General features: G+C 40.9%; 50 protein-coding genes, 1 tRNA gene and 1 pseudogene (2 of these 52 only partly in view). 23 read left to right on the top strand and 29 right to left on the bottom strand.

The genetic code is table 11. From position 1 onward, the window contains the following. A protein-coding gene (locus tag ACNKW3_RS04150; RefSeq protein WP_427398004.1) for a prepilin-type N-terminal cleavage/methylation domain-containing protein crosses the window boundary here: on the bottom strand, positions 1-134 show its beginning. It extends 400 nt beyond the left edge of the window; only the first 134 of its 534 coding nucleotides appear in the window; the start codon lies at positions 132-134; its stop codon lies off the left edge, out of view. A 140-nt stretch (positions 135-274) separates the two neighbouring features. On the opposite strand from ACNKW3_RS04150, the gene ACNKW3_RS04145 reads away from it, so the two are divergent. Next, the gene (locus tag ACNKW3_RS04145; protein WP_427398003.1) at positions 275-685 is read left to right on the top strand and encodes a GFA family protein; all 411 of its coding nucleotides are present in this window, start codon (positions 275-277) and stop codon (positions 683-685) included. Positions 686-747: 62 nt separating this feature from the next. Here ACNKW3_RS04145 and ACNKW3_RS04140 read toward each other — a convergent pair whose 3' ends face one another. After that, complete coding sequence (locus ACNKW3_RS04140) at positions 748-1,890, bottom strand: PQQ-dependent sugar dehydrogenase (RefSeq protein ID WP_427398002.1); 1,143 nt, start codon at positions 1,888-1,890, stop codon at positions 748-750. A gap of 192 nt (positions 1,891-2,082) precedes the next feature. On the opposite strand from ACNKW3_RS04140, the gene ACNKW3_RS04135 reads away from it, so the two are divergent. Beyond that, positions 2,083-2,757 carry a 2OG-Fe(II) oxygenase gene (locus ACNKW3_RS04135; protein ID WP_427398001.1) on the top strand — a complete coding sequence of 225 codons (675 nt, stop codon included), beginning with the start codon at positions 2,083-2,085 and terminating at the stop codon, positions 2,755-2,757. Between the two features lie 17 nt (positions 2,758-2,774). Here ACNKW3_RS04135 and ACNKW3_RS04130 read toward each other — a convergent pair. Beyond that, a tRNA-Arg gene (locus tag ACNKW3_RS04130) sits at positions 2,775-2,851 on the bottom strand. Between the two features lie 248 nt (positions 2,852-3,099). Here ACNKW3_RS04130 and ACNKW3_RS04125 point away from each other — a divergent pair. Further along, positions 3,100-3,525 (top strand): hypothetical protein, encoded by a 426-nt coding sequence (locus ACNKW3_RS04125; protein ID WP_427398000.1) that lies wholly within the window; start codon positions 3,100-3,102, stop codon positions 3,523-3,525. Between the two features lie 12 nt (positions 3,526-3,537). Here ACNKW3_RS04125 and ACNKW3_RS04120 read toward each other — a convergent pair whose 3' ends face one another. The 6 genes from ACNKW3_RS04120 to ACNKW3_RS04095 all read right to left on the bottom strand — a co-directional run bounded on the left by ACNKW3_RS04120 (position 3,538) and on the right by ACNKW3_RS04095 (position 9,512). Continuing rightward, positions 3,538-4,128: a hypothetical protein gene (locus ACNKW3_RS04120; RefSeq protein WP_427397999.1), complete on the bottom strand. Its 591-nt coding sequence runs from the start codon at positions 4,126-4,128 to the stop codon at positions 3,538-3,540. Positions 4,129-4,193: 65 nt separating this feature from the next. After that, positions 4,194-4,853, bottom strand: coding sequence for a hypothetical protein (locus ACNKW3_RS04115; RefSeq protein WP_427397998.1), 660 nt, complete (start codon positions 4,851-4,853; stop codon positions 4,194-4,196). Positions 4,854-4,874: 21 nt separating this feature from the next. After that, positions 4,875-5,390, bottom strand: a complete 516-nt coding sequence (locus tag ACNKW3_RS04110) for an RNA polymerase sigma factor (RefSeq protein WP_427397997.1) — start codon at positions 5,388-5,390, stop codon at positions 4,875-4,877. Between the two features lie 345 nt (positions 5,391-5,735). Beyond that, the gene (locus tag ACNKW3_RS04105) at positions 5,736-6,062 is read right to left on the bottom strand and encodes a hypothetical protein (RefSeq protein WP_427397996.1); all 327 of its coding nucleotides are present in this window, start codon (positions 6,060-6,062) and stop codon (positions 5,736-5,738) included. Between the two features lie 34 nt (positions 6,063-6,096). Next, positions 6,097-6,390: a hypothetical protein gene (locus tag ACNKW3_RS04100; RefSeq protein WP_427397995.1), complete on the bottom strand. Its 294-nt coding sequence runs from the start codon at positions 6,388-6,390 to the stop codon at positions 6,097-6,099. A 926-nt stretch (positions 6,391-7,316) separates the two neighbouring features. After that, complete coding sequence (locus ACNKW3_RS04095) at positions 7,317-9,512, bottom strand: M3 family metallopeptidase (protein ID WP_427397994.1); 2,196 nt, start codon at positions 9,510-9,512, stop codon at positions 7,317-7,319. A gap of 82 nt (positions 9,513-9,594) precedes the next feature. Here ACNKW3_RS04095 and ACNKW3_RS04090 point away from each other — a divergent pair, with 82 nt between their 5' ends. Continuing rightward, positions 9,595-10,347 (top strand): TSUP family transporter, encoded by a 753-nt coding sequence (locus tag ACNKW3_RS04090; RefSeq protein ID WP_427397993.1) that lies wholly within the window; start codon positions 9,595-9,597, stop codon positions 10,345-10,347. 18 nt (positions 10,348-10,365) lie between these two features. Here ACNKW3_RS04090 and ACNKW3_RS04085 read toward each other — a convergent pair whose 3' ends face one another. After that, entirely contained in the window at positions 10,366-11,298 is a 933-nt protein-coding gene (locus tag ACNKW3_RS04085; protein ID WP_427397992.1) for a phosphotransferase, read from the bottom strand. A gap of 287 nt (positions 11,299-11,585) precedes the next feature. On the opposite strand from ACNKW3_RS04085, the gene katG reads away from it, so the two are divergent. Next, positions 11,586-13,853, top strand: coding sequence for a catalase/peroxidase HPI (gene katG, locus ACNKW3_RS04080; protein WP_427397991.1), 2,268 nt, complete (start codon positions 11,586-11,588; stop codon positions 13,851-13,853). A gap of 190 nt (positions 13,854-14,043) precedes the next feature. Continuing rightward, a complete protein-coding gene (locus tag ACNKW3_RS04075; protein ID WP_427397990.1) occupies positions 14,044-14,223 on the top strand; it encodes a hypothetical protein in 180 nt (59 codons plus the stop codon). Positions 14,224-14,242: 19 nt separating this feature from the next. On the opposite strand, the gene ACNKW3_RS04070 is transcribed toward ACNKW3_RS04075, so the two are convergent. The 6 genes from ACNKW3_RS04070 to ACNKW3_RS04045 all read right to left on the bottom strand — a co-directional run bounded on the left by ACNKW3_RS04070 (position 14,243) and on the right by ACNKW3_RS04045 (position 20,697). Then, positions 14,243-14,917 carry a hypothetical protein gene (locus tag ACNKW3_RS04070; protein ID WP_427397989.1) on the bottom strand — a complete coding sequence of 225 codons (675 nt, stop codon included), beginning with the start codon at positions 14,915-14,917 and terminating at the stop codon, positions 14,243-14,245. Positions 14,918-15,094: 177 nt separating this feature from the next. Then, on the bottom strand, positions 15,095-15,673 hold the full coding sequence (locus tag ACNKW3_RS04065; protein ID WP_427397988.1) for a hypothetical protein: 579 nt from the start codon (positions 15,671-15,673) through the stop codon (positions 15,095-15,097). Positions 15,674-15,769: 96 nt separating this feature from the next. After that, on the bottom strand, positions 15,770-17,080 hold the full coding sequence (locus ACNKW3_RS04060; protein ID WP_427397987.1) for a mechanosensitive ion channel family protein: 1,311 nt from the start codon (positions 17,078-17,080) through the stop codon (positions 15,770-15,772). Positions 17,081-17,171: 91 nt separating this feature from the next. Next, complete coding sequence (locus ACNKW3_RS04055; RefSeq protein ID WP_427397986.1) at positions 17,172-17,984, bottom strand: LytR/AlgR family response regulator transcription factor; 813 nt, start codon at positions 17,982-17,984, stop codon at positions 17,172-17,174. Continuing rightward, a complete protein-coding gene (locus tag ACNKW3_RS04050; protein ID WP_427397985.1) occupies positions 17,981-19,150 on the bottom strand; it encodes a sensor histidine kinase in 1,170 nt (389 codons plus the stop codon). Before ACNKW3_RS04050 ends, ACNKW3_RS04055 begins: the two co-directional genes overlap by 4 nt. 140 nt (positions 19,151-19,290) lie before the next feature. Further along, the gene (locus tag ACNKW3_RS04045; protein ID WP_427397984.1) at positions 19,291-20,697 is read right to left on the bottom strand and encodes a malectin domain-containing carbohydrate-binding protein; all 1,407 of its coding nucleotides are present in this window, start codon (positions 20,695-20,697) and stop codon (positions 19,291-19,293) included. Between the two features lie 356 nt (positions 20,698-21,053). On the opposite strand from ACNKW3_RS04045, the pseudogene ACNKW3_RS04040 reads away from it, so the two are divergent. From ACNKW3_RS04040 to ACNKW3_RS04020, 5 genes and pseudogenes are all read left to right on the top strand, one after another. Beyond that, positions 21,054-23,720: pseudogene (locus ACNKW3_RS04040) on the top strand (family 16 glycosylhydrolase); the annotation flags it as partial. Positions 23,721-24,338: 618 nt separating this feature from the next. Next, positions 24,339-27,317 carry a TonB-dependent receptor gene (locus ACNKW3_RS04035; protein ID WP_427397983.1) on the top strand — a complete coding sequence of 993 codons (2,979 nt, stop codon included), beginning with the start codon at positions 24,339-24,341 and terminating at the stop codon, positions 27,315-27,317. Positions 27,318-27,447: 130 nt separating this feature from the next. Further along, positions 27,448-29,010, top strand: a complete 1,563-nt coding sequence (locus tag ACNKW3_RS04030; RefSeq protein ID WP_427397982.1) for a tryptophan halogenase family protein — start codon at positions 27,448-27,450, stop codon at positions 29,008-29,010. A 31-nt stretch (positions 29,011-29,041) separates the two neighbouring features. Further along, a complete protein-coding gene (locus tag ACNKW3_RS04025; RefSeq protein WP_427397981.1) occupies positions 29,042-29,776 on the top strand; it encodes a SapC family protein in 735 nt (244 codons plus the stop codon). Next, positions 29,776-30,786, top strand: a complete 1,011-nt coding sequence (locus ACNKW3_RS04020; RefSeq protein ID WP_427397980.1) for a cupin-like domain-containing protein — start codon at positions 29,776-29,778, stop codon at positions 30,784-30,786. The genes ACNKW3_RS04025 and ACNKW3_RS04020 overlap by 1 nt, the downstream gene beginning before the upstream one ends. Positions 30,787-30,789: 3 nt before the next feature. On the opposite strand, the gene ACNKW3_RS04015 is transcribed toward ACNKW3_RS04020, so the two are convergent. The 5 genes from ACNKW3_RS04015 to ACNKW3_RS03995 form a co-directional block, all read right to left on the bottom strand. Then, the gene (locus ACNKW3_RS04015; RefSeq protein WP_427397979.1) at positions 30,790-32,004 is read right to left on the bottom strand and encodes an alpha/beta hydrolase family protein; all 1,215 of its coding nucleotides are present in this window, start codon (positions 32,002-32,004) and stop codon (positions 30,790-30,792) included. Between the two features lie 209 nt (positions 32,005-32,213). After that, positions 32,214-33,980: a flotillin family protein gene (locus tag ACNKW3_RS04010; protein ID WP_427398181.1), complete on the bottom strand. Its 1,767-nt coding sequence runs from the start codon at positions 33,978-33,980 to the stop codon at positions 32,214-32,216. A gap of 90 nt (positions 33,981-34,070) precedes the next feature. Continuing rightward, a complete protein-coding gene (locus tag ACNKW3_RS04005) occupies positions 34,071-34,724 on the bottom strand; it encodes a YqiJ family protein (protein ID WP_427397978.1) in 654 nt (217 codons plus the stop codon). Between the two features lie 50 nt (positions 34,725-34,774). Beyond that, complete coding sequence (locus ACNKW3_RS04000) at positions 34,775-35,464, bottom strand: PspA/IM30 family protein (protein WP_427397977.1); 690 nt, start codon at positions 35,462-35,464, stop codon at positions 34,775-34,777. Next, a complete protein-coding gene (locus ACNKW3_RS03995) occupies positions 35,461-35,913 on the bottom strand; it encodes a DUF2170 family protein (RefSeq protein WP_427397976.1) in 453 nt (150 codons plus the stop codon). Before ACNKW3_RS03995 ends, ACNKW3_RS04000 begins: the two co-directional genes overlap by 4 nt. 145 nt (positions 35,914-36,058) lie before the next feature. On the opposite strand from ACNKW3_RS03995, the gene ACNKW3_RS03990 reads away from it, so the two are divergent. From ACNKW3_RS03990 to ACNKW3_RS03965, 6 genes are all read left to right on the top strand, one after another. Beyond that, positions 36,059-36,382, top strand: a complete 324-nt coding sequence (locus ACNKW3_RS03990) for a DUF6471 domain-containing protein (RefSeq protein ID WP_427397975.1) — start codon at positions 36,059-36,061, stop codon at positions 36,380-36,382. A 10-nt stretch (positions 36,383-36,392) separates the two neighbouring features. Then, complete coding sequence (locus tag ACNKW3_RS03985) at positions 36,393-37,016, top strand: flavin reductase family protein (protein WP_427397974.1); 624 nt, start codon at positions 36,393-36,395, stop codon at positions 37,014-37,016. A 133-nt stretch (positions 37,017-37,149) separates the two neighbouring features. Next, on the top strand, positions 37,150-38,127 hold the full coding sequence (locus ACNKW3_RS03980; RefSeq protein WP_427397973.1) for a DUF1852 domain-containing protein: 978 nt from the start codon (positions 37,150-37,152) through the stop codon (positions 38,125-38,127). A 27-nt stretch (positions 38,128-38,154) separates the two neighbouring features. Then, positions 38,155-39,186, top strand: coding sequence for a methionine synthase (locus tag ACNKW3_RS03975; protein WP_427397972.1), 1,032 nt, complete (start codon positions 38,155-38,157; stop codon positions 39,184-39,186). Positions 39,187-39,290: 104 nt separating this feature from the next. Then, positions 39,291-40,175: a LysR family transcriptional regulator gene (locus ACNKW3_RS03970; RefSeq protein WP_427397971.1), complete on the top strand. Its 885-nt coding sequence runs from the start codon at positions 39,291-39,293 to the stop codon at positions 40,173-40,175. A 73-nt stretch (positions 40,176-40,248) separates the two neighbouring features. Next, complete coding sequence (locus ACNKW3_RS03965; protein ID WP_427397970.1) at positions 40,249-41,739, top strand: carboxylesterase/lipase family protein; 1,491 nt, start codon at positions 40,249-40,251, stop codon at positions 41,737-41,739. 84 nt (positions 41,740-41,823) lie between these two features. Here ACNKW3_RS03965 and ACNKW3_RS03960 read toward each other — a convergent pair whose 3' ends face one another. Next, entirely contained in the window at positions 41,824-42,519 is a 696-nt protein-coding gene (locus tag ACNKW3_RS03960; RefSeq protein ID WP_427397969.1) for a hypothetical protein, read from the bottom strand. Positions 42,520-42,834: 315 nt separating this feature from the next. Between ACNKW3_RS03960 and ACNKW3_RS03955 the strand changes: the two genes are divergently transcribed. Next, a complete protein-coding gene (locus ACNKW3_RS03955) occupies positions 42,835-43,422 on the top strand; it encodes an ACP phosphodiesterase (protein WP_427397968.1) in 588 nt (195 codons plus the stop codon). A 2-nt stretch (positions 43,423-43,424) separates the two neighbouring features. Here ACNKW3_RS03955 and prpF read toward each other — a convergent pair whose 3' ends face one another. The 5 genes from prpF to ACNKW3_RS03930 are packed head-to-tail and all read right to left on the bottom strand — an operon-like array spanning position 43,425 to position 49,928. Further along, positions 43,425-44,594, bottom strand: a complete 1,170-nt coding sequence (gene prpF / locus ACNKW3_RS03950) for a 2-methylaconitate cis-trans isomerase PrpF (protein ID WP_427397967.1) — start codon at positions 44,592-44,594, stop codon at positions 43,425-43,427. A gap of 10 nt (positions 44,595-44,604) precedes the next feature. Beyond that, a complete protein-coding gene (gene acnD, locus ACNKW3_RS03945) occupies positions 44,605-47,205 on the bottom strand; it encodes a Fe/S-dependent 2-methylisocitrate dehydratase AcnD (protein ID WP_427397966.1) in 2,601 nt (866 codons plus the stop codon). 16 nt (positions 47,206-47,221) lie between these two features. Further along, positions 47,222-48,343 carry a bifunctional 2-methylcitrate synthase/citrate synthase gene (gene prpC / locus ACNKW3_RS03940; protein WP_427397965.1) on the bottom strand — a complete coding sequence of 374 codons (1,122 nt, stop codon included), beginning with the start codon at positions 48,341-48,343 and terminating at the stop codon, positions 47,222-47,224. A gap of 47 nt (positions 48,344-48,390) precedes the next feature. Further along, complete coding sequence (prpB, locus tag ACNKW3_RS03935) at positions 48,391-49,269, bottom strand: methylisocitrate lyase (protein ID WP_427397964.1); 879 nt, start codon at positions 49,267-49,269, stop codon at positions 48,391-48,393. Beyond that, positions 49,266-49,928, bottom strand: coding sequence for a GntR family transcriptional regulator (locus ACNKW3_RS03930; protein WP_427397963.1), 663 nt, complete (start codon positions 49,926-49,928; stop codon positions 49,266-49,268). Before ACNKW3_RS03930 ends, prpB begins: the two co-directional genes overlap by 4 nt. Before the next feature lie 391 nt (positions 49,929-50,319). Here ACNKW3_RS03930 and ACNKW3_RS03925 point away from each other — a divergent pair, with 391 nt between their 5' ends. The 4 genes from ACNKW3_RS03925 to ACNKW3_RS03910 all read left to right on the top strand — a co-directional run bounded on the left by ACNKW3_RS03925 (position 50,320) and on the right by ACNKW3_RS03910 (position 54,433). Continuing rightward, positions 50,320-50,997, top strand: a complete 678-nt coding sequence (locus ACNKW3_RS03925; RefSeq protein ID WP_427397962.1) for a hypothetical protein — start codon at positions 50,320-50,322, stop codon at positions 50,995-50,997. Between the two features lie 156 nt (positions 50,998-51,153). Next, positions 51,154-52,236: a glycoside hydrolase family 88/105 protein gene (locus tag ACNKW3_RS03920; RefSeq protein ID WP_427397961.1), complete on the top strand. Its 1,083-nt coding sequence runs from the start codon at positions 51,154-51,156 to the stop codon at positions 52,234-52,236. 100 nt (positions 52,237-52,336) lie between these two features. Then, complete coding sequence (locus ACNKW3_RS03915) at positions 52,337-53,002, top strand: SDR family oxidoreductase (protein ID WP_427397960.1); 666 nt, start codon at positions 52,337-52,339, stop codon at positions 53,000-53,002. Between the two features lie 57 nt (positions 53,003-53,059). After that, positions 53,060-54,433, top strand: coding sequence for an MFS transporter (locus ACNKW3_RS03910; RefSeq protein WP_427398180.1), 1,374 nt, complete (start codon positions 53,060-53,062; stop codon positions 54,431-54,433). 15 nt (positions 54,434-54,448) lie between these two features. Here ACNKW3_RS03910 and dgt read toward each other — a convergent pair whose 3' ends face one another. Then, the gene (gene dgt / locus ACNKW3_RS03905) at positions 54,449-55,864 is read right to left on the bottom strand and encodes a dGTPase (RefSeq protein ID WP_427397959.1); all 1,416 of its coding nucleotides are present in this window, start codon (positions 55,862-55,864) and stop codon (positions 54,449-54,451) included. A gap of 74 nt (positions 55,865-55,938) precedes the next feature. Then, on the bottom strand, positions 55,939-56,760 hold the full coding sequence (locus ACNKW3_RS03900) for a pirin family protein (protein ID WP_427397958.1): 822 nt from the start codon (positions 56,758-56,760) through the stop codon (positions 55,939-55,941). A 100-nt stretch (positions 56,761-56,860) separates the two neighbouring features. On the opposite strand from ACNKW3_RS03900, the gene ACNKW3_RS03895 reads away from it, so the two are divergent. Continuing rightward, a protein-coding gene (locus ACNKW3_RS03895; RefSeq protein WP_427397957.1) for a LysR family transcriptional regulator crosses the window boundary here: on the top strand, positions 56,861-57,671 show its 5' portion. 68 nt of this gene lie beyond the right edge of the window; the window shows 811 of its 879 coding nt (coding positions 1-811); its start codon is at positions 56,861-56,863; its stop codon lies off the right edge, out of view.

Here is a 57,671-nt window from a genome sequence, read left to right as displayed (position 1 = left end):
GCCGCTTCAGCTCGCGTTGCAGCTTCATGCGCATCATCTGAAATATCGATAAAACGCGGGGCGGCGGTCACCGCTAATATGCCTAAAATGACAATCACTATGATTAATTCAATTAATGTAAAACCTTTTTGCACAACTACTCCAAATGCTTTTTGTGGGTATAACGATTTATCGACTTTTTCTATAATTACTTGAGAAATTTTTTACTCAATATTACTGTCTATTTAACAAGGCGTTTTAGCATTTTTATTAGAATAATTAGAAGGGTATTTTTATGTCAAAAACCGTATCTGGGAGCTGTTTGTGTGGTCAAGTAAAATGCAGCGTTGAGGGGCCTTTTCAGCGTTTTTTTCAATGCCATTGTAATCGTTGCCAAAAGAAGGCGGGTACTGCCTTTGCCGCTTTGCTATTTACCACACCTGACAAATTGACTTGGGTGTCAGGCAAAGAGTTAGTAAAACAATATGATTTACCTGAAGCCGAAAGGTTTAGAAATGCCTTTTGCTCAAGTTGTGGCTCTCAAGTACCTTATCCAAGCCGAGATAATTCATATTTAGTTGTGCCAGCAGGATTTTTGGATGATGATCCAGAAATTAGACCCATGGCGAATATATTCTGGCAAGAAAGACCAGCTTGGTTTGATGAAGGTAAACAAGCCACTTGTTTTGATGCTTATCCAAGTTAAGTTTAATGCAAATGAAAATGGGGCGAAAATATCGCCCCATTTATTACAAAGTAACTTACAATCTACTCAGGTAGAATTTTTAGTAATTTACCTTCAGGCCCATCTTCTAGTACAAAAATGTTGCCTTGTGCATCTTGATCAATCTCGCGCACTCGCGCACCCCACTCATAACGCTCGGCTTCTTCTGCGTTCCAATCACCATTTTGCTTCTGCTCAAACGCGACTCTGACCAAGGCTCTTGACGATAAGCCACCAATAAAGCCATTGCCAGACCAGTCTTTATGAACATTTCCTTTGTAGATAATAAATCCGGCCGGGCTAATCGCTGGAACCCAAGCCACTTTAGGTGAATAAAACACTGGGTAGTCTTCGTGGTTAGGAATCTTCACGCCAGAATAATGATCTCCTTGAGACACCATTGGATAACCATAGTTACGGGCGCGTTCTATCAGATTTAATTCGTCACCATGACGAGGTCCCATCTCGTGGGCCCACAAATTCCCTTGGGCATCAAAGTCGATGCCTAGAGGGTTACGATGGCCAAGGGTCCAGATTTGATTTGCTACCTCGCCGTTACCATAAAAAGGATTGTCTTCTGGTGCGGAACCATCATCATTTAAACGCAGAATTTTGCCCAAATTCATTGCCATATTTTGTGACGGCGTGAATTTTTGTCTCTCACCTGAAGTGATAAATAAATACCCATCTGGGGAAAACACCATTCGATGCGAGTAGTGACCGTTGCCGGTCATTTTAGGCGATTGACGCCATATAATTTCGCGGTCTGATAAACTTGCTTTACCACTGGCTGTATTCAAAGTAGCACGCTCAATGACAGCGCCACTGTATGCGTCGTCTTCTGGATCTCTTTCAACATAGGACACATAAATTTGATTATTCTCAGAGAAGTTTGGATGCAAGATAATGTCCCCTAATCCTTCTTGACCCCGGGCCTGCGTTTTAGGCACATTTTCGAGTGTGAACAGCTTTTTCTGATTTTTATCCAGCATCCAAATTGCACCGGTTTTTTCCGTTACCAAGCTTTGACCATCGGGTAAAAAGGTCATTGCCCAAGGTTGATCGAACGATGCTAACACAGTGGCATTTAAAGATGCTCCTTGACTGCCTTTCATCTCAATTTCTTCGGCCGTTGCAAAGCTTGAAGCCAAAAGCATTGTTATTAGAAACGCTATTTTCTGTCGCATAATATTGTCTAATCCTGTTGAATACCTAGATTGAGTTAGTGGCTACGTATGAAATGCCGAACTGGCTCATTTGGCTTTATTTAACTTGTTGACTAGCAAATTATTTTTGTCTGTGAAGATAAAAATAATTTGTTTGATAAGGGGTTCAAAAGCGCGTAAAAAGCGTCAACAATAAATATTCCAAGAGCGCTCATGGAGCAGATACTAGCAGAACAAAGCCTTCAGTCTTGCACTGACAATACGCGTTCACTTCTCAATCAAATAACCCAAGACATACTTCAAAAAGGTTATAGCATCCAAACAAATGCATTACCCAATGAGCTTGCTGATATGCTGCACTTTCATATCACTCAAATGCCGAATGAAAAATTTAACGAGGCAGGCATCGGACGTGAGCTTAATCAACAAGTAAACGAAAAAGTACGAAATGATGAAATTGCTTGGATTAATGGTGAAAGCCCTGCAGGCGCTAGTTGGTTAAACTGGACTACAGACATTCAGACTTTCTTAAATCGTCGTTTGTTTTTAGGTTTGTTCTCGTTTGAAAGCCATTTCGCAGTATATGAAAAGGGGCATTTTTATAAGCGCCACTTAGATGCTTTTAAAGGCGATACCAACCGCGTGTTATCCTTAGTGACCTACTTGAATAAAGATTGGCAACCCGGTGATGGCGGCGAATTGGTGATTTATCGCGATGAAAATGACACTCAAGGCATAAAAGTAGAACCTAAATTCGGCACAGTAGTCATTTTTCTAAGTGAAGAGTTTGAGCATGAAGTTCTGCCAGCCAACACACAGCGCTTGTCAATTGCGGGTTGGTTTAGAGTCAACAACAGTATTGCGAACAATATAGATCCGCCAAGATAGGCATGAAAAAAAGGGAGTGGCGCGGCGTGAGAGATTCGAACTCCCGACCAATTGGTTCGAAGCCAACTACTCTATCCAGCTGAGCTAACGCCGCATTTGAAGGTTTACAATAGTCATCGCTAAATGACTGACGCGGAGTTTACCACTAGGCAAGATGCCTGTTAATAGCAATGACGTAAAAAATTCATTTTTTTGTCAAAATCAACAAACTAAGTTTACTTCTTGAGCGCACAACCTAGATTTTCATCCGAAAACACCATTTTGACCGAGAAGTATCCTTGTTCTCCCGATAGGGTTATACTGGTTTGCACGAAGAATATAAGGCAGGGAAGTTAGTATATCTTGACCGACAGTATAATAAATTGGGTGAGTTTTACCGTTCAAGTCATTGGTTTAATGTTAGTGACGGTTGAACTTTATTTACCCGTCTTATCAGAACGCCTCAAAGTCTTTTTCGAAAATGTTCAGTTCCGGTTTGTAGGACGCCCTGCCACTAGGAAAGATTGGAATCTTGTGGCAATAGTTGCTTATATTGCTATATGGGTGATATCTGTGGCTATAATCTCAATCTTAGAACCTAGGATGAGCATAGTTGCAAACTTAGCCTTTACTGTATTTACCGTGTTTATAGGTGTTGTGATATTTATAAGCAAGGTATTTGTCAGACTCGGCATTGTTCTCGGTCGAGGAAACGCGATCGGGGGAGTTGGGCTGGTTTTAGCGTTAATTGGATTTACGATCGAGTTATCAAAGATGATAATTACCTAGCGTTTAAAAACGCTAGGGTTTGCTGTACTCTACCAACTCCTCTACATAGTGGAAGTCATCTTGTGTTTGGGTGAGTTTGATGAAGTTTTTCACTTCTGGAGAATACACATATACTTCTTCAGAATCTGCAATGTACCCCCTTGAATTACTCACTGTTCCTTTGTAAGCAATAGTGAAAGCCATAAACTTTCCCGCTCCAACTGTTTCTTCTTTATACGACAAGACCTCGACGTTTTGCACCGTTTTACCTGTGGTACCGTCTTCGCTTTCCCAATGACTTTCGTATACCCACTTTTTTCCCACTTCTAACGGCCACTTAAATCTAGGCGTGTCGCTTGTTATTGGTTTCACTATGTTAGATACAGGAATTAAGCCGTGCTGCGTTTTTATGCTTAATACGCCGTTATCTTCAACCACTTCCCTGGCATCTCGTCCTTCAGAGCGCACTTCACCTTGTGTTGTGACGCCTTTAAATTCCCAAATCCATTTTTCACCAACCCGGTAATCACTTAGCTTGGGTTGCTCTATTGACGGCTGGTCGGTATTAGCGCTATTTGCGCTTAGTGTAAATAGTGCCAACACGGCGACAATTAAATATTTCATATAACACTCCTTTTGTTAAAGTTTGTCTGTATTAAAAACTGACAGCTAAGCAAGTCCTATCGATTTTATCTCTTGGCTCTGTCTATATTTTCCATTTCATCCAATAAATGCGTCAGCTTCTCGCCCGATACTTCTCTATATAGCCAGTCTATAATCTTGTTACCTCGATTTTCTGGCGTTAACTTTGTTATTAAGACGACAACAAGTACAACAAACACTAATGAAATCACAGCAAACGCAATTTTTGTCTCAGCTGACATCAATGAGTAAAGATCAAGTTCATAAATAATGTCATAACCTAAAAATACATAAGCCATATAGAAGGGTGCCGAGAGCATTATTAGTTTAAAAATTTGCATATTGTGAGACCTAACCACAATAAGGTCAGTTAAGGTTTGTTTTATGGGTTTCGCAAAGTCTATTTTATTTAACAGTGTTATTTGACCGATATTGCCGGCTAGACCAACAATGGCAAAAACATTTAGTACAACTGCAGACACCACAGGTGCAGATAGGCTCCAAGAGGAAACAATATATTTAGACAATGCTACACAGATGATAAAAAACAAAGCTCCTTCCAGCGTTCTGGACACAACTAGATTGTGCAACTTGCTTTTTTGTTCTTCTTTCTGTTTCTCATTGAGTAGCCTTTTATTGAGGCTTATACACTCTTCTAACTTTAGGCTGTGGTCTTGCCATAATGATTGCATTTGCTCTAAATTCATATTCAATTCCACCTTGAAGTTTTACCCAGCACTGTGCTGAAATTTTTGTTTAATTCGACTAATTTTGGTTGAGACATTTGAAATCGAAATGCTTAAATTGGCAGCAATTTCCGACTGATTTTCCCCTTCCAAATACATCAACAATACAGCCTTATCTATATCGTTAAGCTGATTTATAAAGGTATAGAGTTGGATTATGCTCTGTTCGTTTTCTGCTTCTTCATTCATGTCATAACTGAGTAGTTTGTCTTCTATCTCATAGTGTTTAAACGCACCTGACTTGTCCTTTCGGTGAAATGAAATGGCGACATTTAAGGCCACTCGATACATCCAGGTTGTAATTTTAAAATCGTCATTGTAGGTATCTAAAGAACGCCAAATTTGGGCCAGAATTTCTTGTGTTAGGTCTTCTCGGTCAAACTCATTTTTGCAGTATGAACGAGTGACTTTAAAAAGGATCCCTTTGTGTTTTTCAACGAGTTCCAAAAACAACTCTCGCTTACTAACCTTGACCTCACTTTTATTTAAAAATGGCATCTATAAGAAACCCTGTTTACATAAATTAATGAATAAAAGAGGGACTGGGTTTGCTTGTGATCTATTGGAAACTAACGTCTTCACCATTACACTAAACCCCTAGTTACGATCTTCATAATCTTGCTATCAAACCTTATTTAACTAATTATTCGCAGCGAAAAAGAAAATCTCACAAATTTTTTTAAATTAATTTTCAAGTTACCATTAATAGTAACTTAAGTGGCTCAATGAAGAATTGTCGTCGCGATGAAAATCGAGATAACTTGCTTAACTACCGTGACATTGTATTCGCGGCATGTCACAGTGTTTCATACCAACGAACGAGTTAATCCGCTAGTTATGCCGCTACCAACCAATATAATCGAAGTTAAACTTATTTACGTGAGGTAAGAGTATAATCATGCCTTGGATAAAGGTTGTTACAACAATTGCAAAAGGAAAAAGAAATAAAGGAGATACCTTTTTATTGTTTACTACAAAATCATATATCCAAGCACCAATGCCCAGAGGTATGATAAAAATCAATCCTGCATAAATAAGTCTGTTGTATCCCTCTAATTTTGGAGAATCAGACCGCATTAGGTTAACAGTGCATACAATTCTGTAGATGTAGAGCATGATTGCAGCTAAAGAACCAATAATTGTGATAAGTCTAAGAGATTCGAGATCCATTCTTATATTTTTCCTTTTTATCTGTACAAATTTGTCAGGGCTTTGCATCATACTCTGACCAACGCCACTCGTTAGTAACAGTTAAATTGTATTTTCTAGCCAACTTCTCAATATCTTTGACCGAACCTTCAACGCTACCCTCCGCCCAGTTATCCCATTCGAAAGTAAGACGGCGGCCATTTTTCTTTAATTTTACTTTGCCGTAGTCTATCCAAGCATCAAATCCGTTGTAAATATACGTTTTTCTCCATCCCGAAGTAACAAGTGATACGATAATGTAATTAAACTTATCCGTTGGAATATCCTTAATGGTTGCGTACCCAAGCATTTTGAACTTTAGCTTCGAATATCCTCTAAGAATTTTCGCGAACTGATTCATTGCGACCTTAATGCTTTTTAGCCATTAATGAAGTGAATCCGGTTTGCCTCACATCCGAATATGAACAAGTGTTATATGACGTCACTCTATGCATAGAATTTCCCCGTTAGCAATGTGAACATCAGTCACCAAAAGACGAAAGTTTAAGCCAATTTTCACATGTTGCTTATGGATGGTCATCCTTGTCATTACCCGAGTCTGTAGAAAAAATAAAATGCCAAATAAAATTAGCGATCTACTTTGATTACTTTAAAGCTCAATAGTGAGTCCTTTCTGATTTTCCAGATCATCGATTATTGTTTTGTAATCATCCAATGATTTCAAATTCAATCCTCTGAAAGTTATAACGATCTTATTATCTACGCGTCTAGTTATGCATAAATCGATAGTTGCTAGATATGCATGTTTAGATTAATTTCATGCCAAATTAGAGGAAATGTCAATGGAAGCTCGTTGACTGTTGTTTTCAATGTAGAAACATCGGTTTGTACCAAGAAGATTCCGTTTTGCAACGGAATGACGAGTCATTGTTGAAACATCGGTTTTTTCCAAGGAATTCCGTTTTGCAACGGAATGACGATTCGTTGTTTAAACTTCAGTTTGTTCCAAGGAGATTCCGCTTTGTAACGGAATGACGAGTCATTGTTGAAACATCGGTTTTTTCCAAGGAATTCGGTTTTTCAACGGAATGACGATTCGTTGTTTAAACTTCAGTTTGTTCCAAGGAGATTCCGTTCTTCAACGGAATGACGAGTCTTTGTTGAAACATCGGTTTGTTCCATGGAGATTCCGTTCTTGAACGGAATGACAGTTGTTTTGTGGTTACTTCTTCAGTAAAAAAAGACCCTGATTTTCATCAGGGTCATTGGTGAAACTTAATCTTCAGATTTATCGTCTTGGTTTACAGGGAAACCACGGTCGCGCATTAAGGCTTCCACCTTGGCATCTCGTCCTCTGAATTTACGATAAGCCTCGGCTGGGTCCATGGCATTTCTGACTGAAAACAAATAATCCACTAATTTTTCACTGGTTGCTTTATCGTAAAAACCGCCGGGAGCTTCGGCAAAGGCTTCAGCTGCATCAGATGTTAAAACTTCGGCCCACATGTAACCATAGTAAGCCGCCGCATAGCCTTCTCCAGAGAACACATGACCAAACTGAGTAGATCTATGACGCATTACAATTTCTTCTGGCATACCCAGTTTTGCTAACTCCTCAGCTTCGAATGTATCTGGTTCGATAGTGGCAGGGTCTGTTGTGTGATACAACAAGTCCATGATAGCAGACGCCATGTATTCAGTGGTTTTAAATCCTTCGTTAAAAGTAGATGCATTTTTAATCTTGGTAACCAAACTTTCTGGAATAGGTTCGCCAGTTTTATAGTGCACCAAATAGTTATTAATCACCGGATCCGTAATTAACCATCTTTCCAATAACTGTGATTGAAATTCCGTGTAATCTCTCACCCCAGAATGAGAACTCGGATATTTTACTTTTGCAGATAAAAAGTGAAGCGCATGGCCAAACTCATGGAAGTAAGTTTCTGCATCATCCCAAGAAATTAACGTAGGTTCTCCAGGTACGCCTTTTACGAAATTAGAGTTGTTTGACGACAGTACATTGGTTTCACCTTGGTAAGTGGTGTACGAGCGATAATAAGTCGCCCAAGCCCCTGAACGTTTACCTTTGCGTGAAAAGGGATCTAAGTACCATAATCCCACTAAATCCCCGCTGGTTTTATCCGTGACTTCCCAAACCTTCACGTCTTCATGGAACACTGGCACTTTGCCTTCGGGCACTGGTGTGAAGTTAAAATTAAATAACTCACCCGCCACATAAAACATGGCTTCTCTTAACTTATCAAGCTGCAAATATTGCTTCACTTCGTTTGAATCTAAGTCATATTTGGCTTGTCTTACTTTTTCAGCATAATAACGATAATCCCAAGGTGCGATGGTAATGTCTGCGCCTTCTTTATCTGCGATTGCTTGCATATCGGCCACTTCTTCCTCAACACGCGCAATTGCAGCTGGCCATACTTTTTCCATCAAATTCATGGCATTTTCGGGTGTTTTTGCCATGCGATCTTGTAAGCGCCATTGCGCATAGTTTTCAAACCCTAACATTTGCACACGTTCATGGCGTAGCTTCAGTATTTGTTTAATAATTTCATTGTTATCAAATTCATCACCATTATCGCCACGGTTATAATAGGTTTTCCAGACCTGCTCTCTTAAGGCTCTTTCGGTAGAATAGGTTAAGAAAGGATCCATAGACGAACGGGTGTTAGTAATTGCATACTTACCTTCTTGTCCTCTACTAGAAGCAGCGGCAGCTGATGCTTGAATGAACGAATCAGGTAGACCACCAAGCTGTTCTTCGGTCAAATAAAGCACGTAGTTTTCTTCATCAGCAAGCACATTAGACTGAAACTGAGTATGCAATTGGGCTAGTTCTTGATTGATTTCTGCAAAGCGTTTTTTACTTTCTTCGTCGAGTTCAGCACCACTGCCCACAAACCGGTTATAAGTAGCAGTGACAATTCGCTGCTCTTCTTCAGTAAGGGTGTCGAATTCCTCGCCTTCATAAACCGCTTTAATGCGCGCAAATAGTTTTGCGTTTTGAGTAATTTTAGAACCAAAAGCACTAAGCTCTGGTGCCATTTCTTTTTGGATTTCCCTAAATTCAGGCGATGATAAATTAGATGCCCATATACCGTAATAGGTATACACCCGGTCTAGCTCTTCACCTGCTTTTTCCATTTCTACAAAGGTATTTTCAAAGGTCGCTGGTGCTGGATTATCTGCAATTGCTTGATAGTCTGCCAAAGATAATTCCATGCCTTTTTCAAGTGCAGGCTTTAAATAAGTCAAATCCATTTTGTCAAAGGCAGGCACACCTTCATAAGGTCCCGCGAATGGCGCTAAAAGTGGATTTTCAAACGCTTGTTCTGCACTCGTTTGAGCACTAGATTCAGTTGTTGTAGTAGAGCTGCTGGTATCGGGTTGACTACAACCAGCTAAACCAAGAATAACGGCCATTGAAATGGCGCTAACTATAGGATATTTCATGATGCTTTCCTGTCGTTTATTTATTATTATGTTTTTTTCTATATTACGAAATTTATGCTCACAAGCATAGTACCGCGCATCAATGATTGAGTTTTTTGTTCCGGAAGCTATAAGCCCTCAAACCACCCTTGTTTTGATCTTAGCATCCTGTATTACATCATTTGTCACTGCCTCACTTGGCATTGGTGGTGGGCTTTTATTGATCATTTTAATGGCGAATGTGCTACCAATTGGTGCCTTGATACCGGTACATGGATTGGTACAGTTTGGTTCTAATGCGAACCGAATGATGCTTACTCATAGACACCTAGACAAAGGCATTTTTGCATACTTCGTCTTTGGCGCCATTCTAGCTGCAGTAATTTCCATATTTGTTATCGTGCAACTGCCCGCGAATGTAATTCAAATTAGTATCGCAGTGTTTGTGCTATTGCTTACTTGGGGAGTAAAACCCAAAAAAAGAGAACTGCCCAATAGCTTACAAATCCTCACTGGTTTTATTACTACTTTTTTATCCATGTTCCTCGGTGCCACCGGCCCTTTGGTTGCTTCTGTATTACATGCTCAACGCACAGATAAACACGCTATAGTCGCGACTTTCGCTGCCTGCATGTCGATGCAACACGGGCTGAAAATTTTTACTTTCGGTTTTATTGGTTTCATTTTCACTGATTGGTTAGGTTTAATCGCCTTGATGATTATCAGCGGCTTCATTGGCACTTGGATTGGGTTAAAAGCACTCAACAAAATCCCAGCAGAAAAATTCGCAATCATTTTCAAAATACTGATCACCTTACTCGCCATCAGGCTACTCATCTCCCCTTTCTTAGGATAATGGAGTCGGGGTTCATTATTATCTTAAGGCTTGAAAAGTCAATTTCGCGGAATAAGAACTCAGCTTCTTATGCCCTGGCGACCAACCTTGCAGAAAGCGCTCGAAGTCAGCCCATGCATAGCAATAAAGTGCTTGGCATTCCTCTAGTATTGCCTGTATTTCTGATGGCGAAAATCTTGGTGACAACGCCTCGGATAATTTTTCCAAATAATATTCATAGAGTTCATCTGCATAATCATCAAGGTGATCAGCGAAAAAACAACTCCCAATAAAATAGGCTACATCTTTTACTGGTGTGCCCTTGCCAACATACTGAAAATCCACGGCGGCGATTTTATCTTCATTGTTATGAAAGCAAAAGTTTGCCAGCTTAGCGTCGCCATGAACAAGGGTTTGAAACCTTGCAGAATTTAACATCTGGTCGATATCTTTGGCCTTATCTTTAAGCTCTCCAATAGGCATTGCTTGCCATTCATCGGGCCGAGTTTTTAAGTGCCAATAAGTGCCAATTGGCCAAAGTTGAGGGGCATCCATCAGCATGAATGTTGCGTGAAAGTTGGCCAACCAAGTTAAGCCTTGTTTAGCCTTTTGCAAATTGCCATCAGCATGTCGCTTGGTAAATCCTAATGCATCTAAATCCTGCATTATCAAGAATAAGCGTTCTTGAGACTGCTGACTATGAATATAAGCAGGCACCTTACATAAGCTATTTGTTAAATGAGCAAACTCTCGATAAAAACAGATTTCATTCGCATAAGAAGATAATTTACGTTGATGAGAGATATCCGTATTCCAGCCCCGAGGATGCTTTTCACTTTGAGTTAAGTTGATCTCTTTTACAATGATGGTTTGCTCATTTAATTCCGACTGATATCGAGCAATTTCTCCATAGCCGCTCCACAAACTTTGAATGCTTTGAATTTTTTGCCACTGGTCAAAATTAAATGACATATTAATGCTTACCTGAAGGAGAGTTACCTAATCTAACAACCCTAAAACATCTAATGATATGCTGCAATAACACTTTTCTTAACTCCATAACCCATTATTTTCTATCAGTATTTTATTGAATCGATTTTCCCTATTACAACTATCGCTTTAATCCATTACACCAAAATTTTTTCCACTGCTATATTTTGTAATGAAGATGTTAATTTCAATAACAATCATCAAGGTGGGCGCCGAGGGAAGAAAGCACACACAAAATTGAACACCTTGATCATACAGAGGACACAACAATGACAATACGTACAAAACTTCTGCCATCAGTGATCGCTTGCACTTTGGCACTGAGCACAAACATTACGTTCGCAAATGCTAATCAAGAAATGACTAAACCCGCTGGCGCTATGGGCACTGGTCATAGCAAAACATTTGCGCCAAAATCGAATAATTTTTGGTGGCCCGATCAACTGGATTTGTCCCCGCTGAGAGACCATGACAGTAGATCCAACCCTCTGGGTGAAAATTTTAATTATGCAAAAGCTTTTTCTACACTAGATTTAGCCGCGGTTAAAAAAGATATAGATACTTTACTCACTACATCGCAAGATTGGTGGCCGGCTGACTTTGGTAACTATGGGCCATTCTTCATTCGTATGTCATGGCATTCCGCTGGTACTTATCGCACCCTTGACGGAAGAGGCGGTGGCGCTGGTGGCCAAATGCGTTTTGACCCTTTAAATAGCTGGCCTGACAACGGAAATCTCGATAAAGCTCGCAGACTATTATGGCCCATAAAGCAAAAATATGGTGAAGCTTTATCTTGGGGCGATCTTATGATTCTTACTGGAAATGTTGCTTTAGAAAACATGGGATTCGAAACCTTTGGATTCGCAGGTGGGCGAGCGGATGATTGGGAGCCCGATTTAGTTTACTGGGGACCTGAAGTTAAAATGCTTGCCAGTGACCGGGAAGAACGAGACGGCAAGCTGCAACGTCCATTAGGTGCTACTCACATGGGACTAATCTACGTAAATCCTGAGGGGCCAAAAGGTAAACCAGACCCTGTGGGTTCAGCGCGTAATATAAGAGTGGCTTTTGGCCGCATGGCAATGAACGATGAGGAAACCGTTGCACTTATTGCAGGCGGTCATACCTTTGGTAAAATGCATGGCGCTCACAAGCCAGCAGATTGTATGGAAGCCGAACCTGGAGCGGCGGGTATTGAACAGCAAGGTTTAGGTTGGAAAAACAATTGCGGTAAAGGTCACTCTGAAGACACCATTACCAGTGGTTTAGAAGGCGCATGGACACAGGCACCTACCCAATGGACTACATTGTATTTGTCGAATCTATTGAATTTAGAATGGCAACAAACGCGTAGCCCAGCAGGTGCAATTCAATGGATTCCCACTGATGAATCCATGCACAAATCAGTGCCTGATGCTCATGTAGAGGGTAAGTTTAATTCTCCCGTCATGACAACAGCAGACTTGGCGCTTAAATTTGATCCTGAATATAAGAAAATTGCCGAACGCTTTTTAGCAAACCCAGAGGAATATCGACTGGCGTTTGCCAAAGCATGGTACAAGCTTACGCACAGAGATATGGGACCTGCTAGTGTTTTACTAGGGGATGAAAAGCCGTCTGAAACTCTCATTTGGCAAGATCCTATACCTGAAGTTAAACATGATTTACCAAGCAGTCGTGATATTCGGAAATTGAAGTCGAAGATATTAGATGCAGGTCTTTCCAATCAAGCATTAATTCGCACTGCTTGGGCATCAGCTTCTACCTTTAGAGCCAGCGACAATCGAGGTGGAGCGAATGGTGCCCGAATTGCACTGGCGCCACAAAAAGACTGGCAGGTAAATAATCCTGATGAAGTAGCCCAGGTGTTAGAGGCACTTCGAGAAATTAAGCAAGACTTTGATTCGCGTAAGAAAAAAGTATCTCTGGCTGATTTAATTGTACTCGGAGGCGCAGCGGCAATTGAAAATGCCGCCAAAGAAGCGGGTGTTAAAGTAGAAGTGCCCTTTACTCCCGGTCGAGGTGATGCAGTGCAAGAGCAAACAGATGTTGCGTCCTTTGATCTGTTAAAACCAAGTGCTGATGCCTTTAGAAATTATTACGATGCACAAGCGAGTTATCGATCACCAACGGAAATGTTAGTAGATAAGGCTGATCAACTTGATTTAACCGTACCTGAAATGACTGTTTTACTTGGTGGATTACGTTCACTAGATGTCAATTGGGATGGCAGTAAGCATGGCGTATTTACTGATAACCCAGGAACCTTGAATAATGATTTCTTTGTTAACTTGTTAGATATGTCTACAGTTTGGAAGAAACATCAAGGCGGCAATATTTATCATGGTTATGATAGAAAATCCGGCGACTTAAAATTCTCAGCAACACCTGTGGATTTAATTTTCGGCTCAAATTCTGAATTGAGAGCTGTGGCAGAAGTATATGCCTACGACAATGCTCAACAAAGATTTGCCGAAGATTTCGTAGCAGCTTGGAGCAAGGTTATGCAACTAGATCGTTTTGATCTTAATTAACGTTAACCTTATACAAAGATCAGGATTGAGCATTTTTTACACATGCTCAATCCTGCTAAATTCAAAACACAAAAATATGTACGAATAGGCAAATGATTCAGTTGATAAGGCAAATCTTTTGGCCAAAAACAGGCGATAATGCAAATATCAACCAAACCCTTTACAAGTTTTAAGTAAAAAGGAGATTTATTTGAAACGGAAACTCTGTTTATTTTTTGTCAGCCTACTTGGGTTAACCTTGAGTATAGTGGTCACGGGCGGAGCTGCTTTGCATCTTGCGAACTATGGTGCACAGCCATATGATGTAAGCCAACCAAAGCAGAAAACTACTGAAGCTAAAGCAGACATTGAATTAAGGCCGTCTCCCTAGATATTGCCATATAGGATATCTATGCTCCTATTATATCGCCATTATCTCTAGTTTCACGAAAACCTTTAAATAACAACAGACATACCCACAAAAACCAAAGGGTTTGTAACAATCCAAATATAGCACCCACTTCTGTCAACGAAGGAATTAAGGTAGCTAAGCCGAATATGCTAGTGATTACACCAAAGATAATCAGTGAACGATTAAACCGATTTCCTTGGTGAAGACAAGCGTTAACAAGTAACACCCAAATTGCTGCAACCCATTCAACGCCCTCACCGAGACCCATTTGAATTTTATAAATATCTTGCCAAAGGTCTGTTGAATTCAATGTAAAAGCGTCAGTACTCGACGAGATAAACTGAATGGAAACGATAGCAATTAATCCGCTGACTACAATGTAACTTGCCCAAAGGTAGCTGACGATGGTAGTAACTTGTTCTAGTGCAGAATGTTCTCTTTTCTCTTTAACCAATATGCTTTTTGTTAAGATGAGTACACTGATGGCAAATACAATGTAAACCAAGAAATACCAAACTTGCATTAACAAAGCATGCTCTTTGATGATATCGAGTCTTTGATCTGCACCCTGATTGAAATCAGGCACTAGGATTAATATCAGCGACAATCCAATAATGAAGCTTGCAGCACACACAATGGCTGCCAATGCGCCGTATTTCTGTGATTTATTCATGCTGTCCTTTGCTCTTTATAGACGATCAACGCAACACCAATGAGTGCATTATGATAACAAAAAGCAAAGTATACAGTCGTAATTTAGTGAAAGTGAAATTTCTGTGTAAAGAAATGTTACTGACCCATAACTAGATGTTTATGGTCAGTAACAGCAAATACAACGCTAGATGGCAAATTAGAATTGATATTTGACGAAAACAGCAAAGACTTCTGAATCTGAAAATTTGGTGTATTGAGAACCTACAGCAAGATTGTCCCAATTATATTGACCGCCTAGTTTGTAAGCCTTCTGATCAGAACCCTCGTCCCATAATTGCCATTCCAAACCGGCATAGACTTCAATGTTTGCTGAATAATGATGGCGCAAGTTAACCTGTGGTGTGTAATAGTTAGTCCCATCTTTAAATTCCTGCTCACTATCGTCGAACAAGATATCAATTTCGCCATAGCCGATTTGATAATCAATACTGGTAACGTCTGAAATACGCTGAATATAGCCAAAGTTGATTTCGCATCGCTCAATATCTAAAGCAAATTCGCTTATGTTATCCTCTGTGTCGAAATAATTAGCTTGAACAAAAAAATTGCGACCTAGTTCCATGCTGCCTTTTATTTCAAAACCTTTAAGTTTAAATGGTTTAAGGTCTTCAAATTCTGTTTGCACATAGGATACTTGAACAAAATCATAAGAAGGTGCAGCCAGAACACTGCCGGAAGCAGCTAGTAAAGCGGCTGCAGAGATTAGTTTATACATGTTTACCTCATAGTTGAATAATGAACACCAAGAAGATACTTGGTGTTCAGTCAACTAAAGGTGAAATTCCCTGACTATTAAAAGCTTATGTGAAATTTATTCTGGTGTTTTACCAGTATCCAAAATTTTAACTTCACGTTGAGGAAATGGAATTTCAATATTATGTTCACGTAAGGTTTCAAATACTATCAATAGTAAATCGCCGCCTACGCGATTCTTGCCGTCGTCAATACCTTCCATCCAAAACTCAACAAACATGTTAACGCCAGAATCCCCGAAGCTGTCTATTTCACAGTCTGGTCTAAGTTCAAAAGGAATATCTTCGCCACTAATAACCTGAGGATGCTGGGCTACCGCTTCTTTAACAATTTCACACATGGCTCTGATATCGGTTTTATAGGCCACGGAAAAATCAATTCGATATCGCTGCTTAGAATCTTTATGAGTCCAGTTAACCAATAACGAATTAATAAACTTCTCGTTGGGTACTAGGATATCTTTACCGTCGTAGGTTTCTAGTACCGCATAGCGCATTTTAAATTCGCGAACAAAACCCTTGGTACCATCATCCAATTCAACATAGTCTCCTACAGTAAGGGATCTGTCGAGCAGAATGATTATGCCCGATATAAAGTTAGATGCGATAGACTGTAAACCTAATCCAAGCCCAACACCTACTGCACCACCAAAGACTGCCAAGGCAGTTAGGTTTATGCCCATGATATTGAGTAGAAGCAAGAAAATGACACAGAACAGGGCAACCTCAAATAACTTGGCAAAAACCTCTTTGGTACTGATATCTAGAGTCTTATGATTACGAATAATATTTTGACCAATCGAATTGGATGCTCGTCCCATCCAAAATAGCAAGGCGCCAAAAACTACAACCCTGACTAAGCCATAAAGTGAAACTTCGATATTGCCAATATTTAATGAAACGCTTGAAAGTGCCTGAGTAAAGAATGGCAACACACCAATAAGATGCAGAAAAACGATAGGTAATACTATAAATCGCAGAAACAGCGTTAAGTTGTCGCTTTTCACAAACTCTTCAATAGCGGAATTGAGAAAAATCATCACCGCAATGACCAAGGCAATATTCAACAACCATGCATCAAACTGGAACTGAGCACCTAATACAGTAGAAACCTTTAGTAAGACAATGGCTACTATAGGAAAGAAAAATTTACCTAATTTATACGCCAACATCTGAATCGAGTGACTTGATTCACTTGGCTTATTACGGGTTACAGGCATGGCATTACGAAAGATTCTGGCCAAGAAAAAGGCAACAATATAAACTGAAATTACACTCACGGCCTGAAGGTGTACTGAAGGATCCGTTATGTGCGCTAACGCCGTATCCCAATACCCTTGTAATGTTGTTTTTATGGAATCAATGGTCATGTGTGTGGCCAAATGTTATTGGAAGGAAATATTTAAGCAGTATAAATCATTTAAAGGAAAAACCGAATGTCTGCGTTTACTCTAAAGGAATTTATACGCCCGCCTGTAAAAACTGTTTAATTGCGTCCCTATAATTACGAGATACCTTGAGTTTTTGATCTTGCTGCAAAACTAAAAAAAACTCTCCTTTTGTGTGAGGAAGTACTTTTTCGACATAATTTAAATTGACTATGGTTGAGCGATGAACACGTTTAAATTTTTCTGTGTCTAACTGGCTCAATAGCTCTTTTAAGGTGCTTCTTTTGATGTAGGTTTCACCCTTGGCATGTACGCAAACATAATCGCCTGCAGCATCCATCCAGGCAATATCATCCTGTTCTAAAAGGACAATTTCGTCACGTTCTTTGATTAGAATTTTTTTCTGTTCTGCGTCCTCATCACTCCATAATGTGGAAGCTTCTTTATCTTCACGACCGTTGTATTTTCGTATTTCGCCAATTGCGCCAATGATGCCAGATTTATTAGATATTGCTGGTTGCATAGCTAATCTTTCTTTCACTCGTATTACCGCGCGATCAATACGCTCCTGATCAATTGGCTTTAAAATATAGTCGACAGCGTGCAAATCAAAGGCATCTATCGCGTACTGCTCAAAGGCGGTGGTAAACACTATTAGTGGTAATGCATCATCTTGCAGTCGTTTCACTACACCTAAGCCATCAAGACCAGGCATTTGAATATCTAAAAACATCACGTCGGGGGCGTGGGTAAGTGCAGCTTCAACGGCCTCTCGACCATTTTTACATTGGGCGATAATCTCCACTTGATGGGTTTTGGATAATTTGGATCGCAATACGCCTAATGCAAGTGGCTCGTCATCCACAATAATCGCCCTAAGCATCATTGCTCGCCTCTTTCTTCTGGTTCTAGGTGTCGAGCTATTTGTGTGTCTTCGGTTTCAAAAGGTAGTTGAATTAGAGTTTTTAAGCCACCTAATTGGGATTGTGTCACGGTAATTTTGTATTCACCAGCATACAGAATATCCAAACGTTGATTAGTATTTTCAAGCCCTACCCCTTTGTTTAGGCTAGCAGCGGCTTTTTCATTTTCTGTATGCTCATTCGAACCTGTGTCTTCAACCATCAATTCGAGTAGATCTCGATTTTTTTTCGCTGAAATTTTGATTGTGCCGCCAGACTCGGATTTGGCAATTGCATGCTTCATACAGTTTTCAATCAGAGGCTGAAGAATAAGACTAGGCACAAACGCCTGCTCGCATTCGGTTTCAACATCAAATACAACTTGAAGTCTGTCTTCGAAACGGGTTTTCTCAATTTTGAGGTACAACCACAAAATGTCGACTTCTTGTTGTAATGGAATTTTACCATCAGGAATATTATCTAATGAATAGCGTAAAAACTGACTCAAGTTGACTGTCATCATCTGAGCTTTTTCGTTTTCCTCTACTTCAATCAAGGCGTTTATGGCATTCAGGGTGTTACATAAAAAGTGCGGATTTAATTGATAGCGCAACATTTGAAGTTGAGCGTCACGCGCGGTGGCTTGGGCTTGTACTCTTTTGTATCTAGCTTCTCTAGCCGCTGCTTCTGCGTTAAGCATGTCTTTCTTTTTTTCTTGTAATAAGCGGTAGTATTGAACCCCGTAAAACACGGCAGTCCAGCTCACGAAAATGAAAATACTACTAAAATACCATCCACCAAACTCGTTCCATATATGAGATTCTCCAGTGATTAATTGGAAAACCCACATACGCGCAAAGGTCCAAGCGAGTGAAACAATTGCCACCAAGATAACGTTAATGACAGATTTAAACCAAAGGTTGGTTTGCCAAAAATAAACAAGGAGATATTGCAGGATATGAGAAAATATCAGCCCTAACACCGATTGAATGATGGTAGGAATAACATATATAACACTGGCTTGGCTGTACCAAAGTGTTAAGGTGAAAAAAGTGACAATTCCCAAGAATCCCCAAAATGCGACCTGCCAATACCGCATCGACCCAAAATCGGTAAAGAACTCTTGATTATCCTTTAAATTTTTCAGCATCAACTCTAATTCTTGGTGAAGCACTAAATACCCTCACAGGTTATAGATTTGTTTACGTTATGTAAACAAATGCTAAAGTTAAAAAGGTGTGTATTCAGTGCCTGATGCATAAATTACTTACTCAACAATCAAACATAACATCAATTATCGTCGGCAAGTTGATAAATACGCACATAATCCACTTCCATTCGCACTGGAAAAATACTGTCATCAGTGGGACCACCAGCGCCGCCCCAGCCGCCGCCAATAGCTAAGTTAAGGATGATGTGATAGGGATGATCAAAAGGCCAGGCTTCCCAGCCTTCACCTTCGTTGTGATAATAAAAATATGGAATATCGTCATAGCTGATAAAGATGTATTCAGGTGTCCATTCTAGTGAATAAAGTCTGAAGTTTTCACTGACTGCTTCGGCTTCAATACTGCCTTTTCGCTGTTCGAAATTAACCCAATAATAGGACTTAGTATGAACAGTGCCATGCACTCGATTCATGTCGTAGCCAACGTGCTCTAGAATATCAATTTCACCTGAATTTGGCCATGCATCACATTTTGCATCGCCTTGCCTTTCACCACCGGGGCTACAAGTTGTGGCATATTTAAAGAAATCGGTTGGCATCATCCAAGCCGCCGGCCAAGTGCCCTGTCCCGCTGGCACTTTGATTCGCATTTCGACCTTGCCATATAAAAAGTCCGCTTTACCTTTTGTCAGCAAACGCGCTGATGTGTACTGAGCGTTGCCGTATTCCTCTTTGTGAGCTTCGATTATCAAATTGCCGTTTTCAACGCGTGCATTCTTTAATCTGTCGGTATAGGCCTGGTCTTCGTCGTTTACTTGCCCTGCAGGCCATATGTTATAAGACCATTTGCTAGGATCTGGTTTTCCATCTTGATTAAATTCATCTTGAAATATGAGCGACCAGTTTCGGGTATCTTGCACTGACTTTCTGACAATAACGCCATTTAATACCGGCTCACCAACTTTGGCCTGCAATTTTATGTTCAATTTCCCGTCTTCAGATTGAATATTTGACACGCTGCGGGTTAGGGCTGATAAGGGCTTTACATCTCTGGCAGGTAAAATATCTAAATCAGGAATCACGACTTGGTCATTAACGAGAACATCAAACACTCTTTGACCAATTTGGGCTGACTCGTTAGGTTCTGCAAAAAGAAAGGTTAACGCAAAAGTACCGTCCTCAACCGGCAACGAAAATTCCAATTCGCCCTGACGATAAGACTGAAATAAGGTGGGATTTTGAGTACCTTTTATCGCTTCATTTAAAGTGCGAGTTTCACCTGAAATAATCTTATCTGCCGAATAAACAATACCGCTTAGATCATGGTATTCATTGCCTCCAACATTAATAGCATGTACCACGCCCATAGCAAAAGGTGAAACGGATTGTTGCCTGTCTGAATTTTCATCTTGCGTTTGAGTGACTTGTGTAGATTTTGATTGAACATCTCCCTGCACACATCCAACAAGCATTGTACTCATAGCAAACACTAAGCTAGACAATCCAAGCTTATTAGTGATTTTTATCATTCTGTTGTCCTTTACACTTTTAAGGCTTAGCAACATAAATCAATGGATGATTTACACAACTTAAACAAGATAAAAGGGACTAGATTTGCGACAAATTGCTACTTTTAGTAAATAAATTGTTGCCTGTTTAATAAACACAAATCCGTTTCATCTCAGCAAAAATCCCACTTAGCGCATTTACCACTCTCAGCTATTAACAATTATATTACATTTGAATAGGCTACAGGCTGAAGAAAAGGTCATTTGATTTGGTGACTTCAGCGCGTATTGCTTAAAAGACCAGGATTTAACCTGATACTGGTAACAAAATGACAAAAACGAACGTGCTTTGAGAGAAACCACACTGGAGAACAACAATGGTAAAAAAACACGTAAATACATTATCGAGACATGCCTTGATACCTGTATTTGCTCTCTCACTAATAGCTTGTGGTGGCAGCGAAACCACTACGAATACAGAAATTGTTGAGATTGACACATCTCAACCTATCTCCGATTGGCAACTTGTATGGGCAGACGAGTTTGATGGCGCTTCCTTGGACACCAGCAGCTGGAACTATGAGATTAATTGTGCCGGCGGTGGAAACAATGAGCAGCAATGTTACACCGACAGTCCGGAAAATTTATTTTTAGCAGACGGTGTACTTAATATTGTAGCTTTACCAGCAGAAGCCGGGGCTGAAAAAGCTTATACTTCAGCGCGGATAAATACTCGAGGTAAAATGGATTTTACCTATGGTCGTGTTGAAATGCGCGCTAAGTTACCCCGTGGACAAGGTTCGTGGCCAGCATTTTGGATGCTACCTTCTGACTATGAATACGGCGAATGGCCAAAGTCTGGTGAAGTAGACATCATGGAGGCGGTAAATCTTGGTGCTATGGATCAAAATGGCAATCCAGAAAGACATATTCATGGCACCTTGCATTATGGTAATGCTTGGCCTAATAACGATTCATCAGGTAAAGAATATCTCCCACCTGATGGTTTAAACCCCGCAGATGATTTTAATACCTATGCCATTGAATGGCAGGAAGGCGAATTTCGCTGGTATATGAATGGTTATTTGTATGCTACTCAACGTCAGTCTCAAGTTCGTTACAACAGCACTGGCGAAGCCATTGGCTTACGTCACAAAGGCTGGTATACCCCTCAGTTTAATCCAGTTACTGGTGAGCCTGAAGTCACTTACGGTCCAGAGCCATTTGATCAACCTTTCCATCTGTTGCTCAATCTGGCCGTAGGTGGCGATTGGCCAGAAAATGTCAATGAAGGCGGTATAGATGCTACCGCTTTTGAAAATGGTCAAACGTACCAAATTGATTACGTACGTGTGTATGAGTGTTCTGTCGATCCAGCTACAGGCAAAGGCTGTGAAACTATACGTCCAGGATATGATGACGAAGAGGACGCCTTAGTTGAAGGTAAAGCACCTTCTCCTACACCACCGGCACCTCCTACAGCTACCCCTATCACAATTTTCGCTGACGGCGAAAATCCTGATTGGCCACTTTGGGATTGCTGTGGCGGCACGACTCCGCAGGTAGTAATGGATGATGATGCTACTTATGGTTCAGTGGCTGAATTTGAAATTCTAGATAATGCAGGTACTGTACTAGGCTTCAACAGCCGCATTGGTGAAAGCGAAGAATCCTACAATGCTGGTGCTATGATTGGCATTGGTAGCTTGAAATTCGACATGAAAGTGGTATCTCCGACTGGTGGTGCAACTACTTGGCTGTTGAAAGTTGAAGCGGATGGCAATACTTCGTCGGCTCAGTTAGCCCTAAACGAGAGTGTCGAGGGTTTAGACCCCGTGGTTGGAGAATGGCAATCTTACACCTTCCCTATTCAGCAACTTAGCGACCTTGGATTAGATGTTGGCAGCATAGATGTCATCATGATTTTCCCTGAATGGGGTACAGGTGGCGGTGCAAAATATCGTGTTGACAATGTGCGCATAGAGCAAGATGGTGCAGTCGCTTCCCCGCAATTAAATCTTTTTGAAGACGATTTAGCAGAAGGCTGGGTTGTATGGGATTGTTGTGGCGGCACAATGCCAACCATTGAAGAAGACGAAGCGCCTTATGGTAACACCGTAGAATTCCGTATTAATGACAACAATGGGACTGTGCTTGGGATTACTTCTCGTTCAGTAGATGGTGGCGCAGGTGAAGCTTTCGATGCTTCTGCTATTTTGGTTAACGGTGTAGTCCAGTTTGACATGAAATTAGTCAACGCAACTACAGCTGACACCACATGGTTATTGAAAGTTGAATCGGATAGCGCAACCACTGCGGTGGAAGTTGCACTCTCAACTTCTCAAGAAGATGTTGCACCTGTTGAAGGCGAATGGCAAACCTATACCTTTGCCCTTTCCGATTTAGCTGATGCTGGCTTAGATGTCAGTATGATTGATGTTTTAATGATATTCCCAACTTGGCAAACAGGTGCCGGCGCTGTGTATCGTGTGGATAACTTTAAAATCTACGATCCGACAGCTTCAGGCGCACCTTCAGGCCCTGTGTTACAAGGTTTTGTTGACGGAGTAAATCCTGATTGGCCGCTTTGGGATTGTTGTGGTGGCACAACACCAACGGTTGAAATGGATGATGCTGAGCATGGTGCTACAGCGGAATTCAGAATCAATGATAATAACGGCACAGTATTAGGTTTCAACAGCCGTAACGGTGAATCTGAATTACCTTTTGACGCATCTTCGATCCTGACCACAGGTGTAATCACCTTTGAGATGAAAGTGGATTCCATGCCAGCTGGTGACCCCGTTTGGTTAATGAAGCTAGAGTCAGACAACACTACCACCGAAGTTCAGGTTGAACTTACAAGTTCCCAAGAAGGCGCTGCACCGGTGGAAGGTCAATGGCAAACATACACCTTCGATTTGTTATCACTCTCTGATCAAGGTTTAGACGTAAGTGCTATCGACGTTATCATGATCTTCCCAGCATGGGGAACAGGTGCGGGTGCTGTTTATCGCGTTGATAATCTGTTTATTGGTAACCCATCGGACATAACCGGCATCACCAGCGGTGGAAATACCGGTATAGCTAACGCGTATTTCACTGTATTTGCTGATCAAGTAAACGAGCAATGGCCTTTATGGGATTGCTGCGGCGGAACCACGCCAACGGTTGAAATGGATGATGCCCAGCATGGCGCAACCGCGGAATTCCGCATCAATGCTAACACTGGCACCGTCATGGGTTTTTACAGCCGCGATGATGGCGTACCTTTTGATGCCAGCAGTATTCTAGCTGCTGGGCAATTCCAGTTTGAAATGAAGCTAATTTCAGAAGCTGAAGGTGATGTCTGGTTAATGAAAATGGAAGCTGATGGCAATACTTCGGCTGTTGAGTTGGATTTAACAGATAGCCTTGAAGGGCTAGCGCCTGTGGTTGGCCAATGGCAAACCTACACCTTTGATTTAACCCAATTGCAAGATGGTGGCATAGATGTCAGCGCTATTGACGTCATTATGGTATTTCCTGCGTGGGGAACAGGCAACGGTGCGGTTTACCGCTTAGATAACGTGGTGTTCTTACAATAAATCGAACAAAAACACAGATTTTCCCGACCTCTTTCAAACTATGAAATGAGGTCGGCTTAGAAGAATAGGATAACTATGAAACACATTAAATTTTCTAAAAATAGGTTATCAGCCACCATTTCTGTGATTCTGGGAGCAACCATGTTAGCCCCTGTTCATGCACAGGAAGAAGCGGATGAAGCCAATTTAAACACACCAACAGAAGTGATCGAAGTTACGGGGATAAGAGGAAGTTTAGCCAGAGCTCAAGACATTAAAATGTCAGCTTCCGGTATCGTAGACGCTATTTCTGCAGAAGAAATGGGTAAATTCCCAGATACCAACCTCGCTGAGTCTTTACAAAGAATTACCGGTGTTACTATCAGCAGAAGCAACAATGAAGGTAGCCAGATTACGGTCAGGGGTTTTGGTCCATCTTTTAACTTATTATTGTTAAATGGCCGTCAAATGCCTGGAACAGGGAATACGCGTTCATTCAACCTAGAAAACTTATCTTCTGAGGGTGTAAGTCAGTTAGAAGTATTTAAATCTACTCGCATTGACTTGCCCACAGGTGGTTTAGGCGCGACAGTTGATATTTCAACTGCTAAACCTCTAGATAAACCAGGTTTAAGATATTCACTTTCTGGTAAGGGTATCTACGATGAATCTAATGAACTAGGAGAAGATGTAACACCAGAACTAGCGGCTCTTTACAGTCAGACCTTTGCGGATGATCGTATTGGTGTTTCTTTATCTGCCTCGTATCAAGAACGTTCGTTCCGCCAAGAAAACGCCATCATTCCTGGCTGGTTAGCGAATACCGCAGCCATGGGCTCTGCAACTAATGTAGTTGACCCTCGAGCAGATGCCATCGATGATGACGCTGATACAGCAGGTGGCTCAGTGCTTGACGGAAAAGTCGGTAACACCTTCTTTCCACGTCAAATTTCCTATGACGTTAATGATATTCAAAGAGAAAGAACCAATGCTCATTTAACCCTGCAATATGCGCCCACAGATGATATGACATTTACCGCAGACTATATGTATGCAGAAGCGCAAACGGCACGTGAGGGCTTTGGTTTTGGTGTCTGGTTTAACTTTGGTGGTAACGTTTCATCATATGAATTAGACGAAAATGGCACAGCAGTTAAATTCACAGAAATTCAAAATGACTTTGCACATTCTCGTTCAGCCGAAACTACTCTAGTGGAACAAGACTCTATTGGCTTTAATTGGGAATGGTATCCAACTGACAACTTTAGAGTTGAATTAGATTACCATGATTCACAAGTAGACACGGACAATGGACTAGATGATGGTACCAATGCAAGTAGCTTGTTGATAATTGCGCCAAACAATATTGTGACTAAAACCTATGACTTCACTTCCGGACAAATTCCAAATTTCTCCATGACTTGGCCAAATGGTGCGACCGAAGCTCAACCAGGTGACATAGACCCATTGTTTGCTCAGTTTAGCCGTAATATTGGTACATCGACAGTTGAACAATTGCAGTTCCACTCTGAATGGATAAATCCCAACGATAGCTTCCTGACCAATGTGAAGTTTGGTATGGCGAGGACAGAACAGGAATTTTTTGGTCGTACAGGGTTCAGTGGTAACCAAGGTCCTAATGGGTACAACGGTAATCAGGCAATTTTCCCAGATAGCATGTTCACTCGCGTGGACACAGGGGACTTGTTGGATGAATTTGTCGGTGGCGGTGCTGGCTTAACAACAAATTACTACTATGACTACAATTTGGGCGAAGCTTTATCGCGTTTAATTGCCTTCTTCCCGAGCTTTACAACTGACCCGTTCAACGAATCTGGACAAGTCGGTGAAAGCTCTGTTTTGGAAGAGACTAATTCAGCCTATTTAGCTAGCACCATGTTCTTCGAACTGCGTGATATTCCAATAGATGTGAATCTAGGACTAAGATACGAAGAAACCACCACTTCCAGTGAGAATTTACAACGCGCCGAAGATTTTGTGGTTTGGACAAATCCAACTGAATGGCAATTACGCTATGTAGCAGATGAAGATAGCTTTGTATCAGGAGAAGGTGAATACGATGTACTGTTACCAGCCCTTGATATAAAAGCTGAAATATACGAGAACATGTTTGTAAGAGCATCAATCGGTAAAACCATAACTCGCTCTTCCCTTGGCTCTTTAGGCGCTGGGCGCAGTTTATCGCCTAACCCTAAACCAGATAGTCGAACAGGTAGCGCTGGAAACCCAATGTTACAACCATTTGAATCGACGAATTTCGATTTAACTTGGGAATGGTACTACGATGACGCTAGTTATGTAGCACTGGGATACTATCGCAAAGACGTTAAAAACTTTATCAACAACCAGCTTAATATAGTGACGTTTGATGGTCTAAGAGATCCTTTGATTGGTCCTAGAGCAAATGCTGCCAGAGCAGCGTTAGAAGCTGATGGCATTGCGCCAACAGTTTCGGCCATTTGGGAACGTATTATTGCTGATGGTGGCGGTTCGGACGATGATTGTTGTCAGGTACAAATCGTACGTCAAAATGAAAATGACCCCCTAATGGAATGGCAAGTTACTCAACCTACTAATAATCCTGAAACTCAGACTGTGGATGGGATTGAATTTGCGGTTTCTCACATGATTTCCGATACCGGATTAGGTGTGTCGTTTAACACCACTATTGTGAATAGTGATTCTGCCTTTGATCCTAGCAGTCTTGCGGTGCAAGCACCATTGACAGGTGTGAGTGACTCCGCAAACTTCCAACTCTTCTATGAAGATGACAATTGGTCAGTAAAAGTCACTCACGCTTGGCGTGATAGCTATCTATTGGGCATCGGACAAGCCCAGGGTTCAGCAGATGCACCACCTCAATTTGTGGCTGAAACCAATATCACTGATTTTAGTGTGAACTATAGTGTTGATGAAAACTTAACCTTGTTTTTAGAAGGGTACAACATCACCAACGAAGTGGAAGAAGGCTACGGTCGCTACCGTAACCAATTCCTATTCGGCCGTCAATATGGCGCAAGATACACCTTAGGAGCGCGCTACACATTTGATTAAGTAAGGGGAAGAAGAACAGGAAGCTGTCGAAAGATGGCTTCTTGTTTTTTATTTTGGACCAGACTTGGTATTGTCCTACAATATTAAAGACGCTTTTTCCGAGTTTGTAACACAAAGAGACAAAATTTTGATGGACAAGCCTATTCGCAATATCGTCATAGTGGGCGGCGGCACAGCCGGTTGGTTGACCTGCGCTGTATTAGCGGCGGAACATTGTGCCCATAGCGACAAAGGAATTAAGGTCAGCCTAATTGAATCCCCAGACGTGAAGACTATCGGCGTTGGAGAGGGTACCTGGCCGACCATGCGCAGTACCTTACGTAAAACCGGGATCAGTGAAACAGACTTTTTTAAATATTGTGACGCTTCGTTTAAACAAGGGGCTAAATTTGCCAAATGGGTCACAGGCGCAGATGACGATGCCTATTATCATCCACTGGTGTTGCCGCAAGGCTTTAATGAAATTAATCTAGCGCCATTTTGGCAACCTCATGCTGATAAAGTATCTTTTGCAGACGCGGTTTGCTTTCAAAGCCAGTTATGTGAAAACGGTCTTGCGCCTAAGCAAATTACCACCCCTGAATACGCCCACGTAGCCAATTACGCCTATCATCTGGATGCAGGAAAATTTGCCCAATTTTTACAACAACATTGCACCGAAAAATTAGGCGTAAGGCATATTCTAGATCATGTCACCGCAGTAAATTCAGCAGAAAATGGTGACATTGCCTCGCTTTCGACCAAACAGTCGGGCGAGATAGAGGGTGATTTGTTTATCGACTGCACTGGGTTTAAATCTTTATTGCTGGGCGAACACTATGGCATCGGTTTCAAATCATGCAAAGATATCTTGTTTAACGATACCGCACTGGCGACCCATGTACCCTACGAAAGCGAACAAAGTCCTATCCTATCTCATACCTTAAGTACCGCGCAAAGCGCTGGATGGATATGGGATATTGGACTACCTAGCCGCCGAGGTGTGGGCCATGTTTATTCCAGTGCTCATACGACACAAAATGCCGCAGAAGTAGAGCTCAGAAACTACATTTCCAATTTGATCGGAGAGCAAAAAGCAGCTCAATTGAATGTTAGGAAAATTGAGATTAATCCTGGGCATCGTGAAAAGTTTTGGCATAAAAACTGTGTCGCCGTGGGTTTATCCGCTGGCTTTTTAGAACCCTTAGAGGCTTCCGCTTTGGTCCTAGTTGAGTTATCTGCCGCTATGATTAGTGAGCAATTACCAGCTACAAGAGGCATAATGGACATAGTCTCAAAACGATTTAACGATAAGTTCAGTTATCGTTGGGACCGTATTATTGACTTCTTAAAACTGCATTATGTGTTAACCAAGCGCACAGATACCGAGTATTGGATTGACAACTGCCGCCCTGAGACTATTCCAAAAGATTTGCAAACATTATTGGAATTATGGCGCTACCAGCCGCCATGGCATCAAGATTTTACCCATGTAGATGAAATTTTTCCCACTGCAAGTTACCAGTACGTGTTATATGGCATGGGCTTTTCTTCCATACCACCACCGACTCAAAGAAAGTCGTTAAATCATGCTTTGGCGCAACAGCATTTGAAGAAAAACCATCAAATGACACAAAAATTGGTGCGTGGTTTGCCCACCAATCGAGATCTTATTGAAAGTATTAGGCAACAGGGACTGCAACCTGCACCCTAAATGAAAATGAAAACCAGAAGAAGCTAGTCCTATGTCAAAGTTAGATAACAATATCAGTACACAACATGAAATGCTCGACAATATCACCCATAAAGATATTAAGATCATTACTGATCTGCATCCAGACTATGGCGAGTTGCAAAGCTACACAACTCTGATTCCAAGTGAATTAGAGGCCGCGCAAACTGAATTTCCAATTTTTTTGCGCAAAAACTCACACTCCAAAAAGTTTGAACTTATCGCTCTGTTCGGAATGGCGGAAAGTGAAAATCTGTTTCTAACTAAGGATGGCTGGCAAGCACACTATGTGCCTTTAAGCATTAAACGTAAGCCTTTTTTAATTGGCTTTCAAAATCAACAGGGTCAACAAACACCTGTTGTTTTCATTGATATGCAAAGTCCACGCATCAGCCAGACTGAAGGTGAAAGTGTATTTATGCCTCATGGTGGACAAAGTGGTTATCTACAAGAAGTCAGTAGCATTTTATTGGCATTACACGAGGGGCATCAGCAAACCGATATCTTTATTGAAGCCCTAGAACAATTGGCATTGATTGAACCTGTTAACCTGAGTATTAGTTTACATAATGGACAGAAAATTAGTCTTGGCGAGCTTTATACAATTAACCAAGACGTATTAGCAGCGCTAAACGCAGAACAGATTGGACAATTACACTCACAAGGTATGCTAAAAGACATTTATATGATCATCGCTTCCTTAGGTAATTTAACGCGTTTGATCGAACGAAAAAATAGTACCTTATAATGGATATTTTTTCGTCTTTACCCCAAATTGAAAGTATTGAATACAATGCTAATGAGGGATATCCAAAACAGCTAGTGGACGCCGCACAGCCGGTCGTACTAAAGGGTTTTATTCGTGATTGGCCATTGGTAAAAGTTGCACAAGAGTCTACAGATGCGTTAAAAGCATATTTGTTAGCAGCTTATAACGATAATCCCGTTCATTTGATGCAAGCGCCCGCAGAGTGTAAAGGTAGATTGTTTTACAACCAAGACTTATCAGGGTTTAATTTTACCCGTAGCCATCAAAATCTCAGGGATGTTTTTTCAGCCATCAAACAATCCCAGACCGAATCAAACCCTCCAACCCGTTATGTTGGTTCTACCATGGTTGATAGTATTTTTCCGAGTCTTAGAAAAAGTAATGATATAGGCTTTTTACCCAACGCCTTGGCCAGCATTTGGATGGGCAATCAAAGCCGAATAGCCGCTCACCATGATGCTCCAGATAACTTTGCATGCAATGTCGCAGGCCAACGCAGATTTACCTTGTTCCCACCCGAGCAAATAGAGAATTTGTACATTGGCCCAATTGATTTTACTCCAGCCGGGCAAGCAGCCAGCTTAGTAGATTTCCATGCCCCAGACTTCGACAAATATCCAAAATTTAAACAAGCGCTCGTAAGCGCTCAGTGCGCGGTGCTTTCACCGGGTGACGCTATCTATATTCCGGCAACTTGGTGGCATCATGTAGAGGCGTTGAGCGACTTCAATATTCTGGTTAATTACTGGTGGCGCCAAGTTGACGATCACGTAGGCGTACCTAATGATGCCCTTATCCATGCGATGCTGGCAATTAAAAGTCTTCCTCAAGCACAAAGAGAAGCTTGGAAAGCTTTTTTTGAGCATTATGTATTTTCCCCAGCCCCTAACAAGCACATACCAGAAGACAAGCTGGGTATGCTGGATGAAGTATCGCCTTTATTAGCGAGAAAAATGCGAGCTTTGCTGATAAATAAAATTAATCGATAATTATCAGTGGTTTAGTTTTGGCACATTCCATGGTTGCCAGTCGGACACTGTGAATTTATAGTTGCCATCAGTAAAATTGATTTCATCTTCGAGCTCACCTTCACCGAGTAAAAAATGTTCGATATATTTCTTAACCAAAGGCTTTTGAGCTTCGGGTAACTGACAGTGTTGATACCCTCCTACTTGATGGATAGCGATATTTTCAGGTACTCCATGGGCTTGCCAGATAGTTTTCGCTAGGTTCGCAGTGTAAAAAGAACTTAGATTACCCAGCCATTCCATGGAAGTATTTTCAATTACTAATAATCCTCTCGGGGCTATCAAACCCATAAGTTGGTGATGGTCCACAGGTATTTTGGCAGTCTTGCCACTAAACTGCTTAAAATCTTCTCTAAACCATACATTTTCAGTTACGATTTGCGATTGGGTCTGGACGTTTTGACCAATACTTCTTTGATAATCCGATAAACGCCAACTGGCCGAGCCTCCAGAGCCTGATTCTTGGGCGATAGTTAATACTAACCTGTCATCAAATGCCCCAGCTACAATAGCACCTTTGCCATTACGAGAGCAGCCAGTGATACCAATTCGAGAACTATCAAACATGCTTTGTTCTGAGGCTTCAAGTACATCCAGAATGCGGCTTACTCCCCAACTCCAAGCGATCATAGCGCTTGCAGAATGCTCTGCCCCATAGAGATCAAAGAATTTACCCTTTCCTCTTGAATGGCCACCAAATTGCTCGCCCAGTTGATTATTGTTTAGTGTGATGACCGCCACACCCGCATCATTCAATAATTCTTTATCTAAGGAAAAACGCCCCAAGGCTATAATTGCAGGATAGGGAGCACTGCCCTGTTTGGGTAAAGAAATGTCGGCAGTAAATTCAATTAATTTCTCGTTATTGCCGGCCTGAACTAAAAGTTTGTCCTTTGATATTTCACCTTTCACAATTGCGGGTGACGTCGGTTTTTCACCTAATTCCCAATGTTCGAATTTAGCTTTGGTTTGTTTTCGAACACATTCCCACTGAGATTTGGTTGTAATCGACTTACCATCAAGTAATAGAAAAGGATCAGGAAAACTCGTAATGGTCGGAAGTGCAGAAAAATCTGTTGGATGATATTGTTCACAAGATTGTTTGTCTTGGTTTCCGCTAACAAAAGCAGAAAAGGATAAAAAGAGTAATCCGATAAAACTCAAACGAAATGCCATCATGATGTGCACGCTAGCTAGGCAAAACACTAGTGTGTAAAACCTAGATTTAAATCACAATTGACTTTTTTTAACAATCTGTTTACGTTTTGCTCATTTTTAGAATATGAAAACCTTTTTAAAAACAACATCAGCGCAAAACGATACTAAGCAGTTGCATTTAAATACAACTGCTTAGAGCGTGTTTATATTTGTTCATTCAATCGAGAAATTTACTCGTCTTTGTCCGAAGTTTGATCCTTATCGGTAGTGTCTGTCGGTTTATACATTGAGACGCCATTTGTGCTAGGTTCTATGTTTGTCATACCATTCGATTTGACAGCCTTAGTATTTAAAATCGCACTGTTTCCTTTGATAAGCTCTTCTAAACCTGCGCCGTCGCCCTCAACCATACCCAACTCTTTTAGTAAAGAATCCACTATGGGAGCGTTTGCACGATAGCTCAGTGCTGCATTGGTAACCTGCTCTGCAATTCCACCGTTTGATTGCCCTGCGCCAGCCGAGCCGTTTGATAGTGTTGTACCATTTCCGGCAACACCATATCCTTGAAGAATCTTAATACCTTCAATATTTTCAAGAGGTTTAACTGCATTCGCAACGACCTCTGGTAATATTTTAAGGATTGCAAGGGCGCGCTGAAGTTCAATTTGCTCATCTTTAAGAATATTCTCTGCTTCGTGTAGCGCTTGCTTACCTTCAGCTTCAACTGCAAGTATTTTCTCTCTTGCTTCAGCTTCTAAAATTTGCGCATCTGACTTAGCTTTAGCTTCAGTTAATATAGCCTCAGCTGTGTCATGTGCTGCGTTTTTCTTGGCAGCTGCTTCTACGGTAACACCAACAGCTTCACGTTCAGCTTCTTTTTTCGCGTCAATAACTTCGATTTCTTTCTTACGATTTGCTTCCGCAACTTGGCGAGCTGTAGTTACCGCTTCTTCTTTTTCAACTTTGAGTTTTTCTGCTTCTGCCGCTTTCGCTCTGGCTGCTGATTCTTCCTCAGACTTAATAGCAACCGCGATTTCTTTCACCTGCTCGGCAACTTCAATATCTTTCTGCTGTTCGATTCGAGCTTGTTCAAGAGCCTTATTTTTGTCAATTTCTTGGGTTTCAATCTCTCGAGCTTTGGCAATTTCAGCAACTTCAACTGCGCGTTCCTTGGCAATTTCCGCTTCCCGCTCTTCTCGCTCCTTCATTTCCCTCTGCTTGGCAATTTCAGCCTTTTGTTCCTGACGTTTAAAAGCTAATACTTGTTCTTGAGTTAAACGTGCCTCTTCTTCACCACGCTTAATATCTAAAGATTGCATTTCAGCTTCTAAATTTCTCTGCTCAATCTTTATACGGTTTTCTTGCTCAATATCATTGGTTTCTTTACGCTTTTCTTCAATAATTTTAGCAAGGCGAGCGCGACCCTCGGCATCAAACGCATTGTTTTCATTAAAATATTCCAAATCTGTTTGGTCAAAACCAGTTAAAGACACAGATTCAAGTTCTAAACCATTTTTCTCCAAATCATTCGCAACGCTTTGTTGGACTTTTTGAACGAAATCAGCCCTTTGCTCGTGCATTTCGGTCATTGTCATTTCAGCTGCAACGGCTCGCAATACATCGACAAATTTCGACTCCATAAGCTGTTTAACTTCGTCAGCTCGCGTGGTTCTTGTACCTAAAGTTTGCGCCGCCATTGATATGCCATTAGCGTTCGGCGCCACTCGCAAATAGAAGTCTGCTTTTACATCCACTCGCATTCTATCTTTGGTGATCAATGCATCTTTCTGCGTTTTTAAGACTTCGATTCTAAGGGTATTCATATTTACCGGAATAGTTTCATGAACTACGGGTAGAACTATGGCACCGCCATCTTTTATAACTTTTTCACCGCCGAGACCGGTTCTAACAAAAGCAGTTTCTTTAGTTGCTCTTTTATATAGTTTGGCAAATATCAGACCTAAAACAATGACGGATAAAATGCCTACACCAACCATTACTAACGTAAAAGAGGTGCCGCCTGATGTAAATGTTTCCATAAATAACTCCTTTCCTATTTATCTTCTTAATGACAACTTTGTGTCATACTAACTTTCCGTGGATGCTTCCATATTTGTTGCCAACCAACTGTTAGGTCCTTTTTCCACCAATACTACTTGCTGCCCAACGTGAAATTCTTGTCCGTTTTCTATTGGCTCAACCATTACGTAGTGTTTTTGTTTAAAGCTATCCACAAAGCTCGCTTCGCTTGGTGAACCAACGCGAGCTGTCCCTAAGGTAATTGTCGCAATTCGGCCTCCAAAGGTGTCAGTGTTTATCGCTGAGCTTTCATTTTTGGGCATAAACCTAGCCAATCGTTTACCTATTCTTCCTGTTAGGGTAAGCCCTACCGCCAATGCAACTGGAAAACTAATTAATGTCGGCAGTAGCACTCCAAACAGGCTTCCGAATAAGTAATTCGCAGTCCAGCCAGAAAGACCAAAACAAGTCATAAATAACACAAACCAAATCATCAATGGCAAGCGATTCAGGGCTAACCAACCTAGTATTCCAGTTAATCCTCCCGACGATATTTCAGCTTCCAGTTCAAAATCCATATCTATCGGAGATATGCCATCAAACAGCGCACCAATACTTAGGCCGAAAATCATTGCGAGACCTTCAACTAAGCCAAGCCCTATCACTATGCATATTGCCACCGTATATAGGGTATTTGCGTCACTCAATAAAAACTCAATCATAGAAATTCCTGTAAGCTTGAAAGAGCAATAGACGTTTTATCTTTAGCTAACTATTTAGCACTTGCCTTCTTTGCCTTTATTGCAGCCAAAACATCTTCAGCACTTTTACCAGAGGTTTTAATTCCCGCTTCTTTTAACTTTTGATCTAAAGAACTGGCCGTTTCCAATTCTTCCGCTGCCGCTTGCTTGGCCTCAAAGTCAGCCTGTTTTTCTTTAATTCGTTCAAGACTCTCTTTCGCTGATGCCACTGATGATGATCCAGAGTTCAGATTACTATGAATGGATTGTTGTGCTTTGTGTACTGAATCAGTCGCTTTTACTTGGCTTAATTGACTTTCCATTTCTTTAATTTGATTCTCAGTTTTGACTATTTGAGCTCTTATCTTGTCGCAATGGCTGCTAAATTGACTAACACTTTCCATTGTTGTTGCCTTGTCAGACTCAAGTTTTGCAATATGACCAGCGGTTTCCAGAGCTAGCGCTTCATCTCCTTTTTCCAAAGCTGCTGAAGCATGTGACTCATATTCCTCAATTTGCTTTTCTAGTTGGGTGATTTTGGCTTCATTTTGTTTCTTTGAGGCCACTAAAGAAATTTCACTTTCTTTTGCTTTTGCCAAATCCGCTTTTGCTTCTCTGATTTCCTGTTCAAAAATTCGAATGGCATTGGCGTCTACAACTGCTTCACCCATTTCGTTAGCCCCGCCTTTTAATGCACTGAATAACTTACTAAATATGTTCATTTCATGACTCCTTGTTCTGCTTGGGGAATTTGTTTATTAAACTTGTAATGTGGCTCTAAAGCATCAATGACACTGAAAGTGTTTTGCACCAAAGCAAATAATTCTTCAGCAATTAACTCAAGGTTGCTGTCCGTGGACAATGCGCCAAATAGCACATACCAGTCAACGCCATTAATTTTTTCTATGGCAATTGTGCTTAGTGGTAAATATTTGTGGGTGGTCAATAATCGATAGTCGATTTCAGCTGGGTTGCTAAATTCATCACGCTCTACAAGCGCTACCTCTATTAACATTTGTTTGTCACTGACCGCCAAAATTACGGGTAAATCTCCGTAACTTTCGAATGTTAGCAATAAAGAAGCGGCTCTCAGCTCAGGCTTTACCAAATACTTTTGATAAAACTGACTGTCCTGTAGAGCTTGATTTATTGTGTCTATAGTCCAACTCATAACGATTTCCTTTCCACGGAGTTGAATTTAATGTAGCGCAATAATTTAATATTATCAATAAAAATTAAATATTTTAAATTTTAATTGATTCCTTTTGCTATTTCTATACACTATATTAATTACCCAGTGACTGCTAGTTAATTCAATGCCAAAGAAAGATCCAAACATTACACAAGAAATGGAAGAGCTTTTAGTTGTAAGCAAGCTTGAGTGGAAAGAGACGCTCAAAACTTGGCTACCGGCATTTATCAAAAGAGCGGGCATAGATCATGAGGAACTGTCTGAGAAACTCTGGGAAAACTTTAACGTTCGGCAAAAAACTACTAACCTACGTTCTAAATTTAGCCAAGGCACGGTGGACGGCCAACTGTTACTACAAATTATGTTAATTTGCGATCAACAGGTAAATCTCAATGAGATTAAAGAATGCTACGAACGCTCGGTAAAAAAAATCGCCAAAAAGCAGTAAGGGTTTATCTGTGAACAAACAACATTATCACCACTATTACCAACCATCTCAAGGTCATGGTTTAGCACATGATCCCTTTAATTCGATTATTGCTCCTCGACCTATTGGTTGGATTTCCAGTATGGATAGCAAAGGGCAAGTTAATCTAGCACCCTACAGTTTTTTCAACGCGTTTAACTATACCCCACCCATTCTTGGGTTTTCTAGTATTGGCTACAAAGATACTGTTAGGAACATCCAAGAAACTGGAGAATTTTGTTGGAATTTGGTCAGTGCCGAGCTGGCTGAAGCTATGAATAAAACCTGTCAGGCGGTAGAACCTGAAGTAGATGAATTTGACCTTGCAGATTTAAAAAAACGAGCTTCGAATGAAATTTCAGTGCCGCATGTTGCTGCCAGTCCAGTGGTAATGGAATGTAAGAAAACACAAATCATTCAATTACAAGATTCTCAACAAAATGATCTTGAAACATGGATGGTATTGGGAGAAGTGGTTGGTGTACACATTGCCCCAACGCTGATTAAACAAGGTGTTTTCCAAACTCACCTTGCCGACCCGGTATTACGCGCAGGTGGACCAGGTGATTATTTTACCATATCAGCTGAAAATCGTTTTTTTATGCCTAGACCTTAATAACAGCACTATTATGAATTTTGTTCATTGATTAATGAATTTAAGTCAATTTTATTCATATCAATATTCACGTATAACGTCCGTCTATCAACTAATTTTGCACAATTTTTACTAAGATGATGGATTTCAACCCATGCAAAAAGAACTTAATTTCACCGTTAATAGTCTGCGTTTTGATGAGAATTATCAACCATCAAAAAGTACGCGAATAACCACAAACTTTGCAAACTTAGCAAGGGGTAGTTGTCGTCAACAAAATTTGCGTAATGCACTAACTATGATTGACAGTCGGTTCAATGCATTGGCGAGTTGGGATAATCCCAAAGGTGATCGTTACTCAGTGGAGTTAGACATTATTTCGGTAGATATTGACGTTCAAGGCAGTGGTCAACGATTTCCATCCATCGAAATATTAAAAACCAATATTTTAGATCATAAGACCCAAGAACGTAGTGAAGGTATAGTTGGCAACAATTTTTCTTCCTATGTTCGCGACTACGATTTTAGTGTTGTATTGTTAAATCACAATAAGAACAAACCTCAATTCTGTATCCCTGAAAACTTCGGAGATTTACACGGTAAATTATTTAAAGCCTTTGTTCACTCTGCCAGTTACCAACAAAATTTTCGTAAGTTACCGGTAATTTGTTTGAGTGTATCTGACAATAAAACATACCATCGAACGGAAAATCATCACCCTATATTAGGCTATGAATATTTGGCAAATGAATCTTCATTAACGGAACAGTATTTTAAGAAGATGGGCTTACAAGTACGGTACTTTATGCCTCCTCACAGTGTTGCACCATTGGCTTTTTACTTTTTCGGTGACCTGTTAAACGACTATAGCAATCTTGAACTGATAAGTACTATCAGCACAATGGAGACCTTTCAAAAGATATATCGCCCTGAAATTTATAACGCAAACGCAGTTGCGGGTCAGTGTTATCAGCCGAATCTTAAAAATGCTGACCATTCATTAACGCAAATTGTATACGACAGAGATGAGCGTAGCCAATTAGCAAAAGTCCAAGGTAAGTTCGCTGAAGAAAATTTCATTAAGCCATACCAGCAGTTGCTTAAGCAGTTCTCCTCTACTTGCACCCTGTAAAATTTATAAAATAAGCAAAGAAAAATAATGAATACTCTTTTACCTACATCTACCGCCGGAAGTTTGCCTAAACCCATATGGCTAGCGGAACCTGAAACCTTGTGGTCACCTTGGAAACTTGAACAAAATAGTCTGTTAGAAGGCAAATACGATGCGCTCTGCCTTTCCCTTCATGAGCAACAATTAGCAGGCATTGATATTGTTAGTGATGGTGAGCAAACACGTCAACATTTTGTAACTACCTTTATTGAACATTTAAGCGGCGTCGATTTTGAAGAGCGTAAAACAGTTCGTATACGTGACCGGTATGATGCTAGTGTGCCTTCAGTTGTAAGTGCTGTAAGTCGACAACGACCTGTTTTCATCGAAGATGCAAAATTTCTACGTAGTCAAACCAACAAGCCTATTAAATGGGCATTACCAGGTCCAATGACCATGATTGATACCTTGTATGATGATTATTATAAGAGTCGTGAAAAACTCGTGTGGGAGTTTGCCAAAATATTAAATCAAGAAGCTAAGGAACTAGAGGCCGTAGGCGTAGATATTATTCAATTCGATGAACCAGCTTTTAACGTTTTTTTTGACGATGTGAATGAATGGGGAATCGCTTGTCTGGAGCGGGCAATAGAAGGCTTAAAATGTGAAACTGCTGTTCATATTTGTTACGGATATGGCATAAAAGCCAATACCGATTGGAAAAAAACTTTGGGGAACGAATGGCGACAATATGAAGAAGTATTTCCTAAACTTCAAAAATCGAATATCGATATCATTTCTTTAGAATGTCACAACTCACATGTTCCACTAGAATTACTTGAACTTATACGAGGTAAAAAGGTAATGGTGGGTGCCATTGACGTTGCAACTAATAAAATTGAAACCCCAGATGAAGTTGCAAATACAATCCGAAAAGCCCTTAAATTTGTGGATGCAGACAAACTCTATCCTTGCACCAATTGCGGTATGGCCCCTTTATCAAGGACTGTCGCCAAAGAAAAATTGCAAGCCTTGAGTGCTGGGGCAAGCATCGTCAGAAAGGAACTCGCTTTGTTGTAAAACCAAAGGGAATTTAGGGAGATAGTTTTCCATGCATAAAATTACTCTAATTTCCCTTTTTTATGATATTTTCTCATGATTGACCTGCGGTTTCGGAGAAATAGATGTTAGAAAGATCCCACTTAGAAATACTTTCTGCGATAAAACAGCAAGGCTCTTTAACAAAAGCGGCCGAAACCCTGCACCTTTCTCAATCAGCACTAAGCCATAGCGTTAAAAAATTAGAAAATCTTTTAAATATTTCCATATGGAAAAAAGAGGGGCGAAACCTAAGGCTTACACCAGCCGGAGAGCGCATTTTAAATTTAGCCAATAGAGTTTTACCACAGTTTCAACATACTGAACTAATGTTAAAACAAATTGCAAACGGTGAGATGGGTTCACTGCATATAGGTATGGAATGCCACCCATGTTACCAGTGGTTATTGCGTGTCGTTCAACCTTACCTAGAACGTTGGCCGGACATTGATATAGATGTTAAACAAGAGTTTCAGTTTGGCGCGTTAGGGGCATTATTAAGCTATGAAATAGATATATTGATAACACCGGATCCGCTTTTTAAACCGCAAATTGAGTATATCCCGGTATTTGACTATGAACATCGCCTAGTCGTTTCTGACAATCATGAATTGGCAAATTACGAATATATTTTACCAAATCAGCTTAGCGATCAAGTTTTATTCAGTTACCCGGTTGAGCCAATGCGTTTAGATATTTTTAGTCAATTTCTAAATCCTGCAAAATGCTCGGTTAAAAAACACAAAATTATAGAAACCACCGAAATCATGCTGCAAATGGTAGCCGCCGGACGAGGAGTCTGTGCCTTACCTGGATGGCTAGTAAAGGAATACGCTAACAGCATGCCGATAAAAAGTGTTAAATTCGGTGAATCTGGAATTAACAAGCAAATATATGTTGGCATCCGAAAAGATGAACAAAGTACTGATTATTTGTCAGACTTTATCTCACAAGCAAAATGTACAATGTAAGTCTCTCTATTTTTTTCATATTAAGGTTTAAATGAATACAACATCGATTGGCATTTAACAACTAAAGGTATATATGAGTATTTTAAAAAGATTTTGTCTTTTGCCGGTTATATTGATTTTGATAATTTCTATTTCCCTCGGTGCTGAATGCGTTGAAGTAGCAATAGAAAATGGAATAGTCGTTGGGGAAAAGAAATCTATGGTTGCTAGTTTTAAAGGTATACCTTATGCACAACCACCGGTAGGTGAAAAACGCTGGCAACCACCGACAGCTATAGAAAAATTTAGTGCGCCTATAGACGCTACCTCCTTCGGCTCATCTTGTCCACAACGCAATCAATTATTTCATAGTGAGGATTGTTTGTTTATTAATGTATTTACCAACAGCAATTTTACTAAGAAGGACGAAAAACCGGTATTAGTTTGGATTCATGGTGGTGGCTATGTAAGCGGTTCTGGTGATTTGAATGATCAAGTAATAGAACATTGGGTAAACCAAGATCTAGTATTGGTTTCTTTTAACTACCGTCTTGGTGCTTTAGGCATTCTTTCTCACCCTAAAATAGATTCAGGCGCTGGTGCTAACTATAGTTTAATGGACATGGTCGCTGCACTGAACTGGATACAAACTAACATTGGCAAATTTGGTGGCGATGCTGACCGCGTTACAATAGCGGGCGGTTCTGCTGGCGGTATGGCAATTCAGATGTTGATGGTCACACCAAAAAGCCAAGGTTTATTCCATCGTGCTATAGCTCAGAGCGGTTATGGCACTTGGCCATTTCCTCGCACTCCTGCGGTTCCCGCTTTACCGGAAAGCGCCAATGCTCATGTTTTAGCAAATGATTTGATTCAACAAGCTACAGATAAATCTATCAATGACCTAAGTGTGGCCGAATTAAAAGCAATCTCACCTTCTGCTTTAGTCAACGCAATTTCGGGCTTCCACTTACCTGTTATTGATGGTGTGACCCTAGCAGAAGAACCCGGGGTTTTATTTTTACTAGGTAAACAACACGCCGTGCCCTACATTAGTGGCGGAAATAGTTATGATGGCAGCGTTTACCCTTATTCTGGCGTTCAACCGGCTCGCATGGAAGCCTTGTTAGGTCAACAGTTAGAGCAAGTAAGATCCGCCTACGGGTTGGCTAATCCAAGTGTAAAGTCGCTGTCTTATCAACACTTATTCGGTGATTTACGTTATGTATTGGCAGGCATGATAACAACATCAGCTATGCAAAATTCATCTGCTGCTGGGTATCGTTATTTCTATTCAATTAGCCCACAAGATGCTCCCGGAGCAGGCCATGGAAATGAGGTTGGTGCCATATTCTATCCAGCAAAAAATCGCTCTCAACAAATAATGCAAAGTTATTGGCGCAATTTTATAGAAACTGGCAACCCTAATGGAAAGGGTTTACCTGTTTGGGAGCAAGTTAGCAGTGATGACGAAAACTGGCTAATTATTGGCAACCAAATTGAGCAAGCAAAAACCGTGAGAGAAGAAAAGCTTAGCCTGCTTAAACAAAGTTATTTGCAACGAGTAAAAGCCGTTTTACAGTAATAGCTTTGTATATTCACCTAAAAAATTTTATGTAGCGCAACAAAAAGCCCGCATGTTAGTGGGCCTATTTGACTTGTTTTACGTTTATGCTTTTCTGCGATTACGCAAGAAAATTCCACCCAAAGCTAAGCTTAAGAAGCCTGCCATTGCTGGCGCTGATACTGGATCAGGGTTAGGGTTTGGATTAGTTTGCGACACCGTATAATCAATTGATAATGAAGGGAAAAGGTAATCAAACGAAGTGTCATCGATTGATGCAAAATTGAATGACGCGAAACTGTCTGTTTCAAATCTAATGGTAAATAAATTACCTAATAGAGCGTCAGCTACTGGCGCAAAATCTGTTAATGTGAAGCTAAATAAATCTCCATCAACACCACCGGTTGGTACGGTAGAGCTATAGATTTGTGTTGCAGAAGCATCGTAATCATCGATGTTAACCACCCCATCACCATTATAACCAAATAGGTGAACTGCAGATGTCGGATTACTGGGGGTATTTGAAACAAAGCGTGTAGCCATTACACTAAAGGTAACAGAATTAATGGTTGCACCATCATCAACAGCGGATAAATCAAATTCAAAAATACCATTTCGAATCAGACCACCTGATTGAGTAATTGCGATTCGATTGCTTGTAGTATTGACTGAATCACCACCGAAAGTTTGAACATCCCCATCAGCAGTAGCAGTAAGATTTATTATAGCTGCATGAGAAACACTACTGACAGTTAAGCTAGTTACAGCAACTGCGAGTAGTTTTGAGAATTTTCCAAGCATATTTTGACTCCTTTTGAATATTTTATTGGAAAAGATACGCTAATATCTAGTATCAATTATTCTATATACAAAAATCACGCCAAAATAATATTTCATATATTTCAATAGGTTATTTCAAAAAAAGGTACTATGAGAATAAAAATGTAAAAAATTTGAACACCTTTTTTTAAGCCCATATGAATAAATTTGATAAATCGTATAATGAATATGATAAGTTGGAAAAATTCCATTTCTCTTAAATACTGATTATGGAAAGATTTTGCGCTTAATAAACATGCTACAATTAACAACACAGCTGTCAGTACAAGGTTCAAATTGAACTATCTTGCCCACATTCACATTGCCCATTCAACGGGTACCAGCCTGCTAGGAAATTTTTTAGGAGATTTTGTAAAGGGAAGCGATTTAACTGCGTATCCAGAACACTTACGCAAGGGCATAGTCTTACATAGAAAAATTGATTCCTATACCGATAACCACGCTGCTGTAATGGGATTAAAAGAGTGTTTTCCTCAGGATATACGGCGCTTTTCAGGCCTAGTTATCGACGTGCATTTTGACCATCTGTTATGTCAATTTTGGCACAAGTTTAATACACCTGATCTGCATCTTATGTTAGATAAATTTTATCAAGAATTAAGAACTACCGAGGTATCCTTAGATGGTCGTTTTAATCAAGTGCGCCAAGGATTATTGCAGCATCAGTGGTTATCGGACTACCAAGAATTTTCATCAGTGATTCGAGCTTGTCATCAAATTGAAAAGCGTCTGAGTCGACCTGTGGCTTTTGTGGATAAAGCTAAAGTGCACTTACAGGATAACACAGAACAGTTTGAAGAGGCGTTTTTGTCGTTATACCCAGAGCTAAGCCGCTACGCACAAGGCGTAGCGGAACAACTTTAAAACTATCCAGGGACTCTTACAAAGCCTTCCATAAGCACGCGAGCTGAACGACTCATACTTACAGTTTTAACTTGCCATTGGTTATCAACCAAAGAGGCTTTTGCCCCCACAGTCAATGTACCAGACGGGTGTCCAAAAGTGACTGTATCACGTTCTCCACCACCGGCAGCTTGATTTACTAATGTACCAGGAATAACAGCCGCAGTAGCAATTGCAACAGCAGCAGTTCCCATCATTGCGTGATGCAATTTGCCCATAGATAATGCTCTTACAGACAAATCAATGGAATCGCTAGTGACAGTCTTTCCACTGGATGAAACATATTCGCCAGGGCCAGCCACAAACGCTATTTTGGGCGTATGCTGACGAGCAGCGGCTTCTTCAATATTGCTTATTAATCCCATCTGCTTAGCACCATAAGCACGAATCACTTCAAACTTTGTCAGCGTTTCAGCATCGCCATTAATAGCAGGTTGCAACTCATAACCAGTAAAGCCCAACTGCTCAGCTTTTAGGAAAATGGTTGGAATCCCTGCATTGATAAAGGTTGCATCAAACTCACCAATCTCTGGTACTTCAAGCTTATCAACTAGATTGCCAGTAGGGAAAACTGCTCCCTCCCCATCCGCAGGATCAACGAACTCAATTTTGACCTCAGCCGCAGGAAAAGTGACACCATCCAATTCGAAATCACCGGTTTCCTGCACTTTACCGTCTGTAATTGGCACATGTGCAATAATGGTCTTCTCGATATTTTGTTGCCAAATATGAACTTCACAAATACCGTTTTGTGGAATTAAGTCAGCATCTACAAGGCCATTTTCAATAGCACAAGCACCTACCGCTGCAGTTAAGTTCCCGCAGTTTCCACTCCAATCGATAAAGGGTTTATCAATGGCAACCTGACCAAACAGGTAATTCACTTGATGGCCTGGTTTATCACTTTTACTCAAGATAACCGTTTTACTGGTACTAGAAGTCGCGCCCCCCATACCATCAGTGTGCTTTTCATAGGGATCAGGACTTCCGATTACGCGCAATAATAAATTATCGCGCGCTGGCCCAGGAGTCTGGGCCGCTTCGGGGAGGTCATTGAGAATAAAAAACACACCTTTACTAGTGCCACCTCGCATATAGGTGGCAGGTACTTTAATTTGAGGTGCAAAAGCCATATTAATCACCTTAGCTCGCTGCCAAGAAATCTTGAGCAAAGCGTTGAAGCACACCGCCAGCCTCATAAATACTGACTTCTTCCGCAGTATCTAAACGACAAGTAACGGGCACAGTTAATTGCTCGCCAGTTTTCTTGTTGATCACTAAGGACAAGGTTGCGCCTGGTGATTTCTCACCGATCACATCAAAGGTTTCTGTGCCGTCAATACCAAGGGTTTTTCTTGTTACGCCAGATTTGAACTCTAAAGGTAGAACGCCCATACCAATCAAGTTGGTGCGGTGAATACGTTCAAAACCTTCGGCCACTATGGCTTCTACGCCTGCAAGACGTACACCTTTAGCAGCCCAGTCTCTTGAAGAGCCTTGCCCATAATCTGCACCAGCAATAATTATTAACGGCTGCTTGCGGTTCATGTAAGTTTCAATGGCTTCCCACATTCTAACAGTTTCACCTTCAGGTTCTACACGTGCCAGAGAGCCCTGTACCACATTACCGTCTTCGTCAGTGACCATCTCGTTCAACAATTTCGGATTAGCGAAAGTTGCGCGTTGCGCAGTTAAGTGATCACCTCGGTGAGTGGCATAAGAGTTGAAGTCTTCTTCTGGTAAGCCCATTTTTGCAAGATATTCACCTGCTGCACTGCTTGCCATAATAGCGTTTGATGGTGATAAATGGTCAGTGGTGATATTGTCACCTAGCACAGCTAAAGGACGCATACCTTTCAATGAAGGTTCGCTGGCAAATTCTTGTTCCCAATACGGCGGACGTCTAATGTAAGTTGACATTTCGCGCCACTCGTATAGTGGATCAGACTTTTCATCCGTTTTTAATTTAATGTCGAACATTGGCTCATAAACCTTGCGGAAATGCTCAGGTTTAACTGACTGTGCAACAACGGCATTAATCTCTTCATCGCTTGGCCAGATGTCTTTTAAGGTCACTGGGTTACCGTCTTTATCATGACCCAAGATATCTTTTTCAATATCAAAACGAATTGACCCTGCGATTGCATAAGCTACTACAAGCGGAGGAGATGCTAAGAAAGCTTGGTCTGCGTAAGGATGAATACGCCCGTCAAAGTTACGGTTACCAGACAATACTGCAGTCGAATAGATATTGTTATCTTTGATTTCTTGTTCAATGACAGGATCTAAGCGACCACTCATTCCATTACACGAAGTACAAGCAAAGGCCACAACACCAAAGCCAAGTTGTTCCAATTCTGGTAACAAGTTAGCTTCTTCTAAATATAATTTAACTGCTTTAGAACCCGGAGCCAAAGATGTTTTCACCCAGCGCTTGCGAGTCAAACCCAATTTATTTGCGTTACGAGCAATCAGACCAGCGGCTATCATGTTGCGTGGATTACTAGTATTGGTACAGCTTGTAATGGCGGCAATAATGACTGCGCCGTCTGGCATGGCATCATTAGCCGGCATCTCAAAAGGTTTAGCAATTCCTTTGTTGCCGAGATCAGCTGTTGCTACTCGGTTATGGGGGGTTGAAGGACCTGCCATATTTCGGCAAACACTACTTAAATCGAAAGTAAGTACTCGCTCATATTTAGCCTTAGTCATGCTATCAGCCCATAAACCAGTATGTTTTGCGTAAGCTTCTACTAACTTAACTTGTTCGTCATCACGGCCTGTCAACGTCAAGTAATCGATAGTTTGTTTATCGATATAGAACATTGCAGCTGTCGCACCATACTCTGGTGTCATGTTAGAAATCGTCGCGCGATCGCCTAGAGTTAGATGTTGAGTACCTTCACCGTAGAATTCTAAGTAGGTTGAAACCACTTTTTCATTGCGTAAAAACTCGGTTAACGCTAATACGATATCAGTCGCAGTAATACCGGGCGCTGGTTTACCAGTCACTTCCACCCCTACGATATCTGGTAATCTCATATACGAAGCTCGACCAAGCATCACGCTTTCAGCTTCTAAACCACCAACGCCTATAGAAATAACACCTAAGGCATCTACCATGGGGGTGTGGCTATCGGTGCCCACTAAGGTATCCGGGAAGCACACGCCATCTCGAATCTGCACAACTGGTGACATTCTTTCAAGGTTAATTTGATGCAAAATACCATTACCTTGAGGTATTACATCAACGTTTTCAAAGGCAGTCTTGGTCCAATTAATAAAATGGAATCTATCTTCGTTTCGCTTATCTTCAATGGCACGGTTCTTCTCAAACGCATCTTTTTCAAAACCTGCGTGCTCTACAGCAAGAGAATGGTCTACTACTAGCTGCGTAGGCACTACAGGATTTACTTTTGCTGGATCACCACCTTTTTCGGCGATCGCATCGCGTAAACCGGCTAGATCAACCAGTGCCGTTTGACCAAGAATATCATGGCAAACCACTCGAGCAGGAAACCATGGAAAGTCTGAATCTCTGCGACGATAAATAAGCTGCTCTAGACTAACCTTTAAATTTTCAGGGCTACAACGTCTAACCAAATTTTCTGCCAACACTTTTGAAGTGTAAGGTAGTTGCGCATAAGCACCGGGTTCGATGGCGTTTACTGCGGCTTCTGTATCAAAATAATCATATTGAGTACCGGGTAAAGGTTTTCGATACTCGTAATTGGTCGTTGTCATTGTTGACTCCTAGTGATTATCGGTCGCTGATAGCTGGAACTGGGCGTAATTCTTCACCTGTATATTCTGCAGAAGGTCTGATAATTCGGTTATCCGCACGTTGTTCCATAACATGAGCTGCCCATCCAGTTAAGCGAGACATAACAAAAATAGGGGTAAATAATTTGGTTGGAATACCCATAAAGTTATATGCAGACGCATGGAAGAAATCAGCATTACAGAAGAGTTTCTTCTCACGCCACATAACTTCTTCACAACGCACAGACACTGGATAAAGTACAGTATCTCCCACATCTTCAGATAGTTTTTTAGACCAACCTTTAATGATTTCGTTACGTGGATCAGACTCAGAATAAACGGCATGTCCAAAGCCCATGATCTTCTCTTTACGCTCAAGCATGCCCATCATTTCTTCTTCAGCATTTTCCGGAGACGAGAATTTTTCAATCATATCCATTGCAGCTTCGTTTGCTCCACCGTGTAAAGGTCCACGTAATGAACCAATCGCGCCAGTAATACATGAATGCATATCTGAAAGCGTAGAAGCACAAACACGCGCCGTAAAGGTCGATGCGTTAAATTCATGTTCAGCGTACAAAATAAGAGATACGTGCATCACTTTTTCGTGTAATGCATTTGGGGTTTTACCATGTAACAGATGCAAGAAATGGCCGCCGATAGAATCGTCGTCGGTTTCAACATCTACACGCACGCCGTCATGAGAGAAACGATACCAATAACAAATGATAGATGGGAAACAAGCTAGCATGCGCTCAGTAATTTCTTGCTGCTCAGAAAAATCTTTTTCAGTTTCTAAGTTACCCAACATTGAGCAACCCGTACGCATCACATCCATCGGATGTGCGTCTTTTGGAATGCGCTCCAAAACTTCTTTAAGCGCTTGTGGTAAGCCTCTCAAACTCTTAAGTTTAGCTTTATATTCTGTCAATTCTTGCTGGGTGGGTAAGTTACCTTTAGTGATTAAATACGCAACTTCTTCGAACTCACACTTTTCCGCCAATTCTTTTACGTCATATCCACGATAAGTTAAGCCTGAACCAGACACGCCTACGGTAGATAATGCTGTTTTACCCGCGACCTGTCCTCGAAGTCCTGCACCACTTAGTACTTTAGCCATGATTTTCTCCAAATCTGTTATGTGTAATTATGTTTTAAAACTGCGATCTACTTATTTTTGCCTTCAGCGAACAACTCATCTAGCTTGTTCTCGTAATCGTGATAGCCAAGATAGTCATATAAATCCATGCGTGTTTGCATAGTGTCTACAACCGCTTTTTGGTCGCCGTCTCGTAAAATTGCTTGATAAACCGTTTCAGCAGCTTTATTCATTGCTCTAAATGCACTTAATGGATAAAGGACCATTGCCGCACCCCATTCACCTAGTTCTTTGGCGTTCCATAATTCGGTTTTACCGAACTCTGTGATGTTAGCCAAAATTGGCACATCTAGCGCCTCAGAAAATGCACGATAATGTTCTTCCGTTTGGATGGCTTCAGCAAAAATACCGTCTGCACCTGCTGCTACATATGCTTTTGCACGTTCAATAGACTTTTCTAACCCTTCTTGAGCAAAAGCGTCTGTGCGCGCCATGATAAAAAAATCTGGGTCAGTTCTAGCATCAACAGCAGCTTTAATTCGATCGACCATTTCAGCAGTAGACACAATTTCTTTGTTTGGTCTGTGGCCACAACGTTTTTGTGCTACTTGATCTTCCATATGCACAGCTGCAGCACCTGCTTTTTCCATATCTTTGATGGTTTTGGCTATATTAAAAGCACCGCCCCAGCCCGTATCGATATCGACTAACAGAGGCAAATCACAGGCTGAGGTGATGCGTTGCACGTCAACAATAACGTCATTAAGTGACGTCATGCCTAAATCGGGTAATCCGTATGATGCATTGGCAACTCCACCACCAGATAAATAAATTGCTTGGTGGCCTAATTTTTGTGCCATCATGGCTGCATAAGCGTTTATTGTTCCAACAATTTGCAGCGGTTTGTTATCGACAAGAGCTTGCCTAAATTTTTTACCTGGAGTCATTGGGATTCCTCAAGTTTTCGTTCAATGTTATTTCGAGAATAAAGAATATGTCGACGCATCAGCATTTCTGCTAATTCCTGATCTCTATTGCCGATAGCTTGCACTATATGTTTGTGCTCGGCATAAGCTGTACTCACGCGGGGTCCGGCCATTCCAAGCTGTACGCGATACATTCTTACTAAGTGGTAAATGCTATTGGTTAGCATGTAAAACAAATATTGATTATGACTGCCTTTGGCGATTTGATAATGAAAATCGACGTCGCCAGCTTCTTGATAGTAACGTTGTCCATCGACAACTTTGTCTGAATGGCTATCAATTAATGATTGCAGAGCTTTTACTTCGAGGTCTGTCATGTTCTGAGCGGCAAGGCGCGCAGCCATTCCTTCTAATGCCTCTCTGACTTGATAAAGCTCGACCAATCCTTGAAGTGTTAACGAGACTACTCTTGCACCGACATTAGCTTTACGTTCAACTATGTTGATACTGACCAAGCGATTAATGGCTTCACGAACAACAGCTCGACTCACACCATATTTTGTCGACAATTCAGCTTCACTGAGTTTTGCGCCTGCACCCACATCTCCTTCCACAATTTCCTTGCGAAGCGAAGTAAACACCTTATCGGCGCTGGTGACCACAGTATCAAATTCAGTCATAAAGAAATTCGATTGGATTTTTATTGTCGACAATACTAGACCTAAAATGAAAATTATGCAAATTTTATCTACTGGTTTACGACTATTGTCGACAATAAATCAGGTTTACCGAGTTTGTAAGGTGCGAACGGCTACTTCCAGATAATTAATTTTAAGTGAATGTAAACTTTTACAATCTAACTTGCGACTTACAGATATCTGAACGAAAGAATTAAGAAACTGGCTATTTTCTGGTGAATCTTACTAACCCATTAGCCTTATTAAATATCTTAATTTTTTTAACTAACTGTTTTTATTAAGTATTTAAATATGGCACTCAAAATGCTAATTCAAAATTCTAAAAGAAAATACAAAAAGCTAAATGTTTTACCACTGGCTCAAGGAGAACCAAATGATTAAACAAACTAAGAAACCCGTCTTCGCTTTCATTACCAGCATTGTCACATTATTTATGGTTACGGGTTGTGTGGTGCACGTAAACGCACATGAAAAGCACTCTGAAAAATCAAGCTATACTACTGTTAACAAAAAAGTCAGTGTATCTGATGGCGCGAAAGCTGACGAAATATCAAGTGTAAATGGAAAAGTGTCAGTGGGTGACAATGTTTCGGCCGAAGAGATTTCGAGTGTTAACGGTAAAATCGATATTGGTGAAAACCTTACGGCGGAAGAAGTCTCCACAGTAAACGGCAAAATTACCATCGGCGAAGGCGCTAAAATTAGCAAAAGTGTTGAGTCCGTAAACGGAAAAATCGACATAAGTTCCGGTAGCGAAATTGACGGCGATATAATTACAGTTAATGGCACTGTTGATTTAGATGGGGTTACTGTTGGTGGTAACTTAGAATCAGTTAATGGCAATTTGACCTTAAGCAAAGGCACCGTTATTGAGGGTGACATTATTTTTCATTGGAACAATAATAATTCATCGTGGAGAAACAAGTCTCCTACACTCACTATCGATAGCAGTTCTACTGTCAACGGTGAAATTGTAATTTATCACGAAGTAAATTTCGAGTTTGCTGACGATTCATTAATGCAAAAAGTTGTGAACAAAATAGACGAATAACCTCTCCTAATTTGAAACCCTGAGCTTGCGGCCGTAATGGCCGCTTTTTTTAACCAGCCATTCCGCCTTAACAGAACCACAATTGCGACTATTTAGATAAGTGCTAATATTAGTTCAGGCCTCGCCCATAGACCAATAGGACATTGTCTTTGCGCCATGAATAAACTCTTCATTACGACACTGTTATACTTGTGTTTTACTGGACACACACTAGCAAGTTTAGCTTTGCCCTCTGAACAACAATTAGAGAAAGTGGGACGCTTATTCATTGATGACCTCTTAGCCAGAGAGTCATTGATGTGGTATGCAAGTGATGTATTTAATGGATTTCACTACGCTGAAGCGGTGACGGTTTATGGTGCTTTGCAGGTAGCTGAGCAATTAAATGATGATGTTAGACTCAATGCGTTACACACCAAATATAACGAAATTCCAGATTTTAATACTTTAGCGGGCTATCACCATGTAGACGGCAGTGTTATCGGAATAGTCCCTTTGCAAATATATAGAGTTACTGGCGATGCTACCTTAAAGCATCAAGGTCTAGTGTTAGCAGATGCGCAATGGGACAATCCCCTACCTACGGGTTTAACCTCTCAAAGCCGTTTTTGGATTGATGATATTTACATGATCAATGCTATCCAAGTACAAGCCTTCAGAGTTACTCAAGATACGCAGTATTTAGACAAAGCTGCGTTAAATACTGTGGCTTATTTGCAAAAAATCCAACGAGAAAATGGCTTGTTTTGGCACGGACCTGAGGCACCTCATTTCTGGGGGCGCGGTAATGGTTGGGTTGCTGCGGGGATCGCTGAATTATTAACAGAGTTGCCTCCACAGCACCCAAATTACAAGGCCATTACTCAAAGTTATCTTCGTATGGTAAAAACGCTAACTGACACTCAAGCCCCGTCAGGTATGTGGAGGCAACTACTGACCAACCCTGATAGTTGGGAGGAAAGCTCAGCGACCGCTATGTTCGCTTGGGCTATATTAGTGGGTATCCAACAAAATATCCTAGATCAAAAAACCTATCTGCCAGTTGTAAATCAAGCTTGGCAAGCACTTATTTCTCAAATTAATGAACAGGGAAAACTAAGCAACATATGCGTTGGCACAGGACAATCTAAACAACAAGAATATTATCTAGAGCGCCCTCGCGTTGATGGAGACCTTCACGGCCATGCCCCTATGCTTTGGTTAATTTCCGATCTGATGGATTATTTAGCAAAAAAGTAATCCTTTTTTCTTGAGTTTTTAAAACCTATAACGCCATTTCCTGCGTATTGAATTATCTATTAGACTGATTCAGGTATTACATTTTTTAGATGGAGGAAACATGTCACAAAGAGTGGTTATTATTGGTGCCAACAGAGGAATTGGGTTAGAATTTGCCCGTCAGTATCAAGGGAAAGGATACACAGTCGTCGCCTTATGTCGTAAAGCCAGTCAAGCGCTTAAGAATGTGGGTTGTCGTATTGTTGAAGATGTCGAAGTAGACAATGATGGCAGTATGCAACAGTTGGCCGATCGAATACCTCTTGAACAAATTGATATTCTTATACATAACTCAGGTATTTTAGAATCAGACCAATTCCCACAAATTGACATGGCTAAAATGCTAGAACATTTTAATGTTAATACTTTAGGTCCTTTGCGAAGTATTTTAGCCCTAAAACCCTTACTGAATTCCGGAAGCAAAGTGGGTATAGTTAGTTCTAGAGTAGGTTCAATTGAGGACAACACCAGCTCTGATAATTATGCTTACCGAGTGTCAAAAACCGCGGTGAACATGGTAGGAAAATGCTTAAGTATTGACCTCAAAGAAGATGGTATTGCAGTTGCACTACTTCATCCTGGCTATGTTCGAACCGATATGACGAATAAAAACGGATTAATAGATGCTGACGAGTCTGCGGCTGGATTAATAGAACGCATGGATGAATTAAGTTTACAAACAACAGGAATTTTCGTTCACACAAATGGTGAACAACTGCCGTGGTAACGGCCTCAAAATTAAAGGTTTTTCCTCATTAACAAGTTATCTTTATCAACCACAGCAATTGCGTTACTCGTAGTATGTAGTGGTTATCTTATCGCCCCCATGGGAATGGCTGCTGTGAATGTTGCCATTCCATCATTAGCTAGTGATTTACATGCAGATGCCGCCAAAGTAGGTTGGCTACCTACCATCTATTTATTGAGCAATGTCGCTTTCATGCTACCTGCGGGCAAATTAGCCGATAACTATGGGCGAAAACGGTTTTATGTTGCAGGATTAGCATTAAACGCCTTTGCCGCGCTTATGTCTGGAATGGCGAACAATATCGATTTGATTTTGTTTTGGCGATTTATTCAAGGCTTGGCTGGGTCTATGATATTTGGTACTGGGATCGCCATCGTCACCTCAGTAGTACCCGCTCATAAGAGAGGTAGTGCTTTAGGCATAGTAGCAGCATGTGTGTATGTAGGATTAACCATGGCGCCTGCTATTGGTGGCTATCTTACTGAAGTGATAAGTTGGCGTGCAGTATTTTATTTTCAGGTTCCCTTGGTGGTTGTACTGCTTATCGTGATTCACTTTTCGTTAAAAGGCGAATGGAAGAACGATATCCCCGACAAATTTGATTATAAAGGCACACTGCTTTTTGGCGCATTTTCCATAGCCTTAGTGTACGGCTTAAGTAAACTGCCAAGTGTTCTGGGCATATTCGTTAGTATACTGTCACTAATCTTTATAGCCATCTTCATACTGCATCAAAGTAAAAGCGCTCAACCGCTTATACGTGTTCAAATGTTTAAAGAAAGTAGGGTTTTCAGCCTGTCTTTAGCTACCTCATTTTTTATGTATGGAAGTAATTTTGCGATAGTATTTTTGATGAGCTTGTATCTGCAATATATCAAGGGTTTCACCCCAGCTCATGCGGGTAAAATATTACTCCTACAAGCATTAGCCATGGCGATTATGGCGCCTATTGCCGGTAAACTTTCCGATCGCTTTCAGCCAAGAGTAATTGCAACCTTAGGCTGCATGATAGTTGCTAGTGGCTTTATTTTGATGAATCAAATCGACACCACAACTTCCGCCATGCACGTTGGTACTGCCCTTGTTTTAATCGGATTGGGATTTGGCTTATTCTCTACACCAAACAATAGCGCCATTATGGGAGCTGTTTCCAAAAACGAAGTTGGGGTTGCCTCCGCGTCAATGAATTTATCTCGTACAGTGGGCAATTTACTGGGAATGAGTATAGTCAATTTAATGTTGCACTATTACTTGGGAGATAGGGTAATTTCCCAACAAACGAGCGATGAATTAATGCTCACTGTGGCTTTAGCGTTAAAGATGTCATTGATCTTCGTAGTTTTAGCGACAGTTTTATCCTCTTTCAGAGGACGAAGAGAAGAGTTAACTGCTTCATCTTCAAGTAGCTAATCAATTGGCTACGCATTAATTCGCCACATAAAGCGCTCGATATTCATCGTAAGCAAAGTCATCTGTCATACCACTAATGTTATCTTGAATCATGCGGCAGCGATAATAAAACTCATGTTCAGGGTGTGCTGCCGAAGCAAGTTTGTAAGCATTTACGTGCTTTTTAGCCAGCTTATTCAAAAGCCGTTTTTCAACCGCATGGGATGTCTTACCATCGAAAAGAGTAGCAAATTTCTCTTCTGTCAGCGTTAATAATCTCGCGTATTTGTTTAGCAGTGAAGAGATTATATGGTGCCCCTGAAGTTCGCTATTTTCAACTTCAGGATGGCTAAATGCATATTCTAAAGCAACTTCTTTTAGGGTTTTTGAAACAGCATGGGCAAGGCTTTTATCTTCTAGCAATGCCTCGTTGAAATTTCCGTGATAACAAGCTTGAATGTTATCAATAAACCTATTAGCGGCATGAGTGACCATTAACGTCTGTAAGCCAACGCGTAAAGAAATAAAATAGGTACTGCTAGCAACAATTTTGTTTTTTTGAGCTTTTAACAGGGCTCTATCAATATGCTCATCAATGACATCAGCATCTATGCTAAATTCAACAGCAATTTTTCTGTAGTGCTGTTTAAGTTTTTCAGAAACCACAGGCAAACTCATAATGCCTTTATCAACCGCATCTTCAATATCTGCAATGCAATAAGCAATGTCATCTGCGGCTTCCATAATATAGGCTACCGGGTGACGACAACCTGGCTGAATATCTAACTGCGTTTGAATGTCATTAATGAGAGATGTTTCAGACAAATAATAGCCAGGCTTCTTTGCTAAATAATTATCAGCTGGCTTAGGCTCACTAGCGACTCTGGTATATTTCAGAACCCCAGCTATTTGAGTAAAAGTAAGATTTAATTGTTGCAGTGAATGAATAATGCGAATCGCCTGTGCATTCCCTTCAAAATGGCAAATATCTCGGCGCTGACTTTCACTCAATGTTACCTGCGCTTTTTGTGCTAGATTATCAATATTATCTGAGAACCATTCTTGAATTGTGTCTTCACCAAAATGCCCAAACGGCGGATTCCCAACATCGTGTAATAAACAAGACATCTCCACAACTGTTTCAAAAATACGCTCCAAGCCTGTTAGTCCAAATTCGTCTTTTTGCTTGCTACTAAGTAGGTCGAAAATGGTCCTTGTGATGTATCGCCCGACCTGCATCACCTCTATGGAATGAGTTAAACGGCTACGAACTGCTGCGTTACGCTCTAATGGAAAAACCTGAGTTTTTTGTTGTAAACGCCTTACTGCGGCTGAGTTTAATATTCTTCCGCGATCACTTTCGAATACTCTTTCTAAACTCCCGATTTCCTTCGGAGATTGTTTGTGAGTAGAGTAATGACGAATAGCAGTAAACTTGGTTTTAAAATCCATAAAAACATTATCTAAAGTCTGAATATAAGGATGCTACCAAAAATACGTAAAGAAAGAGAGCTTTGCCGAATGTGCTACTCTATTTTTCCAAATTCTCCCCTATTGTAGGCTTCAATGCGGTCAATTAGCTTGGCCTTACTGGACATAATAAACGGACCATAATGAAATACCGGTTGCGTCATAATATCCCCTGCTACAATGGCGATTTTAGTCCCGCCGTTAGCCTGTACTTTAAGGGTTTCCGTGCCAGCACTTTCAAATCCGATAGCGTTGAATTCGCTAATGTTTTTGTCTGAAACGCTAAAGTCTCCATTCAGAGCAACTAAAAGTCCAGAGTGACAAGCGGGTACTTCAACCGATAATTCCCCGGTCTCGGTAAACACCATTTCACCAATAAGTGCATTGAATGGGATTAAGGATTCCCCCTTATTCTCATTACCCTTTATCGCAAAACGTAAATAACCACTAGAGGATTTCTCAATTAACATATCTTCTGCTTTGATACGAAAAGCTTTCGCCGGCAATAATTGATGCTCTTCTGGAAGATTCATAAATATTTGAAAACCTTCGACCATAACGCCATTCTCAATGGGAATCTCATCGTGCACTATACCGGACGCCGCCATTGTCCAATGCATATCACCAGGCAAGATATCCCCTACATACCCCTGACTATCTTTATTTATAAAGCCACCCGGACTGTCGGGAAAAAGATAAGTTATAGCAGAAAACCCAGCATGTGGATGCGGTGGAAATGTGGGCTCGGTCATTTTGAACCAGTCTATGTTTAACACTGGGGATGTCGTTAATCCAGCTTGTCTAACATTGTACTGCTTAGCATCGAAAGCCGCACCATGCTGCATAGGATGATAGCCAAAAGGCGCTGTAAACTTCATAAAATACCTATTTAATTGTTCTGAAAATTTTGGCAACCCTTGTTAAACCATCAAAATTAGCGTAAAAATAATACAACTTAATTCCATATATGGAACACAGATGCAACTCGATGACTTGGCTATTTTCGTTACCATCGCAGAGCTGGGTAACTTTTCTCGTGCAGCAGAATCTTTAGGCTTACCTAAGGCTACATTAAGCCGTCGATTTTCAGATTTTGAGAAACGTATAGGCATCATACTGATAAAGCGCTCAACAAGATCGTTTTCTTTGACAGCTGAAGGTCAACGCTTATTTGCAATTAGTCGTCAATCAATCAAACAAGCACTAGAAGTTGAATCTAGCATAAATACGCCATCTAACGAGATACAGGGCACTGTCGAGCTTTGTTGTGACGAAAATTATATGCAACACCTGATACTTCCCTATGTCCAGTCATTTCAACAACAATACAATGCTATAAACATCAGCTTTCAAACTGCCGGCTCGCTAACAACATCTAAATTTGACGTTAAGATCAGTACTCAAGCTCATGACGCCAAAGAGTACGATATGCATCGACTAACCTTGGTTCGCCATTGGCTAGTGGCAGCACCTAGTTTACTGGCTAAATTTAACCAAGTAACTCAATCTGAGGATATTGCTAACCTACCCTTTTTATTGCAATCCAAGAGTATTACACCCCTTGTTATTGGTGAACAAAGCCTTGATCTAAATTGGAAACTCATGATTGAAGATGTTCAGACATTATTAGACCTAACCAGTCAAGGTGTTGGAATTGCGGTATTACCCGACTTTTTAATTCAAAGCCATGTTAAAAATGGCGGTCTAAAAGTTTTATTACCACAATTTCCATTACCTGCCGTGCAAACACAGATAATGATAGAGAAACAGGCTTCAATTTCGCCAGCGG

Source organism: Glaciecola sp. 1036, assembly GCF_050306235.1.
Lineage (GTDB): Bacteria > Pseudomonadota > Gammaproteobacteria > Enterobacterales > Alteromonadaceae > Glaciecola.
The sequence above is the reverse complement of the archived record's forward strand: the minus strand, read 5'-3'. Positions and strand labels throughout refer to the sequence as shown.

Coding starts and splice junctions, on each gene's coding strand:
- ACNKW3_RS04145 (WP_427398003.1), top strand. CDS start 275: ATGTCAAAAACCGTATCTGGGAGCTGTTTGTGTGGTCAAGTAAAATGC.
- ACNKW3_RS04140 (WP_427398002.1), bottom strand. CDS start 1,890: ATGCGACAGAAAATAGCGTTTCTAATAACAATGCTTTTGGCTTCAAGC.
- ACNKW3_RS04135 (WP_427398001.1), top strand. CDS start 2,083: ATGGAGCAGATACTAGCAGAACAAAGCCTTCAGTCTTGCACTGACAAT.
- ACNKW3_RS04120 (WP_427397999.1), bottom strand. CDS start 4,128: ATGAAATATTTAATTGTCGCCGTGTTGGCACTATTTACACTAAGCGCA.
- ACNKW3_RS04115 (WP_427397998.1), bottom strand. CDS start 4,853: ATGAATTTAGAGCAAATGCAATCATTATGGCAAGACCACAGCCTAAAG.
- ACNKW3_RS04110 (WP_427397997.1), bottom strand. CDS start 5,390: ATGCCATTTTTAAATAAAAGTGAGGTCAAGGTTAGTAAGCGAGAGTTG.
- ACNKW3_RS04105 (WP_427397996.1), bottom strand. CDS start 6,062: ATGGATCTCGAATCTCTTAGACTTATCACAATTATTGGTTCTTTAGCT.
- ACNKW3_RS04100 (WP_427397995.1), bottom strand. CDS start 6,390: ATGCTTGGGTACGCAACCATTAAGGATATTCCAACGGATAAGTTTAAT.
- ACNKW3_RS04095 (WP_427397994.1), bottom strand. CDS start 9,512: ATGAAATATCCTATAGTTAGCGCCATTTCAATGGCCGTTATTCTTGGT.
- ACNKW3_RS04090 (WP_427397993.1), top strand. CDS start 9,595: ATGATTGAGTTTTTTGTTCCGGAAGCTATAAGCCCTCAAACCACCCTT.
- ACNKW3_RS04085 (WP_427397992.1), bottom strand. CDS start 11,298: ATGTCATTTAATTTTGACCAGTGGCAAAAAATTCAAAGCATTCAAAGT.
- katG (WP_427397991.1), top strand. CDS start 11,586: ATGACAATACGTACAAAACTTCTGCCATCAGTGATCGCTTGCACTTTG.
- ACNKW3_RS04070 (WP_427397989.1), bottom strand. CDS start 14,917: ATGAATAAATCACAGAAATACGGCGCATTGGCAGCCATTGTGTGTGCT.
- ACNKW3_RS04065 (WP_427397988.1), bottom strand. CDS start 15,673: ATGTATAAACTAATCTCTGCAGCCGCTTTACTAGCTGCTTCCGGCAGT.
- ACNKW3_RS04060 (WP_427397987.1), bottom strand. CDS start 17,080: ATGACCATTGATTCCATAAAAACAACATTACAAGGGTATTGGGATACG.
- ACNKW3_RS04055 (WP_427397986.1), bottom strand. CDS start 17,984: ATGATGCTTAGGGCGATTATTGTGGATGACGAGCCACTTGCATTAGGC.
- ACNKW3_RS04050 (WP_427397985.1), bottom strand. CDS start 19,150: ATGCTGAAAAATTTAAAGGATAATCAAGAGTTCTTTACCGATTTTGGG.
- ACNKW3_RS04045 (WP_427397984.1), bottom strand. CDS start 20,697: ATGATAAAAATCACTAATAAGCTTGGATTGTCTAGCTTAGTGTTTGCT.
- ACNKW3_RS04035 (WP_427397983.1), top strand. CDS start 24,339: ATGAAACACATTAAATTTTCTAAAAATAGGTTATCAGCCACCATTTCT.
- ACNKW3_RS04030 (WP_427397982.1), top strand. CDS start 27,448: ATGGACAAGCCTATTCGCAATATCGTCATAGTGGGCGGCGGCACAGCC.
- ACNKW3_RS04025 (WP_427397981.1), top strand. CDS start 29,042: ATGTCAAAGTTAGATAACAATATCAGTACACAACATGAAATGCTCGAC.
- ACNKW3_RS04020 (WP_427397980.1), top strand. CDS start 29,776: ATGGATATTTTTTCGTCTTTACCCCAAATTGAAAGTATTGAATACAAT.
- ACNKW3_RS04015 (WP_427397979.1), bottom strand. CDS start 32,004: ATGATGGCATTTCGTTTGAGTTTTATCGGATTACTCTTTTTATCCTTT.
- ACNKW3_RS04010 (WP_427398181.1), bottom strand. CDS start 33,980: ATGGTTGGTGTAGGCATTTTATCCGTCATTGTTTTAGGTCTGATATTT.
- ACNKW3_RS04005 (WP_427397978.1), bottom strand. CDS start 34,724: ATGATTGAGTTTTTATTGAGTGACGCAAATACCCTATATACGGTGGCA.
- ACNKW3_RS04000 (WP_427397977.1), bottom strand. CDS start 35,464: ATGAACATATTTAGTAAGTTATTCAGTGCATTAAAAGGCGGGGCTAAC.
- ACNKW3_RS03995 (WP_427397976.1), bottom strand. CDS start 35,913: ATGAGTTGGACTATAGACACAATAAATCAAGCTCTACAGGACAGTCAG.
- ACNKW3_RS03990 (WP_427397975.1), top strand. CDS start 36,059: ATGCCAAAGAAAGATCCAAACATTACACAAGAAATGGAAGAGCTTTTA.
- ACNKW3_RS03980 (WP_427397973.1), top strand. CDS start 37,150: ATGCAAAAAGAACTTAATTTCACCGTTAATAGTCTGCGTTTTGATGAG.
- ACNKW3_RS03975 (WP_427397972.1), top strand. CDS start 38,155: ATGAATACTCTTTTACCTACATCTACCGCCGGAAGTTTGCCTAAACCC.
- ACNKW3_RS03970 (WP_427397971.1), top strand. CDS start 39,291: ATGTTAGAAAGATCCCACTTAGAAATACTTTCTGCGATAAAACAGCAA.
- ACNKW3_RS03965 (WP_427397970.1), top strand. CDS start 40,249: ATGAGTATTTTAAAAAGATTTTGTCTTTTGCCGGTTATATTGATTTTG.
- ACNKW3_RS03960 (WP_427397969.1), bottom strand. CDS start 42,519: ATGCTTGGAAAATTCTCAAAACTACTCGCAGTTGCTGTAACTAGCTTA.
- prpF (WP_427397967.1), bottom strand. CDS start 44,594: ATGGCTTTTGCACCTCAAATTAAAGTACCTGCCACCTATATGCGAGGT.
- acnD (WP_427397966.1), bottom strand. CDS start 47,205: ATGACAACGACCAATTACGAGTATCGAAAACCTTTACCCGGTACTCAA.
- prpC (WP_427397965.1), bottom strand. CDS start 48,343: ATGGCTAAAGTACTAAGTGGTGCAGGACTTCGAGGACAGGTCGCGGGT.
- prpB (WP_427397964.1), bottom strand. CDS start 49,269: ATGACTCCAGGTAAAAAATTTAGGCAAGCTCTTGTCGATAACAAACCG.
- ACNKW3_RS03930 (WP_427397963.1), bottom strand. CDS start 49,928: ATGACTGAATTTGATACTGTGGTCACCAGCGCCGATAAGGTGTTTACT.
- ACNKW3_RS03925 (WP_427397962.1), top strand. CDS start 50,320: ATGATTAAACAAACTAAGAAACCCGTCTTCGCTTTCATTACCAGCATT.
- ACNKW3_RS03920 (WP_427397961.1), top strand. CDS start 51,154: ATGAATAAACTCTTCATTACGACACTGTTATACTTGTGTTTTACTGGA.
- ACNKW3_RS03915 (WP_427397960.1), top strand. CDS start 52,337: ATGTCACAAAGAGTGGTTATTATTGGTGCCAACAGAGGAATTGGGTTA.
- dgt (WP_427397959.1), bottom strand. CDS start 55,864: ATGGATTTTAAAACCAAGTTTACTGCTATTCGTCATTACTCTACTCAC.
- ACNKW3_RS03900 (WP_427397958.1), bottom strand. CDS start 56,760: ATGAAGTTTACAGCGCCTTTTGGCTATCATCCTATGCAGCATGGTGCG.